The organism is Sphingomonas sp. LH128, assembly GCF_000293195.2.
Lineage (GTDB): Bacteria > Pseudomonadota > Alphaproteobacteria > Sphingomonadales > Sphingomonadaceae > Novosphingobium > Novosphingobium resinovorum_A.
Map to the genome: position 1 here is coordinate 1 of NZ_ALVC01000115.1, position 53,794 is coordinate 53,794.

General features: G+C 65.8%; 63 protein-coding genes (1 of these 63 cut by a window edge). 40 read left to right on the forward strand and 23 right to left on the reverse strand.

Features of this window, described 5'->3' with window-relative positions; genetic code table 11:
* Window positions 1–129: 129 nt before the first annotated feature.
* From LH128_RS09670 to LH128_RS32080, 4 genes are read right to left on the reverse strand one after another with little or no spacing between them, the layout of a single operon-like run.
* Window positions 130–1,557, reverse strand: coding sequence for an NAD(P)(+) transhydrogenase (Re/Si-specific) subunit beta (locus LH128_RS09670; RefSeq protein ID WP_008829439.1), 1,428 nt, complete (start codon window positions 1,555–1,557; stop codon window positions 130–132).
* Window positions 1,557–1,841: an NAD(P) transhydrogenase subunit alpha gene (locus LH128_RS09675; RefSeq protein ID WP_008829440.1), complete on the reverse strand. Its 285-nt coding sequence runs from the start codon at window positions 1,839–1,841 to the stop codon at window positions 1,557–1,559. Before LH128_RS09675 ends, LH128_RS09670 begins: the two co-directional genes overlap by 1 nt.
* 1 nt (window position 1,842) lies before the next feature.
* Window positions 1,843–2,985 (reverse strand): NAD(P) transhydrogenase subunit alpha, encoded by a 1,143-nt coding sequence (locus LH128_RS09680; protein ID WP_008829441.1) that lies wholly within the window; start codon window positions 2,983–2,985, stop codon window positions 1,843–1,845.
* Between the two features lie 13 nt (window positions 2,986–2,998).
* Complete coding sequence (locus tag LH128_RS32080; protein WP_081798950.1) at window positions 2,999–3,124, reverse strand: aa3-type cytochrome c oxidase subunit IV; 126 nt, start codon at window positions 3,122–3,124, stop codon at window positions 2,999–3,001.
* A 211-nt stretch (window positions 3,125–3,335) separates the two neighbouring features.
* Here LH128_RS32080 and LH128_RS09685 point away from each other — a divergent pair, with 211 nt between their 5' ends.
* Together LH128_RS09685 and LH128_RS09690 are read left to right on the forward strand one after the other, a co-directional pair.
* Window positions 3,336–4,754: a sigma-54-dependent transcriptional regulator gene (locus LH128_RS09685; RefSeq protein ID WP_008829442.1), complete on the forward strand. Its 1,419-nt coding sequence runs from the start codon at window positions 3,336–3,338 to the stop codon at window positions 4,752–4,754.
* Window positions 4,755–4,804: 50 nt separating this feature from the next.
* Window positions 4,805–5,260, forward strand: a complete 456-nt coding sequence (locus LH128_RS09690) for a nuclear transport factor 2 family protein (protein ID WP_231958214.1) — start codon at window positions 4,805–4,807, stop codon at window positions 5,258–5,260.
* A gap of 82 nt (window positions 5,261–5,342) precedes the next feature.
* Here LH128_RS09690 and LH128_RS09695 read toward each other — a convergent pair whose 3' ends face one another.
* The 4 genes from LH128_RS09695 to LH128_RS09705 form a co-directional block, all read right to left on the reverse strand.
* Entirely contained in the window at window positions 5,343–5,699 is a 357-nt protein-coding gene (locus tag LH128_RS09695) for a hypothetical protein (protein ID WP_008829444.1), read from the reverse strand.
* 224 nt (window positions 5,700–5,923) lie between these two features.
* Window positions 5,924–7,036 carry a dihydropteroate synthase gene (gene folP, locus LH128_RS09700; RefSeq protein ID WP_008829445.1) on the reverse strand — a complete coding sequence of 371 codons (1,113 nt, stop codon included), beginning with the start codon at window positions 7,034–7,036 and terminating at the stop codon, window positions 5,924–5,926.
* Window positions 7,037–7,076: 40 nt separating this feature from the next.
* The gene (locus tag LH128_RS33295; RefSeq protein ID WP_156799761.1) at window positions 7,077–7,229 is read right to left on the reverse strand and encodes a hypothetical protein; all 153 of its coding nucleotides are present in this window, start codon (window positions 7,227–7,229) and stop codon (window positions 7,077–7,079) included.
* A 126-nt stretch (window positions 7,230–7,355) separates the two neighbouring features.
* Complete coding sequence (locus LH128_RS09705; RefSeq protein WP_008829446.1) at window positions 7,356–8,489, reverse strand: site-specific DNA-methyltransferase; 1,134 nt, start codon at window positions 8,487–8,489, stop codon at window positions 7,356–7,358.
* 344 nt (window positions 8,490–8,833) lie between these two features.
* On the opposite strand from LH128_RS09705, the gene LH128_RS09710 reads away from it, so the two are divergent.
* Entirely contained in the window at window positions 8,834–8,992 is a 159-nt protein-coding gene (locus LH128_RS09710; RefSeq protein WP_155986203.1) for a hypothetical protein, read from the forward strand.
* On the opposite strand, the gene LH128_RS09715 is transcribed toward LH128_RS09710, so the two are convergent.
* Window positions 8,989–9,621, reverse strand: coding sequence for a ribonuclease HII (locus tag LH128_RS09715; protein ID WP_051211457.1), 633 nt, complete (start codon window positions 9,619–9,621; stop codon window positions 8,989–8,991). The genes LH128_RS09710 and LH128_RS09715 overlap by 4 nt on opposite strands.
* Before the next feature lie 10 nt (window positions 9,622–9,631).
* On the opposite strand from LH128_RS09715, the gene LH128_RS09720 reads away from it, so the two are divergent.
* The 7 genes from LH128_RS09720 (at window position 9,632) to LH128_RS09750 (ending at window position 15,207) form a co-directional block, all read left to right on the forward strand.
* Complete coding sequence (locus tag LH128_RS09720) at window positions 9,632–10,798, forward strand: PQQ-dependent sugar dehydrogenase (protein WP_008829448.1); 1,167 nt, start codon at window positions 9,632–9,634, stop codon at window positions 10,796–10,798.
* Between the two features lie 52 nt (window positions 10,799–10,850).
* Window positions 10,851–11,381 (forward strand): GNAT family N-acetyltransferase, encoded by a 531-nt coding sequence (locus LH128_RS09725; RefSeq protein WP_008829449.1) that lies wholly within the window; start codon window positions 10,851–10,853, stop codon window positions 11,379–11,381.
* A gap of 84 nt (window positions 11,382–11,465) precedes the next feature.
* Window positions 11,466–12,011, forward strand: coding sequence for a DUF1285 domain-containing protein (locus LH128_RS09730; RefSeq protein WP_008829450.1), 546 nt, complete (start codon window positions 11,466–11,468; stop codon window positions 12,009–12,011).
* Window positions 12,008–12,628: a CoA pyrophosphatase gene (locus tag LH128_RS09735; RefSeq protein ID WP_036524645.1), complete on the forward strand. Its 621-nt coding sequence runs from the start codon at window positions 12,008–12,010 to the stop codon at window positions 12,626–12,628. The genes LH128_RS09730 and LH128_RS09735 overlap by 4 nt, the downstream gene beginning before the upstream one ends.
* The gene (locus LH128_RS09740) at window positions 12,621–13,796 is read left to right on the forward strand and encodes a CCA tRNA nucleotidyltransferase (protein WP_008829452.1); all 1,176 of its coding nucleotides are present in this window, start codon (window positions 12,621–12,623) and stop codon (window positions 13,794–13,796) included. The genes LH128_RS09735 and LH128_RS09740 overlap by 8 nt, the downstream gene beginning before the upstream one ends.
* The gene (locus LH128_RS09745) at window positions 13,793–14,437 is read left to right on the forward strand and encodes a retropepsin-like aspartic protease family protein (RefSeq protein ID WP_008829453.1); all 645 of its coding nucleotides are present in this window, start codon (window positions 13,793–13,795) and stop codon (window positions 14,435–14,437) included. Before LH128_RS09740 ends, LH128_RS09745 begins: the two co-directional genes overlap by 4 nt.
* 104 nt (window positions 14,438–14,541) lie before the next feature.
* Complete coding sequence (locus LH128_RS09750; RefSeq protein WP_231958167.1) at window positions 14,542–15,207, forward strand: retropepsin-like aspartic protease family protein; 666 nt, start codon at window positions 14,542–14,544, stop codon at window positions 15,205–15,207.
* Between the two features lie 108 nt (window positions 15,208–15,315).
* On the opposite strand, the gene parC is transcribed toward LH128_RS09750, so the two are convergent.
* Window positions 15,316–17,610, reverse strand: coding sequence for a DNA topoisomerase IV subunit A (gene parC, locus LH128_RS09755; protein WP_008829455.1), 2,295 nt, complete (start codon window positions 17,608–17,610; stop codon window positions 15,316–15,318).
* A gap of 110 nt (window positions 17,611–17,720) precedes the next feature.
* On the opposite strand from parC, the gene LH128_RS09760 reads away from it, so the two are divergent.
* Entirely contained in the window at window positions 17,721–18,590 is an 870-nt protein-coding gene (locus LH128_RS09760) for a DUF4349 domain-containing protein (RefSeq protein WP_008829456.1), read from the forward strand.
* A gap of 6 nt (window positions 18,591–18,596) precedes the next feature.
* Here the strand turns inward: LH128_RS09760 and LH128_RS09765 are convergent, their stop codons facing one another.
* The 3 genes from LH128_RS09765 to LH128_RS09775 are packed head-to-tail and all read right to left on the reverse strand — an operon-like array spanning window position 18,597 to window position 21,071.
* Window positions 18,597–18,929, reverse strand: coding sequence for a 2Fe-2S iron-sulfur cluster-binding protein (locus tag LH128_RS09765; protein ID WP_008829457.1), 333 nt, complete (start codon window positions 18,927–18,929; stop codon window positions 18,597–18,599).
* Window position 18,930: 1 nt separating this feature from the next.
* Window positions 18,931–20,019 carry a cysteine desulfurase family protein gene (locus tag LH128_RS09770; protein ID WP_008829458.1) on the reverse strand — a complete coding sequence of 363 codons (1,089 nt, stop codon included), beginning with the start codon at window positions 20,017–20,019 and terminating at the stop codon, window positions 18,931–18,933.
* Window positions 20,016–21,071, reverse strand: coding sequence for a cysteine desulfurase family protein (locus LH128_RS09775; RefSeq protein WP_008829459.1), 1,056 nt, complete (start codon window positions 21,069–21,071; stop codon window positions 20,016–20,018). Before LH128_RS09775 ends, LH128_RS09770 begins: the two co-directional genes overlap by 4 nt.
* Window positions 21,072–21,206: 135 nt before the next feature.
* Here LH128_RS09775 and LH128_RS09780 point away from each other — a divergent pair, with 135 nt between their 5' ends.
* The gene (locus LH128_RS09780; protein ID WP_008829460.1) at window positions 21,207–21,863 is read left to right on the forward strand and encodes an alpha/beta hydrolase; all 657 of its coding nucleotides are present in this window, start codon (window positions 21,207–21,209) and stop codon (window positions 21,861–21,863) included.
* 39 nt (window positions 21,864–21,902) lie between these two features.
* On the opposite strand, the gene LH128_RS09785 is transcribed toward LH128_RS09780, so the two are convergent.
* A complete protein-coding gene (locus LH128_RS09785; protein ID WP_008829461.1) occupies window positions 21,903–22,115 on the reverse strand; it encodes a hypothetical protein in 213 nt (70 codons plus the stop codon).
* Window positions 22,116–22,327: 212 nt separating this feature from the next.
* Between LH128_RS09785 and LH128_RS09790 the strand changes: the two genes are divergently transcribed.
* Window positions 22,328–24,163, forward strand: coding sequence for a DUF885 domain-containing protein (locus LH128_RS09790; protein WP_008829462.1), 1,836 nt, complete (start codon window positions 22,328–22,330; stop codon window positions 24,161–24,163).
* A 45-nt stretch (window positions 24,164–24,208) separates the two neighbouring features.
* On the opposite strand, the gene LH128_RS09795 is transcribed toward LH128_RS09790, so the two are convergent.
* The gene (locus tag LH128_RS09795) at window positions 24,209–24,562 is read right to left on the reverse strand and encodes a hypothetical protein (RefSeq protein WP_008829463.1); all 354 of its coding nucleotides are present in this window, start codon (window positions 24,560–24,562) and stop codon (window positions 24,209–24,211) included.
* A gap of 248 nt (window positions 24,563–24,810) precedes the next feature.
* Here LH128_RS09795 and LH128_RS09800 point away from each other — a divergent pair, with 248 nt between their 5' ends.
* Window positions 24,811–25,965 (forward strand): MlaA family lipoprotein, encoded by a 1,155-nt coding sequence (locus LH128_RS09800; protein ID WP_008829464.1) that lies wholly within the window; start codon window positions 24,811–24,813, stop codon window positions 25,963–25,965.
* 94 nt (window positions 25,966–26,059) lie between these two features.
* On the opposite strand, the gene LH128_RS09805 is transcribed toward LH128_RS09800, so the two are convergent.
* Complete coding sequence (locus tag LH128_RS09805) at window positions 26,060–27,664, reverse strand: phosphoenolpyruvate carboxykinase (protein ID WP_036524618.1); 1,605 nt, start codon at window positions 27,662–27,664, stop codon at window positions 26,060–26,062.
* A gap of 235 nt (window positions 27,665–27,899) precedes the next feature.
* Here LH128_RS09805 and LH128_RS09810 point away from each other — a divergent pair, with 235 nt between their 5' ends.
* The 8 genes from LH128_RS09810 to LH128_RS09845 all read left to right on the forward strand — a co-directional run bounded on the left by LH128_RS09810 (window position 27,900) and on the right by LH128_RS09845 (window position 33,679).
* The gene (locus LH128_RS09810) at window positions 27,900–28,682 is read left to right on the forward strand and encodes a response regulator transcription factor (protein WP_008829466.1); all 783 of its coding nucleotides are present in this window, start codon (window positions 27,900–27,902) and stop codon (window positions 28,680–28,682) included.
* Window positions 28,675–30,246, forward strand: coding sequence for a sensor histidine kinase (locus LH128_RS09815; RefSeq protein ID WP_037518796.1), 1,572 nt, complete (start codon window positions 28,675–28,677; stop codon window positions 30,244–30,246). The genes LH128_RS09810 and LH128_RS09815 overlap by 8 nt, the downstream gene beginning before the upstream one ends.
* Complete coding sequence (locus LH128_RS09820; protein ID WP_008829468.1) at window positions 30,243–30,668, forward strand: HPr kinase/phosphorylase; 426 nt, start codon at window positions 30,243–30,245, stop codon at window positions 30,666–30,668. Before LH128_RS09815 ends, LH128_RS09820 begins: the two co-directional genes overlap by 4 nt.
* Window positions 30,669–30,738: 70 nt before the next feature.
* Window positions 30,739–31,656: an RNase adapter RapZ gene (gene rapZ / locus LH128_RS09825; RefSeq protein WP_036524610.1), complete on the forward strand. Its 918-nt coding sequence runs from the start codon at window positions 30,739–30,741 to the stop codon at window positions 31,654–31,656.
* A 48-nt stretch (window positions 31,657–31,704) separates the two neighbouring features.
* The gene (locus LH128_RS09830; RefSeq protein ID WP_008829470.1) at window positions 31,705–32,109 is read left to right on the forward strand and encodes a PTS sugar transporter subunit IIA; all 405 of its coding nucleotides are present in this window, start codon (window positions 31,705–31,707) and stop codon (window positions 32,107–32,109) included.
* Window positions 32,106–32,384 carry an HPr family phosphocarrier protein gene (locus LH128_RS09835; protein WP_008829471.1) on the forward strand — a complete coding sequence of 93 codons (279 nt, stop codon included), beginning with the start codon at window positions 32,106–32,108 and terminating at the stop codon, window positions 32,382–32,384. Before LH128_RS09830 ends, LH128_RS09835 begins: the two co-directional genes overlap by 4 nt.
* A complete protein-coding gene (locus LH128_RS09840) occupies window positions 32,381–33,214 on the forward strand; it encodes a TrmH family RNA methyltransferase (protein WP_008829472.1) in 834 nt (277 codons plus the stop codon). The genes LH128_RS09835 and LH128_RS09840 overlap by 4 nt, the downstream gene beginning before the upstream one ends.
* Window positions 33,215–33,361: 147 nt before the next feature.
* Window positions 33,362–33,679 carry an META domain-containing protein gene (locus LH128_RS09845; protein WP_008829473.1) on the forward strand — a complete coding sequence of 106 codons (318 nt, stop codon included), beginning with the start codon at window positions 33,362–33,364 and terminating at the stop codon, window positions 33,677–33,679.
* Window positions 33,680–33,936: 257 nt separating this feature from the next.
* Here the strand turns inward: LH128_RS09845 and rmuC are convergent, their stop codons facing one another.
* The 3 genes from rmuC to recR form a co-directional block, all read right to left on the reverse strand.
* Window positions 33,937–35,496 carry a DNA recombination protein RmuC gene (rmuC, locus tag LH128_RS09850; RefSeq protein ID WP_008829474.1) on the reverse strand — a complete coding sequence of 520 codons (1,560 nt, stop codon included), beginning with the start codon at window positions 35,494–35,496 and terminating at the stop codon, window positions 33,937–33,939.
* Window positions 35,497–35,579: 83 nt separating this feature from the next.
* The gene (def, locus tag LH128_RS09855) at window positions 35,580–36,149 is read right to left on the reverse strand and encodes a peptide deformylase (protein WP_008829475.1); all 570 of its coding nucleotides are present in this window, start codon (window positions 36,147–36,149) and stop codon (window positions 35,580–35,582) included.
* A gap of 62 nt (window positions 36,150–36,211) precedes the next feature.
* Complete coding sequence (gene recR / locus LH128_RS09860) at window positions 36,212–36,808, reverse strand: recombination mediator RecR (RefSeq protein WP_008829476.1); 597 nt, start codon at window positions 36,806–36,808, stop codon at window positions 36,212–36,214.
* A 60-nt stretch (window positions 36,809–36,868) separates the two neighbouring features.
* On the opposite strand from recR, the gene fmt reads away from it, so the two are divergent.
* Entirely contained in the window at window positions 36,869–37,777 is a 909-nt protein-coding gene (gene fmt, locus LH128_RS09865; RefSeq protein ID WP_008829477.1) for a methionyl-tRNA formyltransferase, read from the forward strand.
* Window positions 37,778–37,779: 2 nt separating this feature from the next.
* Here the strand turns inward: fmt and LH128_RS09870 are convergent, their stop codons facing one another.
* On the reverse strand, window positions 37,780–38,304 hold the full coding sequence (locus LH128_RS09870) for a cupin domain-containing protein (protein WP_008829478.1): 525 nt from the start codon (window positions 38,302–38,304) through the stop codon (window positions 37,780–37,782).
* Between the two features lie 96 nt (window positions 38,305–38,400).
* On the opposite strand from LH128_RS09870, the gene truA reads away from it, so the two are divergent.
* Window positions 38,401–39,147 (forward strand): tRNA pseudouridine(38-40) synthase TruA, encoded by a 747-nt coding sequence (gene truA, locus LH128_RS09875; RefSeq protein WP_008829479.1) that lies wholly within the window; start codon window positions 38,401–38,403, stop codon window positions 39,145–39,147.
* Window positions 39,148–39,200: 53 nt separating this feature from the next.
* On the opposite strand, the gene cobS is transcribed toward truA, so the two are convergent.
* A complete protein-coding gene (gene cobS, locus LH128_RS09880) occupies window positions 39,201–40,190 on the reverse strand; it encodes a cobaltochelatase subunit CobS (RefSeq protein ID WP_008829480.1) in 990 nt (329 codons plus the stop codon).
* Between the two features lie 63 nt (window positions 40,191–40,253).
* Window positions 40,254–40,949: a winged helix-turn-helix transcriptional regulator gene (locus LH128_RS09885; RefSeq protein ID WP_008829481.1), complete on the reverse strand. Its 696-nt coding sequence runs from the start codon at window positions 40,947–40,949 to the stop codon at window positions 40,254–40,256.
* A 91-nt stretch (window positions 40,950–41,040) separates the two neighbouring features.
* Here LH128_RS09885 and LH128_RS09890 point away from each other — a divergent pair, with 91 nt between their 5' ends.
* The 8 genes from LH128_RS09890 (at window position 41,041) to LH128_RS09925 (ending at window position 45,688) form a co-directional block, all read left to right on the forward strand.
* Window positions 41,041–41,469 (forward strand): VOC family protein, encoded by a 429-nt coding sequence (locus tag LH128_RS09890; protein WP_008829482.1) that lies wholly within the window; start codon window positions 41,041–41,043, stop codon window positions 41,467–41,469.
* Between the two features lie 28 nt (window positions 41,470–41,497).
* Entirely contained in the window at window positions 41,498–42,202 is a 705-nt protein-coding gene (locus LH128_RS09895; protein WP_008829483.1) for a glutathione S-transferase family protein, read from the forward strand.
* A 1-nt stretch (window position 42,203) separates the two neighbouring features.
* Window positions 42,204–42,575 (forward strand): DUF1428 domain-containing protein, encoded by a 372-nt coding sequence (locus LH128_RS09900; protein ID WP_008829484.1) that lies wholly within the window; start codon window positions 42,204–42,206, stop codon window positions 42,573–42,575.
* Window positions 42,576–42,578: 3 nt separating this feature from the next.
* A complete protein-coding gene (locus LH128_RS09905; protein ID WP_008829485.1) occupies window positions 42,579–43,403 on the forward strand; it encodes a VOC family protein in 825 nt (274 codons plus the stop codon).
* A 71-nt stretch (window positions 43,404–43,474) separates the two neighbouring features.
* Window positions 43,475–44,101 carry a glutathione S-transferase family protein gene (locus LH128_RS09910; RefSeq protein ID WP_008829486.1) on the forward strand — a complete coding sequence of 209 codons (627 nt, stop codon included), beginning with the start codon at window positions 43,475–43,477 and terminating at the stop codon, window positions 44,099–44,101.
* Window positions 44,098–44,577 carry a VOC family protein gene (locus tag LH128_RS09915; protein WP_008829487.1) on the forward strand — a complete coding sequence of 160 codons (480 nt, stop codon included), beginning with the start codon at window positions 44,098–44,100 and terminating at the stop codon, window positions 44,575–44,577. Before LH128_RS09910 ends, LH128_RS09915 begins: the two co-directional genes overlap by 4 nt.
* Window positions 44,577–45,227 carry a glutathione S-transferase family protein gene (locus tag LH128_RS09920; protein ID WP_008829488.1) on the forward strand — a complete coding sequence of 217 codons (651 nt, stop codon included), beginning with the start codon at window positions 44,577–44,579 and terminating at the stop codon, window positions 45,225–45,227. Before LH128_RS09915 ends, LH128_RS09920 begins: the two co-directional genes overlap by 1 nt.
* Before the next feature lie 11 nt (window positions 45,228–45,238).
* Complete coding sequence (locus LH128_RS09925) at window positions 45,239–45,688, forward strand: SRPBCC domain-containing protein (RefSeq protein WP_008829489.1); 450 nt, start codon at window positions 45,239–45,241, stop codon at window positions 45,686–45,688.
* 77 nt (window positions 45,689–45,765) lie between these two features.
* Here LH128_RS09925 and LH128_RS09930 read toward each other — a convergent pair whose 3' ends face one another.
* Window positions 45,766–46,356 carry a J domain-containing protein gene (locus tag LH128_RS09930; protein ID WP_037518826.1) on the reverse strand — a complete coding sequence of 197 codons (591 nt, stop codon included), beginning with the start codon at window positions 46,354–46,356 and terminating at the stop codon, window positions 45,766–45,768.
* Window positions 46,357–46,396: 40 nt separating this feature from the next.
* On the opposite strand from LH128_RS09930, the gene LH128_RS09935 reads away from it, so the two are divergent.
* From LH128_RS09935 to LH128_RS09970, 8 genes are all read left to right on the forward strand, one after another.
* On the forward strand, window positions 46,397–46,669 hold the full coding sequence (locus LH128_RS09935; protein WP_008829491.1) for a BolA family protein: 273 nt from the start codon (window positions 46,397–46,399) through the stop codon (window positions 46,667–46,669).
* A 218-nt stretch (window positions 46,670–46,887) separates the two neighbouring features.
* The gene (hisG, locus tag LH128_RS09940; protein ID WP_008829492.1) at window positions 46,888–47,541 is read left to right on the forward strand and encodes an ATP phosphoribosyltransferase; all 654 of its coding nucleotides are present in this window, start codon (window positions 46,888–46,890) and stop codon (window positions 47,539–47,541) included.
* Complete coding sequence (gene hisD, locus LH128_RS09945; RefSeq protein WP_008829493.1) at window positions 47,541–48,830, forward strand: histidinol dehydrogenase; 1,290 nt, start codon at window positions 47,541–47,543, stop codon at window positions 48,828–48,830. The genes hisG and hisD overlap by 1 nt, the downstream gene beginning before the upstream one ends.
* Window positions 48,827–49,270 (forward strand): transcription antitermination factor NusB, encoded by a 444-nt coding sequence (gene nusB, locus LH128_RS09950; RefSeq protein ID WP_008829494.1) that lies wholly within the window; start codon window positions 48,827–48,829, stop codon window positions 49,268–49,270. The genes hisD and nusB overlap by 4 nt, the downstream gene beginning before the upstream one ends.
* A gap of 15 nt (window positions 49,271–49,285) precedes the next feature.
* Window positions 49,286–50,245, forward strand: coding sequence for a thiamine-phosphate kinase (gene thiL / locus LH128_RS09955; protein WP_008829495.1), 960 nt, complete (start codon window positions 49,286–49,288; stop codon window positions 50,243–50,245).
* A 149-nt stretch (window positions 50,246–50,394) separates the two neighbouring features.
* A complete protein-coding gene (locus LH128_RS09960; protein WP_008829496.1) occupies window positions 50,395–52,488 on the forward strand; it encodes a sodium-translocating pyrophosphatase in 2,094 nt (697 codons plus the stop codon).
* 208 nt (window positions 52,489–52,696) lie between these two features.
* Complete coding sequence (locus LH128_RS09965) at window positions 52,697–53,779, forward strand: GNAT family N-acetyltransferase (RefSeq protein ID WP_083274733.1); 1,083 nt, start codon at window positions 52,697–52,699, stop codon at window positions 53,777–53,779.
* On the forward strand, window positions 53,776–53,794 hold the 5' end (the start) of the coding sequence (locus LH128_RS09970) for a transcriptional regulator (RefSeq protein ID WP_008829498.1). Its footprint extends 842 nt past the window's final position; 19 of the gene's 861 nt are visible here — the first part of the coding sequence; it begins with the start codon at window positions 53,776–53,778; the stop codon falls past the right edge of the window. The genes LH128_RS09965 and LH128_RS09970 overlap by 4 nt, the downstream gene beginning before the upstream one ends.

The following is a 53,794-nucleotide window of genomic DNA, read 5'->3' on the forward strand; positions in this document are numbered from 1 at the left end:
GCGTGTCCGGTCAGGCTGCATTTCTTCCCGAGCGGCGAGTACCGGACGGACGGCTATAGAGCGCAGCGCTCGCCGCCCGGAATGGCGAAAACGGGTGGCTAGGCGCCATCCAAGTAACGACACCCTACCTCAATCCGCCAGCGCCTTGTTGATGTCCTCGACCATCTTCTTGGCATCGGCCAGCAGCATCATCGTCTGGTCCATGTAGAATACGTCGTTGTCGACGCCGGCATAGCCCTGTCCGCCCATCGAGCGCTTGATGAAGAAGATCGTCTTGGCCTTATCAACGTCGAACACGGGCATGCCGTAGATCGGCGATGACTTGTCGGTCTTGGCCGCCGGGTTCACCACGTCATTGGCGCCGATGATGAAGGCGACGTCGGCCTGGGCGAACTCGCCGTTGATGTCCTCCAGTTCGAAGACCTCGTCGTAAGGGACGTTGGCTTCGGCCAGCAGCACGTTCATATGTCCGGGCATGCGCCCTGCGACAGGGTGAATGGCGTATTTCACGCCCACGCCATGCTTCTTGAGCTGGTCGCCCATCTCGCGCAGCACGTGCTGGGCCTGTGCCACGGCCATGCCGTAGCCGGGGATGATGATGACGTTCTCCGCCTCCTTCATCAGAAACGCCGCGTCCTCTGCCGAGCCGCGCTTCCACGGGCGTTGTTCCCGGGCCTCGCCGCCGCCCGCGCCCGCTTCCGCGCCGAAGCCTCCGGCGATGACGGAGAGGAAGCTGCGGTTCATCGCCTTGCACATGATGTACGACAGGATCGCGCCCGAGGAACCGACCAGCGCCCCCGTCACGATCATCGCGGTGTTGTGCAACGTGAAGCCCATCGCCGCCGCCGCCCAGCCCGAATAGCTGTTGAGCATCGAGACGACGACCGGCATGTCCGCTCCGCCGATCGGGATGATGAGCAGGAAACCGATCGCGAAGGCCAGCCCGACGATCACCCAGAACAGCGGGTTCTCTCCGGGCCCGGCGGCGCCGGAATGCGCGAACAGCGCCGTCAATACGAGGATCGCGCCCAGCGTGCCCAGGTTGATGACATGGCGCGCGGGGAGCAGGATCGGCGAACCGCTCATGTTGCCGTTGAGCTTGGCAAAGGCGATGACCGACCCGGAAAACGTGATCGCGCCGATCGCCACGCCCAGCGCCATTTCGACCCGGCTGACGGGCAGGATGTTGCCGTCGGCGCCGAGAATGCCGAAAGCCTCAGGGTTGAGGAACGCCGCGGCCGCCACCAGCACCGCAGCCAGCCCGACCAGCGAGTGGAATGCGGCCACCAGTTGCGGCATGTCTGTCATCTTGATGCGCCGGGCGATGACGAAGCCGACACCGCCGCCGATGGCGATGGCGCCCAGAATTTCCGGCAGGCTGGCGACCTCGTGCGTCACCAGCGTCGTCACCACGGCGATGCCCATGCCGACCATGCCGTAGCGGTTGCCCCTCCGGCTCGTCGCCGGCGATGAAAGGCCGCGCAGAGCGAGAATGAAGCAGACACCGGCGATCAGGTAGGCGACCGCGACCCAGGGACTGACGGAGTGCGCCTCCATCACTTGCGGTCCTTCTTCTTGTACATCGCCAGCATCCGCTCGGTGACGGCGAAGCCACCGAAGATGTTGACGCTGGCCAGCACCACCGCGCCCAGCCCCAGCCACTTGCCGATCGGCGAGCCCGAAGCCGCGCTCGCCACCAGCGCGCCGACGACGATCACCGAGGAGATCGCGTTGGTCACCGCCATAAGCGGCGTATGCAGCGCCGGGGTGACGGACCACACGACGTAATAGCCCACGAAGCAGGCCAGCACGAAGATCGACAGGATAGAAACGAAGTCCATGCTAGCTGTCCTGCCTCTGCAGCCTCGGGTGAACCACTTGGCCACCGCGCGTGAGGCGCACCGCGTCACCGATCTCCGCGTCGAGCACCGGGCCGCCCTGCTCCTTGTCCCAGAACGCGGAGACGAAGTTGAACAGGTTGCGCGCATAGAGCGCCGAAGTATCCGCGGGCAGGTGCGCGGGCGTATTCGAATAGCCGATGATCTTCACCCCATGGCGTTCGATCACCTGGTCCGGCACGCTCCCCTCGACGTTGCCGCCTTGCGGTGCGGCAAGGTCGAAGATCACGCTGCCCGGCTTCATCGAGGCGACCTGCGCGTCGGTGACGAGGCGCGGCGCCGCGCGGCCAGGGATCAGCGCGGTGGTGATGACGATGTCCTGCTTGGCGATGTGCGCCGAGACGAGTTCCGCCTGCGCGCGCTGGTACTCCTCGCTCATCTCGCCCGCATAGCCGCCCGAGCCCTCACCCTCGATCCCGGCGACGCTCTCGACGAAGATCGGCTTGGCGCCAAGCGACTGGATCTGCTCCTTCGTGGCCGAACGCACGTCGGTGGCGGAGACCTGCGCGCCCAGCCTGCGGGCGGTCGCGATGGCCTGAAGCCCTGCGACGCCGACGCCCATGACGAAGCACCTGGCGGCGCTGACCGTGCCCGCCGCCGTCATCATCATCGGGAAGGCCCGGCCATAGGCATCGGCCGCCGCCAGCACCGCCTTGTATCCGGCAAGGTTTGACTGGCTGGAGAGAACGTCCATCGACTGCGCCCGCGTGATACGCGGCATCAGTTCCATCGCCAGCACTTCGAGTCCGGCTGCCGCATAGGCATCCACGCGTGCGCGCTGGCCGAACGGATCGAGGATCGCAACCACCCATGCGCCGGATGCGACGCTGCCGAGCAACGCAGGATCAGGCCCCTGCACCGCGAAAACGATGTCCGCTCCCGCCAAGACCGAATCGACGGGACCTACTTCGGCCCCGGCTGCGCGATAGTCCGCGTCGGAAATACTGGCGGAAAGCCCCGCTCCGGCTTCCACCGCCACGAGGGCGCCGAGGGCAGAGAGCTTGCGCACGGTCTCGGGTGTGGCGGCAACCCGGGTTTCGCCGGTCGCGCGTTCGGCGAGGACCGCGATCCGCCGCTGAGGGGTCAAACTCGCGGCCCGCTCAGGAGGCGATCAGACCGACGACCAGCGCTGCAATGACGATGATGACCCCGGTGCTCCAGGTGGCGGCCTTGATGAAGCCGTTGTAGGTCTCGGTCGCGGCCTTGATGTCGTTACCCGAAGCCATTGTCTCTTTTCCCCAAAACTGTTTGCTTTCCAGTGGACACTAACCGGGCCGGGCTTGCCGCTCAAGGGCGAAGAAGGTCCATGACGGCGTCACTAACCGATCATGAACATCCGGTTCCGCGCGTTCCAACCGCAGCCTTAATCCGCTCTTTACCCGTTTGCCGTAAGTTCAAGTTCCAGAAAGCGAAGAGGCGACACGAAGCGACACCACCATGGCGGACCTTGACCAGCGCCTCCTCATGCTCATCGACGATGAGCCGGCCCAGAGCCGCCTGATCTCCGCACTCGCCTCGCGCGAGGGGTGGCGTACCCTGATCGTGCGCGATGCCGAGACGGCGATCGCCACGCTCGGCACCCGGCAGGGCATGCAGCTTTCGGCAATTATCCTCGACCAGTGGGTGCCCGGCGACGACGCCTGCGCGCTGATTTCCGAGCTTAAGGCCCGCCGTCCGGCCCTCCCGATCCTGATGCTGACCGCCAGCACCTCGCCGCTGCTTGCGGTGGAGGCGATGCGCGCGGGGGCGACCGATTACCTCGTCAAGCCGGTCGCGCCCGACCGGCTGATGCACGCCCTGCGCTCTGCGACGACGCGCGAGGCACCGCGCGACGAGCTTGCGCCGCTGACCGAGAAGATGCCGTCCAACCCCGATTTCGAATCGATGATCGGCGCGGCGCCCAACTTCCGCAAGGCGCTGGCCGTCGCCGCCAAGGCCGCGCGCGGCCATTCTCCGGTGCTGATCGAGGGCGAGAGCGGATCGGGCAAGGAAATGCTGATCCGCGCGATGCACGCCGCCTCGCCGCGCTCGCGCATGCCGCTGCGGATCATCAATATCGGCGGCGTACCAGCCAACTCCATCGAGTCGGTCCTGTTCGGCCATGAAAAGGGCGCCTTCCCCGGCGCATTCGATCGCCAGATCGGCGCGCTCCAGCACTGCGACGGCGCCACCCTCGCCCTCGACGAGATCGACCGGCTGCCCGAATCGGTACAGGAACGCCTGCTCGAAGCGGTGAAGAAAGGCGACTGTCGCCCGATCGGTGCCCGCCACTCGTTCCGGGTGGACGTGCGCCTGATCGCCGCGAGCAACCTCCCATTGGCGGACCTTTCCGACCAGGGCCACTTCATGCCCGAACTGCTAACGGCGCTGTCGCCCACCAAGGTCCTGCTGCCGCCGCTTCGCGAGCGGACGGGCGATATTCCCGCCCTCACCCGCTTCTTCCTCGCCCGCATCGGCGAGCAGCCGGGGCTTCGCGAACTGGGCATCGCCGACGGCGCGCTCTCGTTGCTGGCCGCCTACGATTGGCCGGGCAACGTGCGCCAGTTGCAGGCGGTGCTGTTCCGCGCAGCCGTGTTCTGCGACGGCGATGCGCTGACTTCGGAAGATTTTCCGCAACTTCTCAACATATTGGGCACAGGGTTGTCCACAGCCCCCCAGATGCCGGAAAGCTCCGGCGTCATGCTCTACACCGCCGACGGCAACTTGCGCCCGCTCGATGAGATAGAGGCCGACGTCATCCGCCTTGCCATAGGCCTTTACCGTGGCCGCATGACCGAAGTGGCAAGGCGTCTCGGCATCGGGCGCTCCACCCTTTACCGCAAGCTGTCCGAGCTGGGCATCGACAACGCCGCCTGATCTGTCCAGACTTCCCGCATAGGAACGTGGGAGAGGTGGACGTGGATACGATGGAACGCCTCGCCGCGATCGAGGCCATCAGGCAAGTGAAGGCCCGGTATTTTCGCGGCGTGGACGATCGCAATTCAGCGCTCGTCCGCTCGATCCTCGCGGAGGACTGTGTGCTCGACTATCGCGGGTGCTGCACCGACCCGGCCAGCGGCATCGACCACCTCCCCGCCATGAACAAGGTGATGGAAGGCCGCTTGAACTGGCCCGACGCTCGTGAAACGGGCGGCCCGCACATGGTCACCGTGCATCAGGGCCATGACCCCGACATCACCGTTGAAAGCGAGACCGCCGCCAGCGGGATATGGGCTTTCACCGACCGGCTGTTCCTGCCGCCGGGCGGCCCTTTTACCCGGTTGACCGGCTGGGGACGTTACCATGAAACCTACGTACGAAACGACGAGGGCTGGAAACTGCGCACCACCCGCATCGAACGGCTGCGCGTAGAAGTCGCATGATGGATTGGAACACCTATGAAAACCGGGGCCGCGCCAGAAGCGCGACCCCGGTTCGTTGTCCGGGGGGACTGTTCAAAAAGGCTCAGAGACCCTCGATCATGACCGAGGGGATACGGTAACCGCGCTTCGCCATGGCCTTGGCGTAAGTGCCGCGTTCGTGCCGCAGTTCGCTGCCATATTCCTCCCAGGCGTCGCGCTGATCCTCGATGTCGCTGGCCTTGCGCAGATCGGTGGCCAGCTCCTTCTGGCTCTCGTTCACGTTCGCGCGGTAGTTGAACCAGTGCTTGCCCTCGATGCCGCCGATCGGCGTCTGGATGATGCGGTTCTCCTCGACGCGGGCGACCCGCTCCTCGTACATTGCCGGCACGACGGCCATGGCGGTAGCGGGAACGATGGCGAGCGCCACGGCAGCGGCGCGGATGATGATGGTCTGCTTCATGGGTGAATCCCCTTTGTCGCTTTCCAGTGCGAGGCGGAATTGCCTCACTGTCGGAAGGACAAACGGTCACGAATGCAATTTTCGTCAGGCGAAAGGACGAAACGAGCATTCAGCGGGACGTTTTGCAGTGCAGCACCGGGTTGTGATGACAGGGTCACAGAACTCGGACCTGCCGTTCATCCGGCAGAAACCTGCGGTTCATGCCTCGTCCAGATTTGTAACGGCTATTGCGGCAATTGTGAGAAGTCGGTCAGCGCGGCATCGCGCAGCCCCCTCCACACACGCGCGGCCTGTACCGTTTCCGGCACGTCATGGACCCGCAGGATGTGTGCACCGGCATCCATGGCCTTCACCGCAAGCGCCACCGAGCCGCCGAGCCGCTGGTGCGCGGGCGCCTCGTTAGAGAGCGCCCCGATCATCCGTTTGCGGCTGACGCCCACCAGCAGCGGCTGGCCGAGCGCATGGAACAGCGGCAGCGCGTTGAACAGCGTCAGGTTTTGCCCCAGCGTCAGCCCGAAGCCGAACCCCGGGTCGATGATGATCCTGTCAGCCGGGATTCCCGCCGCCACGCAGGCATCGCGCCGCGCCTCCAGCCAGTCGAACACGTCGAGCACGACGTCGTCGAAATCGGCACCCGAATGCAGGTCCTCGGCCTTGCCCGGCGCATGCATCAGCACCACCGGAGCGCCGGACTCGGCCGCCAGTTGCAGGCTGCGCGGATCGTAGCGGAGCGCGGAGACGTCGTTGATGATGTGTGCGCCCGCCGTCAACGTCGCTTCCATCACGGCGGGGCGGCGGGTATCGACGCTGATCGCCGCGCCCATCGCGGCGAGCCGCTCGACCATCGGCACGACCCGCTTGAGTTCGTCGCCCTCCCATACGGCCGCCGCTCCGGGACGGGTGGATTCTCCGCCAAGATCGACGATCGCCGCGCCCGCCTCCAGCATGGCCGAGGCATGGGCGGCGGCGACTTCGAGATTGTCGAGAAACCTGCCGCCGTCGGAAAAGCTGTCGGGCGTCATGTTGAGGATGCCCATGACTTGCGGCTGCTCGAACCGGATCGTCCGCGCGCCGCACTGGATCGGCGCATGCACCTTGCGCAAGTTCGCCCACTGCGCCTCTGCCATGGCGCCGAGGTCGGCGGGGAGCGCGGCCAACGCAGCGGGCATCTGCGAGGCGGACACCCGCTCGCGCGCGATAACTTTGCCACCTTCCCGCAGGATCAGCGCGAAGCGGCTCGCCCAGACCATCGCCCCGCCGAGACGCACGGCCCCGCCCTCCTCGCTCTGCGGGCTGTCGGCGAGGGCGATCGGGCGGATATAGAGTTTGCGGGTCATGACCGCGCCTTAGCTCGGGTCACGACGATAAGGAACCAACTCAGTTCCCGAGTTCGAGGCCCCTTTCCAAACGCTCAACACGCTCTTTCAAGGCGTCGAGCCCGTGCCGGTCCTTGATCTGCTCCTCATAAGCATGAGCGTTATCACAGCCGATGCGCGCAATCATCGATTCCAGCAAACCGAGACGTGTCATGATCTCCCGGTCGCGCTCACGCGCGGCCGATTGTTCGGCCTGAATTTTCTTCAGCGGCTCGAGTAGCAGATTTTCGACGTTCTCGGTCTACCGGATAGACAGCATCAACCCAGGCGCTGCGCCACCTCACGGCTCCGTCGCGAGCAGGTACAGCTGGCGGATCGCGTCGATCGGCTTGATCTGGCCTTCGTGCTCCAGGTGCCAATAGGTCCAGCCGTTGCACGAAGGCGCGCCCTGCAGGTCCTTGCCGACACCATGGATCGAACCGTTGAGGTCGCCCGACACCAGCGAGCCGTCCGCACGCACGGATGCAACGTGGCGGCGCTTCTTGTCGAACAGTTGCGTGCCCGGCTGTATCCAGCCCGTCTCGATCAGCGTGCCGAACGCCACCTTGGGCGCGGTGCGCTTGGACTGCATGGTCTTGAGCGCGCTCTCGTCGAGCGGCAGCGCCATCTCGATGCGCTCCAGCGCGGCTTCGCGGTAGTTGCTCTCGCGCTCGCAGCCGATCCACTCGCGGCCGAGGCGCTTGGCAACGGCGCCGGTGGTGCCGGTGCCGAAGAACGGGTCGAGCACGACGTCGCCCTTGTTGGTCGTCGCCAGCATCACACGGTAGAGCAGCGCTTCCGGCTTCTGGGTCGGGTGGACCTTGCGGCCACCCTTCTTCAGACGCTCGGCTCCGTTGCAGATCGGCAGCACCCAGTCCGAGCGCATCTGCAATTCGTCATTGAGCGTCTTCATCGCGCGGTAGTTGAAGGTGTACTTCGACTTCTCGCCCATGCTCGCCCAGATCAGCGTCTCGTGCGCGTTGGTGAAGCGGGTGCCCTTGAAGTTGGGCATCGGGTTCGCCTTGCGCCACACGATGTCGTTGAGGATCCAGAACCCCATGTCCTGCATGATCGCACCGAGGCGGAAGATGTTGTGATACGACCCGATCACCCACAACGAACCCTCGGGCTTGAGCACGCGGCGCGCCTCGGTCAGCCAGTCGCGGGTGAACTGGTCGTAGGTCGCGAAGCTGGAAAACTTGTCCCAGTCGTTCGTCACCGCGTCGACGTGGCTGCCGTCCGGGCGTGCGAGGTCGCCGCCGAGCTGCAGGTTGTACGGCGGATCGGCGAAGACCATGTCCACCGAAGCGTCGGGAATGGTACGCATCGCCTCGATGCAGTCCCCGGTCAGGATGCGGCCGAGCGGAAGCAGCTCCTTCGGGGTGGGCGCAGGCGCCCGTGCCCGAATGCGTTCCTTGACCAAGATCTGACCCATGACTGCTCCGATGAGATAAACTGTGGATATGACCCCCTAAGTGATTCATCCGAGACTCGCCGTCAAGCCGCGACTCGTGGTGAATCCTTGTGATTCACGTGTTCAGCCAAGCGGAACAAAACGAATCCGGCACTACATCTTGAGTCGCCGCGAATCGCCATGACTCAAGATGTAGTGGGTGTGACTCACGCGACTCGTGGATAACTTTTTGTCACACCCCGGAATTGATAGTGCAGTTTTATGCAACACCCATCCGATACGTTGCATTTGCAGCAATCGGCCGTGAAGCCCAAATGACCCTCGATGCTGCAGCGCAGCAAGCACATATCCATAAAGGTCGTCAGATGTTTTCGCTTATCTCACTCTACTTCTCGTATCGCCGCGACGTGCTCCTTGCCGAGCGCTACGTCGCCGGTCTGGCCGAGAAGCCCGCGCAGGACGCCGCCGTTCCGGAGGCCAGGATCGAGGCACCGAAGTCCGAAGACCTCGCGCTCGCAGCCTAAAGCAGCGTGAGTTGAGCCACTGGAGCGAAGCTGCGCCGGTGATGCGGGGTGGGCCCATGCTCTCGCAGTGCAGCAAGATGCTGCGGCGTGCCGTAACCGGCATTGCGCTCCCACCCGTAATGCGGATGCACCAGCGCAAGATCGCGCATCAGGCGGTCCCGGTGCTCCTTGGCGATGATCGATGCCGCCGAGATACAAGGCTCGATCGCATCCCCGCCGACGATCGCGCGGGCATTCCAGCGCCATTCCTCGCGGCGACCATGCGGCGTCATGTTGCCGTCCACCAGCACCTCGTGCGGCTCCTCGCCCAGCGTAGCACATAGCGCCGCCACCGCGCGCGTCATCGCCAGCATCGTCGCGCCGAAGATGTTGAGGCGATCGATATCCTCCACATCGACCACGCCGACCGCCCAGCGGCACCGGCGCTTGATGGTTGCCTCCAGTTCGGAGCGGCGCATCGCGGAAAGCTTCTTGGAATCGTCCAGTCCGGAGGGGCGCGGCTTGCAGAGCATGACCGCGCCTGCAACAACCGGCCCTGCAAGCGGGCCGCGACCGGCCTCGTCGACACCGATCACGTAACGTTTCGTTGCCGAAGGCACGCTCGGGGAACTCGTGAAAGGTGCAAGCATTGGGCTCGGCATGTTCGCAAGACGTCTCCTTTTCGCCCTATCGCCGCTGGCGCTAACACTCGCAAGCTGCGGCAATGCCGCCACCGGGGAAAAGGCGCCTGCCTCCGAAGCCGGCACGCCCTTCAAGGTGGAAACGCTCGCGCAGTTCGACGAACCCTGGGCCATGGCCTTCGACGAAGGCACCGGAACGCTGGTCGTGACCGAAAAGAAGGGTACGATCCGTTTGCGCGCGCCGGACGGTCGCATCAGTGAAGTGAAGGGCGTTCCCAAGGTCGATTACGGCGGCCAGGGCGGCCTCGGCGACTTCGTGTTTGCGCCGGGCCAGACGGAAACCACGCTGGACCACCGCATCGTGTACCTCAGTTGGGCTGAAGCCGGACCGGGCGACACGCGCGGCGCGGCAGTGGGCAAGGCCGACCTCGTCTGCAATGGTGCAACCCAATGTGCGCTGCAGAACCTCAAGGTGATTTGGCGCCAGACGCCCAAGGTTGCCGGGCGCGGCCACTACTCGCACCGGCTGCGCTTCTCGCCCGACGGTAATTACCTGTTCGTGGCGTCCGGAGAGCGGCAGAAATTCACGCCCGCACAGGATCTCGGCACCAACCTCGGCAAGGTCTTGCGCCTGCTGCCGGACGGCACGCCGGCTCCAGGCAATCCCTGGGCCGACAAACCCGCGCCGACCAACCAGATCTGGTCCTACGGCCACCGCAACATTCTCGGCCTGGCTTTCGATGCGCAGAGTCGGTTGTGGGACCTAGAGCATGGCCCCGCCGGCGGCGACGAGTTGAACCTCGTCAAACCGGGCGCCAATTACGGCTGGCCCCTAGTGTCCGACGGAGATCATTACGACGGCCGCCCGATCCCGCGCAATTCGACGCGCCCCGATCTCGCGCAGCCTGCAATCAGCTGGAATCCCGTGATCGCGCCGGGCGACTTCATCTTCTATAGCGGAGACCTCTTCCCCGGATGGAAGGGGCAGGCGATCATCACGGGTCTGGTCGCCACCGGCCTCGTGCGGGTTTCGATCGACGGGACCAAGGCAACCGAGGAGACCCGCTATCCAATGGACAACCGTATCCGCGAAATCCGGCAAGCCCCGGACGGCGCGATCTGGCTGCTGGAGGATGGCGAAGGCCCCGAAAGCGGCCACCTGCTGAGGCTCACCCCGGCGGGCTGAAAACCCGAATTGAATCGACAAACCGCGGCGCGCCACCTATCGCGCGCGCGCCATGACCCAGATCCATTCCGAAGCCGCCACGATCATTCCGCTCGACAATGTCGATCCCGCGCTCGTCGAAGCGCTGCTCGACGCCGCGTTCGAGCCGGAGCGCCACAAGCGTACGGCCTACAAAGTACGTGAAGGCACGGACTGGCTGCCGGCGCTCAGCTTTGCCGCGCTCGACGCCTCCGAGATGCTGGTCGGCACGATCCAGTGCTGGCCGGTCGCGCTCAACACGCCCGAAGGGCGTCCCTTCCCGATGATCATGGTCGGCCCGGTCGCGGTGATGCCCGGCCATCAGGGCATGGGCTATGGTCAGGCTTTGATGTCGACCAGCATGGCCAGCATCGACGACCGCGCGCCGCTGCCGCAGGTCATGATCGGCGATCCCGAGTATTACGGCCGCTTCTGGGGCTTTTCCAACGAGGGCACCGAGGGCTGGGAACTGCCCGGACCGTTCGAACGGCGCCGTCTGCTGGTGCGCTGCGCCAACATCGCCGTTCTGCCCGAGCGCGGCATGCTGGGTCCTTGGCTCCGCTGAACGCGCAGGGTCGCAGTTGAGCTTGCGGCACCACGAGCCACACTGGACCTTGGCGCGCGAGGCCCTATCTGGCATCGCGAGACGATGCCTTATGAACCTCCCCCCGAACTTGCCGCGCTGAGCCTGGACGAGGTGGCCAGGCTGGTCGCCGCGCGCAAACTCCCGCCGGTCGATCAGTGGTCGCCCGCCGAGACCGGCGACAGCGAGATGCGCATCGCCGCCGACGGCCGCTGGTTTCATCAGGGCGGCGAGATCCGCCGGCCGGCGATGGTCCGCGCCTTCGCCTCGCTGCTGACTTGTGACGCAGACGGGCAGCACTGGCTGGTCACGCCGGTCCAGAAGCTCTCCATCGAAGTCGAGGATGCGGCGTTTATCGCGATCGACGTCAAGCGCGAGGGGGGCACCCTCGCCTTCCGCCTGAACACCGACGACCTCGTCATTGCAGGGCCGGACCACCCGATCACGGCGGAGGGCGATACCGAGACACCCGCGCTGTACGTCGCGGTCCGCCATGGCACGCGTGCGAGGCTCAATCGCAGCACTTACGCGCAACTGGCGGAGATCGCGCTGGAAAGCGACGATCTGTCGGTGACGAGCAACGGCGCCCGCTTCGCGCTGGTCCCCGCATGAGCGCATTGTACGATAAGGTTTCTCGCCGCCTCGAGGCGGGCCACGCCGACGCGCCGCCGCGCCTGTGGAGCGATCCGCGCATCCACGACATTGCGCGGTTCACCCCCGCCGCCGTGCTTATCGCCATAACCGAGCGCGAGCGTCCCGGTATACTGCTGCTCCATCGGCCTTCGAACATGCGCGCGCACCCGGGCCAGATCGCCTTTCCCGGCGGCCGCATCGACCCCGGCGAAGATGCCGTCGAGGCAGCCCTTCGTGAAGCGAACGAGGAACTCGGCATCCGCACCGGCGACGTCCGCGTCATCGGCACCAGCGACGTCTACCGCACCGGCAGCGGCTACGAGATCACGCCGGTCGTCGGGATCGTCCCCCCCGATCTCGAAATCCGGCCCAACCCCGCCGAAGTCGCGCAGTGGTTCGAGGTTCCGGTCGATTTCGTGCTCGATCCCGCCAACCAGGCGACCCGCAATGTAGAGTTCGAGGGGCGTCGCCACAGTTTCATCGAGATCGTCTGGAACGACACCCGCCAGGACCACGTCATCTGGGGTGTCACCGGGGCTATCCTCCACAACCTTGCCGGTCGCCTGAACTGGCTCGAAAGATCCTCGAATGCCTGAAACCCTGAATGCGCCGTGGATGCACCGCGAAGACCTCCTCGGTCTCGTCGCCGCGCTGGGCGAGGGCAATGCCCGCTACGTCGGGGGCGCGGTGCGCGACACGCTGCTGGACCTGCCGGTCAAGGACATCGACATGGCCACGGTGCTTCTGCCAGAGGCGGTGATCGAGCGCCTCGATGCCGCCGGCATCCGCAATGTCCCCACCGGCATCGAACACGGCACGGTGACCGCCGTGCTTCCCCACGGCCCGGTGGAGATCACCACGCTGCGCCACGATGTCTCGACCGATGGCCGCCGCGCCACCGTGGCCTTCGCCGAAGACTGGCGCGAAGATGCGGCGCGGCGCGACTTCACGATCAATGCACTTTACGCCGATCCGCAAGGCGGCGAAATCCACGACTGGTTCGACGGCCTCGCCGACCTCTCTGCCCGCCACGTGCGCTTCATCGGCGATGCCCGCCAGCGCATCCGCGAGGATCACTTGCGCATCCTGCGCTACTTCCGCTTCCAGGCCCGCTTCGGCTCCTCGCCTGCGGATACCGAAGCGGAAGCCGCCTGCTCGGAACTGGCTGCGACGCTCAAGGGCCTCTCGCGCGAGCGGGTGGGCATGGAGACGATGAACCTGCTCGGCCTTCCCGATCCGGCGCCGACGGTACAGCGGATGCGCGAACTCGGTGTACTTGAGGTCATCTTGCCGGAAGCCGATCCGGACGCCCTCGCCGTGCTCGTCGCGGCCGAGCGCATGCAAGGCATCGCGCCCGAGGCGATCCGCCGACTGGCAGCGCTGCTGCCGCCGCAACCCACACTGGCCGAGCAGGTCGCCGCGCGATTCCGCCTTTCCGCAGCACAGAAGAAGCGCCTCGCCCTCGCCGCCGCTCGTGAGGGATCGCCCGGAGAGCCGCGTGCGCTCGCCTATCGTCTCGGACGGGATCGCGCGCTGGATCGACTGCTGATCGCAGGCGCGGACGTCTCGACACTCGCAGGCTGGGAAATACCGACGATGCCGCTCAAGGGCGGACAGATCGTCGCACGCGGGGTAGGCGCAGGGCCTGATGTGGCGCGTATTCTACGCCGGGTCGAAGACCGCTGGATCGCCGAAGGCTTCCCACAAGGCGAGCGCGTCGATGTCCTGCTCGACGAGGTTCTGGCGGAGGAACCGCTGGCGTGAATCTCGACGAGCTGACCGGCTTCCTGATCGGGCAGCCGCTGCTGTCGCTGACGATCGCGGCGATCCTGCTCGCGGTCGCTGCCGGTATGATTGCCGCGGGGAACCCCCGGCTGGGGCGGATTATGCGCAACTGCGCCTACCTCGGCCTGATCGCCGCGCTGCTGCTCACGGTAGCGGAACTGGCTGGCCACAACGGCCGGTCAGAGGCGGCGCTCTGGCTCGACGCCACCCGCCCGGCAGAGATCGTCGGCAAGGAAACCGTCGTCGCCATGCGCGCAGACGGGCATTTCTGGGTCGAGGCGCAACTGAACGGCGAGCCGGTCGAATTCCTGATCGACACCGGGGCTACGTATACGGGCGTCTCGCAGCGTGTAGCGCAAAGGGTCGGCATCCAGCCCGATCCGGAGGATCGCGGCATGATCCTGGAGACCGCCAACGGCTCGATCGTCGCTCGGCGCGGCACGGCGGATTCGCTGGGCTTCGGCGGGATCGAGGCGAATGCCCTGACTGTCGCCATCGGCCCCGACACCGAGGTCGATACCAACGTCATCGGCATGAACTTACTTTCGCAGCTGGCAGCCTGGCGGGTTGAGGGCAACCGCCTCATTCTGACGCCGAAAACCCCATCGCCCCGGACCTGATCCGGGCCCAACTTACGTCGCCTCGCGCGCCTTGCTTGCCGCCCGCCCTCGCCTAAAGAGGCACTAGGCCCGGACGACGCAGTCAGCGCCGCGAAAGCTGCAGTATGATAGACCCATCGACCATGGACCTTGCCGACATCCTGAACTTCCTTGCCGGGCAGCCGTTGCTGGCGCTTGCCTTCGCGGGCATCGTCGCGAGCGTGATCGGCGGAATGCTGCGTCGGCCGCTACCACTCCTCGGCAGTTTGCTGCGGGGGGTGGGTAACCTTGGTCTGCTCGCCGCGATGCTGTTGACGATCGCGCAAGTCACGCGCCTGACCACCGGCACCGATTTCGCCCTGCCTCAGTTCGGCATCGAGCGTCAGAGCGTCGCGGGCGGCGAGACGCGGGTGCCGATGCAGCCGGACGGGCACTTCTGGATCAGCGCCACGGTCAACGGCGTGAAGCGCGATTTCCTCGTCGATACCGGCGCGACGCTGACGGCGATCTCGCCCGCTACGGCGCAGGAGGCGAGACTCAAGGCCAATCCGCTCAACCGCTCGGTGCTGATGCGCACGGCTAACGGAACAGTGGAGGCCCAGCTGGCGGTGATCGACGAACTGCGCATGGGCAGCGTCGTCGCGCGCGAGATCGACGCGGTGGTGGCGCCGGGGCTCGGCGACGCCAATGTCATCGGCATGAACCTGCTGTCGCGGCTCGCCAGCTGGCGCGTCGAGGGCAAGACGCTGATCCTGGTGCCGCATCATCCACAGGATGTGCAGCAGAACTGATTTGCGCACGCCTCCCGGGGCTTCGACAAGCTCAGCCTGAGCGGTTTTGATAGATTGGGCTATGAATCCCGCTCAGGCTGAGCTTGTCGACGCCCCGGCAGCATTACACTACCCTTGGAACTTGTTGTCCCGCGGGAACCCGTTCGGCGGCAAGCGCCCGGCCGCACCGCGCGCAACCTTCCACAGCGCCATGTCCTTCTCGGTTCGCGTGCGGCCGCTCTCGCCGCCCATGGTCCACGAGAGGCCGTCCTCCAGCCTGAGCGTCGTCACATCGGCCATGCCGCCATCGCGGTAGCGCTGGAGCGTGACCCCCTGCCCCTTGGCCATGACCGGCAGTTCCTCGAGGCTGAAGATCACCAGCTTGCGGTTGTCGCCGACCACCGCGACGTGATCGTGCTCGGCCGGGATCTCGCGCACCGTCGTCAGCGTGACGCCGGGCTTGGTGGACATGACCGCCCGGCCCTTGCGGGTTTCGGCGAGCAGTTCGTCCATCTCCGCCGCGAAGCCGCGCCCGATGTTGGAAGCCAGCAGCAGTTGCGCCTTCGGCTTGTAGACGATCGCCTCGATGATATGCGCCTCGGCATCGATATCGACCATCGTGCGGATCGGCTCGCCGAAACCGCGCGCTCCGGGCAGCTTGTCAGCGCCAAGCGTGTAGAACCGCCCGTTGTCCAGCGCGATTAGGATCTTGTCGGTGGTCTGCGCATGGAACGCGAAGGCCGGGCCGTCACCTTCCTTGAACTTGAAGTCGCCATCCAGAGCCACATGCCCCCTGGCCGCCCTGATCCAGCCACGCGCGGAGAGGATCACCGTCACCGGCTCCTTCTCGATCATCGCATCCATGGAGAACTCGACGGTCTTGGTCGCCTGCGCGATCGTGGTGCGGCGGCGGCCGAGCGCGGTGTCCTCGGCATAGTCCTTGCGCAGGTTCGTCAGATCGCGCTTGATGCGGGTGCGCTGGCGAGCCGGGCTTTCGAGCAGCTTGTTGAGGTCGTCCTGCTCCTTCAGCAGTTCCTCGTGCTCCTTGCGCAGTTCCATCTCTTCCAGCTTGCGCAAGGAGCGCAGGCGCATGTTGAGGATGGCTTCGGCCTGGCGGTCCGTCAGTTCGAACTCTGCGATCATCACCGGCTTGGGCTCGTCCTCGGTGCGGATGATCTCGATGATCCGGTCGAGGTTGAGGTAGGCGATGATGTAGCCCGCGACCAGTTCGAGGCGCGAGGCGATCTTCTCCAGTCGGTGCCGGGTGCGGCGCAGCAGGATGTCGATCTGGCTATAGACCCACTCCGACAGCAGCAGCTTGAGACCCAGAACCCCCGGCGTACGGTGAGAATCGAGCACGTTGAGGTTGAGACTGAACCGGCTTTCGAGGTCGGTCAGCTTGTAAAGGCTTTCCTTCAGCAGTTCCGGATCGACGTTGCGGCTCTTCGGCACCAGGACGAGACGGATTTCCTCGTCACTCTCGTCGCGGATGTCCTCCAGGATAGGCAGCTTGCGGTCGCCGATCAGTGCGGCGATCTGCTCGATCAGCTTGCCCTTCGGCAGCATGTAGGGAATTTCGGTGACCACCAGTTGCCACTGGCCCGAGCCCAGCTTTTCGATGCCGGTCTCTTCCCACGCTCCGTCCGCACCGCGTCCGGTCGAGAAACGCGCCCGCACGCGAAAACCGCCCTTGCCGGTCTCGTAAGCATGGCTGATCGCCTCGGGGCTGTCGACAACGAGGCCGCCGGTCGCAAAGTCGGGGCCTTTGAAGACCTCCATCAACTGCGCATGCTCGGCATGGGGATTGTCGATCAGCAGCAGCGTGGCGTCGATGATCTCGGCGACGTTGTGGCTGGGGATCGACGTCGCCATGCCCACCGCGATGCCGGTCGCGCCATTCGCCAGCAGGTTCGGGAAAATGCCGGGGAAGATGTCCGGCTCGCTTTCCTCGCCATTGTAGGTCGGGATGAAATCGACGGTGCCCTCGTCCAGCCCGGCCATGAGCTGGATCGCCGTCTTGGTCAGGCGCGCTTCGGTGTAGCGGTAGGCCGCCGCATTATCGCCGTCGATGTTGCCGAAGTTGCCCTGGCCCTGCACCAGCGGATAGCGCAGGGAGAAATCCTGCGCGAGACGCACCATCGCGTCGTAGACCGAGGCGTCGCCATGCGGGTGGTACTTACCGATGACGTCGCCGACGACGCGGGCGGACTTCTTGTAGGCGCTGGCCGGGTCCAGCTTGAGCTGCCGCATCGCCCAGAGCAGGCGGCGGTGGACCGGCTTCAAGCCATCCCGAAGGTCCGGCAGAGAGCGCGCGGTGATGGTGGACAGCGCATATACGAGATAGCGCTCGGACAGCGCCGCATCGAAGGGCGCATCGACGATGGCGTCGAAGGGATCGGATTCGTCGTCTGTCGTGGTCACCATGGTGGCGGGACACTAGCAGCGCCCTGCCCGGGGCCAAAGCCGATTTCGGCCGTTTTCCAGAACTTGCGACTGAGATAGCTTCGAACGCGAATCGCGGGAGTTTCAAGAGGATGAAGATGCGCCGTTCGCTGCTGCTGCCGATCCTTCTCGCCACCGCGATTTCCGGCTGCGGCAGCGAGCCTGCTTCCGAACAGCAGGCGACCACCGTGGACATCCGCGAGGAGCCGCCGACGGCCGGACAGAGCGCGGAGGGCAAGAAGTCCGAAGCGATCTCCGTCAGCGCACCCAACGCCCCTCGCATCGCCTATATCTACGAATACGGATATCGCCTGCCGGCCGACCGCATCGCCGAAGTCCAGCGCAAGCAGGCCGACATGTGCGAGCGAATGGGACCGACGCAGTGCCAGATCCTCGACATGAAACAGGGTAGCGCAGAGGGGAACTACGCTTCAGGCTCGCTGTCGCTGGCAGTCGCCGCACCGCGTGCACGCGCTTTCGGGGCGGAACTCGGCCGGGTCGCGGGGAGCGCCGGTGGCTCCCAGGTGTCCGGCGGCATCTCGGGCGAGGACTTGTCGAAGCAGATGGTCGATACCGAAGCGCGGCTTCGCGCCCGCACGGTGCTGCGCGACCGGCTGATGGAAGTGCTCGCCATGCGCAAGGGCACCGTCGCCGAACTGGTCGAGGCCGAGCGCGGCGTCGCGCAAGTGAACGAGGAAATCGATCAGGCGCGCAGCTGGCTGGCGGAAATGCAGAACCGCGTGAACTTCAGCCGCGTGAACCTGACTTACGAAGCGGGATCGCCCGCTAGTGGCGGCTTCCTCGCGCCGATCCGGGGAGCGCTGGGCAGCGTCGGTTCGGTACTGGGCACGATCGTCGCCATGCTGATCATGCTGGGCGCAGTTGCGATTCCGCTGGGCCTCGTCGGCCTCGCCATTCGCTGGGCGGTGCTGCGCTGGCGGGGGCGCTCTTCGGCCGATTGATGAGGGTCAGCCGATCTGCATGTCCCTGACGACGCCGGGGATGCGCACCGCGATCCCGTCCAGCGCATCCGTCAGCTGGATCTGGCAGGAGAGCCGGCTGGTGCGCGTCACCCCGGCGGCGAGGTCGAGCATGTCCTCCTCGTCGTCCGAAGCCGGGACCAGCTTATCGAACCAGTCGGGCGAAATGATCACGTGGCAGGTCGAGCAGGCCATCTGGCCCTCGCACGTTCCTTCGAGCGGCATCCCGGCGTTCTGAGCCACTTCCAGCAGGCGCGATCCCGGCTCGGCCTGCGCCGAAACCCGCGATCCGTCGATATTCACAAACAGGACATCAACCAAGTTATACTCCCTGCGCCGCCGCAGCGGCTTCTATTCTGGCGCAGGCATCCTCAATTTCCCTTAGTTCACTATATCGCCCGAATCCCAGACGGATAGAGCTTTTGGCATCCCTATCCGAAAGACCCAGTGCCTGCAGCACGTGGCTCGGTCTACCCGATCCGCTGGCGCAGGCCGATCCTGCCGAAAAGGCGAGGTCGCGCAGGTCCGACATCAGCCGCGCGACGTCCAGTCCGTCGAGGCGCACGTTGAGATTGCCGTGCCAGCGCTGCGTCGCCGATCCGTTAAGTGTCCAGCGTGAAAGAATTTCCCTCGCCCGCTCCCACAGACCGGCAACGTGAACGGCATCCTCCTCCATGCGTTCTTTCGCCAGCTTCGCGGCCGCGCCGAAGCCTGCGCAGAGCATCGGGCTCAGCGTTCCCGAGCGCAGTCCCTGCTCCTGCGCGCCGCCGCGGATCAGTGGTTTGAGGTCGAGCCCATCACGCAGCCACAGCGCGCCGATGCCCTTCGGACCGTGGAATTTATGGGCACTCAACGCTACCATAGCGGCACCCAGCGGCACCCTGACCTTGCCAACGCCCTGCACCGCGTCGCACAGGAACAGCGCACCGGCAGCCTGCGCCCGCTCGGCGAGACGGTCGACCGGCTGGACGGTTCCGATCTCGTTGTTGACCTGCATAACCGCGACGAGATCGGCATTTCCCATAGGCACCTCGCCGTCGACGAGACCCTCGCTATCGACCGGCAGCACGGTCAGGTCGGCATCGACGCTGCGCGCGGTATCGAGCACCGCCGCATGCTCGATCGCCGAGACCGCGAGGCGGCTTGCACCGCTGCCGAGGATTGCAAGGTTGATCGCCTCGGTCGCCCCCGAGGTGAAGATCACCCTGCCGCCCGGCGGCATCAGCGCGGCGACTTGCGCGCGGGCCACCTCGACGGCGGCGGCAGCAGCCCGGCCCGGGCGATGAGGGCTATGCGGGTTGGCGAAACCTCCCGCGCCGCGCTCCCACTCCGGCCCGGCCAGCCAGGGCAGCATCGCCTCGCGCGCTTCGGGGGCGAGCGGCGTGGTCGCCTGATAATCGAGGTAGATCATGCGTTCACCTCGGCCCAGGCCTGTGCGAAGGCGTCCAGTTCGTCGGGCGTCGTGCTCCAGCCCAGCGAGATGCGGACCGTGCGCTTTGCCGTATCGGGATCGATACCGAAGCCCTGCAGCACCCGACTCTGCTTGAGCGTGCCCGACGAACAGGCGCTTCCGGCCGAGATCGCGAAACCCTTGGCATCCATGCGGATCAGCATTGCCGTCGCAGAAATCTTAGGCGCGGCAACGGCGAAGATGTGCCAGCATTGCACGCCGGGCTGGATTACTTCCCCATGTTCGGACAGTCGGTTCCTGAAATCAAAGCGCTGCTCCGCGCTGGTGGCCCAGCTTTCGACGCCGCCCGCCTCCAGCGCCGCCGCGAAACCCAGCGCGCCCGGCAGGTTCTCAGTCCCCGCGCGGTAGCCGCGCTCCTGACCGCCGCTGGGCTCGATCATCGCGAAGTCGCGCACCAGCAGCGCCCCAATGCCGATCGGGCCGCCCAGCTTGTGCGCCGAAAGCACCACCATGTCGGCATCGGGCAAAGCGGACTTCCCCGCCGACTGCGAGCAATCGGCAAGGAACAGGCCGCCACTCTCACGCACCTGCTCCGCCAATAGATTGTCCGCATAGGACAGCAGCGCCGTCCCCGTCTCGGAATTGACCGATTGAACCGCGACCACCGCCCGTCCAGCCCCGGCAAGCGCAGCGGCAAGCGCCTCGCGATCCACCTCGCCCTCGCGGACGGGAATGACCTGCGCATCCGGCGCCGCGCGGAATACCGCATCATGCTCCACCGCCGAGACCAGACGCCGCTCCGCCTTGGCCCGGCCGAGACCCAGCGCCAGCGCCTCGCTGGCACCCGAAGTGAAGATCACCTCGCCCTGCCAGTCCAGCGCCGCCTTAACCCGCGCGCGGGCATCCTCCAGCGCCGCGCGGGCACCGCGACCGGCCGCGTGGGGGCTCGACGGATTGGCCCAGATCGCCGCTCCCTCCAGCCAGGCGTCGCGTGCACAGGGCATCATCGGCGTGGTCGCCGCGTGGTCGAGATAGATGTTCGGGAGGGCCATTGCCTGAGACATTGCTTGCGAAGTTGTTTTTGGGACGAATATTTCTATATAGCCAACCTTCCTCTTTTCCACTCCCGCGACGGATCGCTGCACAGCGACTCGCGGGAGTTTCAACAAGTCAGGCCGCAAACACCTATGCCCGCAGTCATCTTCCCCGGTCCCGAAGGTCGTCTCGAAGGTCGTTTCCAGCCCGCAACGCGCCCGCGCGCGCCGGTGGCGATGATCCTCCACCCGCACCCGCAGGCGGGCGGCACGATGAACGACCGCATCACCCAGCACATGTACAAGACCTTCGTGGCGCGCGGTTTCGCGACGCTGCGCTTCAACTTCCGCGGCGTCGGCCGCAGCCAGGGCAGCTTCGACAACGGCATCGGCGAACTGTCCGATGCGGCGGCGGCGCTCGACTGGGTGCAGTCGATCCATCCCGAGGCTTCGACCACCTGGATCGCGGGCTATTCGTTCGGCGCGCTGATCGGCATGCAGTTGCTGATGCGCCGTCCGGAGATTCGCGGCTTCATCTCGGTGGCGCCGCCGGCCAACATGTACGACTTCTCGTTCCTCGCGCCCTGCCCGGCTTCGGGCATCATCATCCAGGGCACCGGCGATACGGTCGTCACGCCGAACGCGGTGCAGAAGCTGGTCGACAAGCTGCGCACGCAGAAGCACATCACCATCCATCACGACGAAATCCCGCGCGCGAACCACTTCTTCGAGCACGAGACGCCCGAACTGATGCGCTCGGTCGACAACTACCTCGACATGCGCCTCGCGCCGGATTGCCCGATCAAGTAATCCGTCAGGTCAGGAAAATTCATCGCAGGCGTCGGAGCATCACTCCGGCGCCTGTTCCTTTTTCGCCTCGCTCGACAGCGACCGGCCATCGCGGCCCGGTAGCGTCCAGATCGCGATGTTGACGATCATCACCCCTGCCAGCACCAGCATCAGCACCGCCTGCTTGCGGTAGCCGCCGCGCCGCAGCAGCGCGATCGCTCCCAGCACGAGCGCGATGACGGTGAGCACGAGAAGCGAGAGAGCGATGTCCATGGCGCTGTCCTAGAGCAAGATCGCGGGAAGGCGAACCGTCTCGTACTTCAGCTTCTCCATCCCCGCTCAGCCTGAGCTTGTCGAAGGCCCATAGGCTGGGCGCATGGCCCGGTGCTTCGACAAGCTCAGCATGAGCGGTGTGCTCTGAAAGCAGGACACCCCACCCCATCCAGCGGTTTGACACCCGCGAACCGCCTCGCCATCGTCCGGGCATGAGCCACACCTCCCATTCGATTTCCCGCCGTAGCGCGATCCACCTGCTCGCGGCCGGAACCGCCGCCGCCGCCCTGCCGGCCCGCGCTTTCGCGACTTCTCCCGCGCGGCCCGATGCCGCCGCGCTGCTTGACGAGATCGCCTGGAGCCTCCTCGACCACGTGCCCGAAAGCGCCACCGGGCTCGGAGTCGATACCGGCGCTCACCACGCCTTGCGTTCGCGCATGGAGGACCGCTCGCAGGCCGGGCGCGATGCCTATGCCGCCACCTTGCGCAAGGGCCTCGCCCGGATCGAGGCGTTCAACGCCAAGGGGCTCGACCACTCCACGCGCACCAGCATCGCCGTAGTGAAAAGCGCCTTCGCCACCGCGCTGGAGGGTTTCGCGCTGCCTTATGGCGACGTCGCGGTGGGCGGCTGGCGCAATACGCCTTACGTCGTCATCCAGAACGTCGGCGCCTATCTCGATGCCCCGCGCTTCCTCGATGCCGACCATCCCGTCAACACGCCTGCCGACGCCGATGCGTGGATCGCGCGCCTGTCGCAACTGGACGACCAGCTCGACGGCGAGCGCGGCCGGATCATCGATGCCGCCGCCAAAGGCCTGGTGCCGCCAGACTTCCTGCTCGACCGCGCCATCGCGCAGATGACCAGCACGATCGCCGACGCGCGCAAGGACGGCGGCAGCCTCGCCGCCTCGATCGCCGGGCGTACGGGCAAGATGAGCGGCACTTGGGCCACCGACGCCCGCCGCATCATCGCCGCCGACGTCATGCCTGCGCTGGAGCGCCAGCTTGCCGAACTCCAGCGCCAGCGCGGGCTCGCGAAGAGCGATCCCGGCATGCGCGAAAGGCCGCAAGGCTCCGAATATTACGCCTGGGCACTGCGCGCCAGCACCACGACCCGCGTGCCGCCCGAGGACGTCCACCAGCGCGGCCTGCAGGAACTCGCCGAGTTGCATGCCCGGATGGACCCTATCCTGAAGTCGCTCGGCTATACCACCGGCACCGTCGGCGCCCGGATGACCGCGCTGGGCGAGGACAAGCGCTTCCTGTTCGCCGAGGGCGACCCGGGGCGCGCCGAGATCCTCGCGTTCATCCAGAAGCGCGTCGACTGGATACGCGCGCAGATGCCGCGCGCCTTCCGCGAACTCGTGCCCGGCAATGTCGAGGTCCGCCGCCTGCCGCTCTCCGAAGAGCCCGGCGCGCCAACGGCTTATGGCGGCGCGGGCTCCAAGGACGGCACCGTACCCGGCAAGATGTGGATCAACTTGCGCAGCACCGACCTGCACCGCAAGTACGACCTGCCCACCCTCGTCCACCACGAGGCGATCCCCGGCCACGTCTGGCAGGGCGAATATGCCAACCGCCTGCCGCTGATCCGCTCGATCCTGGCGTTCAACGCCTATTCCGAAGGCTGGGCGCTCTACGGCGAGCAGTTGGCCGACGAACTCGGCGCCTATGACGACGATCCGGTCGGACGGCTGGGCTACCTGCAGTCACTGGCGTTCCGCGCCTGTCGCATGGTGGTGGACACCGGCCTTCACGCCAAGGGCTGGACGCGCGAGGAGGCGGTGCGCTTCTTCATGGAGAAGAACGGCAACAAGCGCGAGGAAGTGGTGAACGAGGTGGACCGCTACTGCTCATGGCCGGGTCAGGCCTGCGGCTACAAGATGGGCCACTCGCAGATCGTGGCGCAGCGCAAGCGCGCGCAGGATGCGCTGGGCTCGGCCTATGATCTGCGCGACTACGACCAGACGATCGTGGACGGTGGCAACGTGCCGCTCGACGTGCTGGCGCAGAACGTCAGCGAATATATCGCTACGAAGAAGAAGTAGTAGGTACGCTGCCCTCCCGGACGGAATCCGGGAGGGCAGATAGGTTCACGACTTGCCGAACAGGCCCTTCGCCATGCCGGCGAGGTCGTCCATGACGCTGCCGTCGCCGTCCTTGTCGAAGAAGCTGGCCGCCTTGCCGGGGTCGGAGGCGATGGCGCTGGCGAACTGGGTCAGCGAACCCTCGCCGCCGATCTGGCTGATCAGCTGCTGGATCGTGCCCACGTCGAGGCCGCTGCGCTCCGCCGCCAGCTGCGCGGTGTCACCGTCCTGCTGGTGCGCGATGCCGAGTGCGGCAATCGCCTTTTCCGCCACGGCCGGATCGAGCCCCAGCTTCGTCGCGAGATTGGTCACGTCCGCGTGTTCGCTGACCTGACCGAGAATGCCGTCGAAAAGTCCCATGTGTCTCACTCCAATGATGGACGATAGAAATATGAGGCGAAGAGGTGCGGAAAGAAAGCCTTGAAAGCGTCTTCACCCTGACGCCCGGTTGCCTGATCCGTTGGACGAGGCGCCGGGTGTGCGATTGACGTATAGCCCGATGCACCCTAGCGCTCGAATACACCTTGAGTATGGTTGGGGCTGCCTGAGGCGTGGTGTAGATTGATGACGCAGGCACCCTCGTAGTGTCTGCTGGCAAGGACTAGTTCATGAGCCTCACTGCCGCCGCTGTCGCGGTGATGATAAGTGCCGTCGCCCCCGAAGCCGGTGTTCCGACGGGCGGGGGGCCGGTTCCCGTATCGCAGCCCGCCACAACGTCCGACAGCGCTATGCCGGCCGCCGACACCGTCCCGCCAACGGTTGTGCCGGTACAAGGTGTCCCGACCGATGTGCCGATATCGCCGCCTGCGACTAGCGGCACCATCGCGATACCCGGCGATGCGCCGATCATCGTGCCTCCCGCCGTGGCACCGACCGTCCCGGACGCCGTTGGCACCGATACCGGACCGGACATCGTCGTCACCCGCCGCAGACGGGCGCCTCCCGGCGATCCCCTGGAAAAGATCAACATCCAGTCGTTCGCGGTGACTCAGGCCGTCGATGCGGCCGTGATCGAACCCGTCGCCAAGGCCTACAACAAGGGGCTCCCCAAGCCCGTGCGGCAGGGCCTGCGCAATTTCTTCTCGAATCTCGGCGAACCGGTGGTGTTCATCGCGTATCTGCTGGAGCTCAAACCCGGGAAAGCCGCGGAAACGGCGGGCCGCTTCGCGATCAACAGCACGATCGGCGTGGCAGGCCTCGTCGACATGGCCAAGCGCAAGCCGTTCAATCTGCCTTACCGCCCCAACGGATTCGCCGATCTCCTCGGGTATTACGGGATCGGCCCGGGGCCGTTCTTCTATCTGCCGATCATCGGCCCGACCACGCTGCGCGACGTGATAGGCGATACCGTGGACAAGGCATTCCTGCCCGTGGTGGTGGGTAGTCCTTTCAACAAGGCGGTGGTGGCGACCCCTTCGGTCATCCTCGACCAACTAGGCGAACGCGCTGCCTTCGATGAGGAAATCAACAGCATCCGTAAGGAAGACGACCCTTACACGACATACCGTGAACTTTACCTGCGCCAACGCAAGGCCGAGATCGACGCGCTGCACGGGCGGGTCACGCCGGACGTCGTGCCGGTCTACGGCCCGGGCATGAAGACGGCAGGGGGCAAGGCGAAGCCTTCGAAGGCAGTGGCCCCGCAAGCGCCGGCGGCCGAGAGCACCGTTCCGGAGGCAACGACGCCGGAAGCCGTCGCCCCGAAGACGAGCACGCCGGAAACTGCAGCGCCGCTCATCGTCCCGGAAACCGTGCAGCCCTAGGGGCCCTAACCCCAAAGCCTGCACTCGTCATCGTTATTTTCAAAACCCCCGGGATCGCAATCCCGGGGGTTTTCTTCATACTGTCGAGCCAGCCTCAGGCTGCGACGGGAGCCGCCTTGCGCACGCCCTCGTCGACGTGCTCTTCGAACTGCTCGAAGTTGTCGATGAACTGCTTCACCAGCGTCTGCGCGGTCTTGTCGTACTCCGCGCCGTCAGCCCACGCACCGCGCGGGTCGAGCAGCTTGGTATCGACGCCCGGCACCGCCACCGGAACCTCGAAGCCGAAGTTCGGATCTTCCCGGAACTCGGCATCGTTCAGGCTGCCGTCGAGCGCGGCATTGAGCAGCGCGCGGGTCGCCTTGATCGGCATGCGCTTGATGCCTTCCATGGTCGCCTTGCCGCCCGACCAGCCGGTATTCACCAGCCAGCACTTCACGCCGCCCTTGGCGATGCGCTCCTTGAGGAGATTGCCGTAGACCGAGGGATGACGCGGCATGAACGGCGCGCCGAAGCACGTCGAGAACGTCGCTTCCGGCTCGGTCACGCCGATTTCGGTGCCCGCGACGCGCGCGGTGTAGCCCGAGAGGAAGTGATACATCGCCTGATCGGGCGTCAGCCGCGCGATCGGAGGCAGCACGCCGTAAGCGTCGGCCGTGAGGAAGATCAGGTTCTGCGGCACCGGCCCGAGGTTCTTCTCCGAGCAGTTCGGAATGAAGTCGATCGGATAGGAACCGCGGCTGTTCTCCGCCAACGAGTTGTCGTCGAGGTCGATCTTGCGGGTCACCGGGTCGATCACGACGTTCTCCAGCACCGTGCCGAAGCGGCGGGTGGTGGCGTAGATTTCCGGCTCGGCCTCTTCGGACAGGCGGATCATCTTGGCGTAGCAGCCACCCTCGAAGTTGAACACGGCGGTGTCCGACCAGCCATGCTCGTCATCGCCGATCAGCGTGCGCGAGGCGTCGGCCGAAAGCGTGGTCTTGCCGGTGCCCGAAAGCCCGAAGAACACCGCCGTATCGCCGTCCGGGCCGATGTTGGCCGAGCAGTGCATCGGCATCACGCCCTTCACCGGCAGCAGGTAGTTGAGGATGCCGAAGACCGACTTCTTCATCTCGCCCGCATAGGCGGTGCCGCCGATCAGGATCAGCTTCTCGGTGAAGTTCACCGCGATCACCGTTTCCGAACGCGAGCCGTGGCGCGCGGGATCGGCGCGGAAGCTCGGCAGGTCGATGATGGTGTATTCCGGCGCGAAGCCCTCCAGCTCGGTCGCGGTCGGACGCACCAGCAGGGTGCGGATGAACAGGTTGTGCCACGCGAACTCGTTGATCACGCGCACGTTGACGCGGTGTTCCGGCTGCGAACCGCCGAACAGGTCGGCGACGTAGAGCGTGTCCTTCTCACCCAGCGCCGCGAGGAAATCCTCCTTGAGCGCCGCGAAGTGCTCCGGCGTCATCGGCACGTTGGTCTTGCCCCACCATACGGTGCCTTCCGTCTCGGCGTCCTTGACGATGAACTTGTCCTTCGCCGAGCGGCCGGTGTGCTTGCCCGTGGCGACGACGAAGGGACCATCGGCCGAAAGCACGCCCTCCCCGTTCTTCACCGCATGCTCGACCAGAGGGGCCGTACCGAGGTTCGCGAAGATCTGGGCCTTCGTCTCTATGCCCTGTTTCGAGAGCGGATGGTTAAGGGTGGTCAATGTCATCTCCTCCAAAAGATGGCGTCGCTACGGGTATTCCCGCTGACGCTAAGTCGATTCCTGCGCAAGAATCGTGCCGCCGACTAAGCGGCAGTCTCTTTTCCGTCAAATTGACTTCAATTGAAACCATCAAGGGTTGTTGGACCTGACATTTAGTCCCCGCACCGCGAGAATTTGCCATGCGCAGACAGAGCCGCTAGTCAGGCTCGCCCATGCAGCAGAAAGCACCGTCGCCGCGCCCATGGCAGATCCTTTGAATGCTCCTGCCGACGATACGCCGCTCCTGCCGCCCGTGGCTCCTGCCGTCACGCCGCGCCAGCAGACGATCGCGCTCGTCGATGACGACCGCAACATCCTCACCACCTTGTCGATCAGCCTTCATGCCGAAGGTTTCGCCACGCGCGTCTACGCGGACGGCGAAACGGCGCTGAAGGCTCTCCTCGAGAACCCGCCCGACCTGGCGATCTTCGACGTGAAGATGCCGCGCATGGACGGCCTCGAATTGCTCAAGGTGCTACGCGCGCAGTCGTCGCTTCCGGTGATCTTCCTGACGTCCAAGGACGAAGAGCCGGACGAGGCGCTGGGCCTTGCGATGGGCGCCGACGACTACATCGCCAAGCCCTTCAGCCAGCGCCTGCTCGTCGCGCGCATCCGGGCCATCCTGCGCCGCAGCGAACTGGCCAAGGCGCCGCCCGAGGAAGCCTCCGGGGCAGACATGCCCGACCCCGTCTTGCGCGGCAGGCTTGCGCTCGATCCGGCGCGGCATCAGGTCACCTGGGACGGCAAGCCCGTCTCGCTCACCGTCACCGAATTCCTGATCCTCGAAGCCCTGGCGCTGCGCCCGGGCGTCGTGAAAAGCCGCAACCAGCTGATGGACGCCGCCTACAGCGACGACGTCTACGTGGACGACCGGACCATCGACAGCCACATCAAGCGCCTGCGCCGCAAGTTCCGCGCCGTGGATCCCGAATTCGGCGCGATCGACACGCTCTACGGCGCCGGCTACTCCTTCGCCGATGGCTGAGCGATCCCGCTCCCGCCGGCGACGTCCGGTGCGATTGCTCCTGTCTTGGCGCGTATCGCTGACCGCGCGCATCCTCGCGGTCAACTTCATCGCCCTGGCCCTGATGGCCGGCAGCCTGTTCTATATCGACAGCTATCGCAACGAACTGCTCGCCGAGCGCTACCGGCTCGCCAAGTCCGAGGCGGAGATCACCGCCGACGCGCTTGCCGACGAAAGTTCCGCCGGTCGGCTCGCGCTGATCACCCGCATCGGCACGGAGCAGGATCTGCGCCTGCGCCTGTTCGACAGCCGTGGCGAACTCGTAGGCGACAGCTTCACGCTGGCCCCGCCCTCCTATCGCCTGATCGATCCGGCCTCCGAACCCTGGCTGCAGGACGCCGCGCGGATGCTCGACCGGGGGATGGACTTCATCCTCGGCGCCCCGGAAATCGCCGATTACCGCGACCCGAGCGACACCAGCGCGCGCGGCTGGCCCGAAGTCCGCGCAGCTTTGGTCGGCCGGGAAACCTGGATCAACCACAAGGCCGCGCCCGACCGCACCCCCGTCATCATCGCCGCCACCCCCGTCGGCACCGACGGTTCCGCGCTGCTGGTGACCCGCAACGCCCGCGACATCACCGAGAACGTGCGCATGGCGCGCCAGACCCTCGCCATCATCGTCGGCGGCGCGCTGGGCGTCTCGATCCTGCTCTCGCTGTTCCTCGCCCGCACCATCGTCGAGCCGCTGCGCAAGCTGGTGCGGGCCGCCGTGCGCGTGCGCCTCGGCCGCGACCGCAGCGTCATCGTCCCGCGCCTCCCCGACCGTCGCGACGAAATCGGCCTCCTCGCCCGCGCCATCTCCGACATGAGCGGCGCCCTGCGCCAGCGAATCGACGCGGTCGAGAGCTTCGCCGCCGATGTCGCCCACGAGCTCAAGAACCCCCTGACCTCCCTGCGCAGCGCGCTGGAAACGCTCGACCGGGTCGACCAGCCCGACTTGCGCCGCCAGCTCCTCGGCATCGCGGAGGACGACGTGCGCCGGATCGACTTTCTCGTCACCGAGATCGCAGACGCAAGCCGCATCGACGCCCAGCTCAGCCGCACCACGTTCGAGCCGCTGGACATGGGCCGCCTCGTCCAGAACCTCGTCGCCGAGCGCGACCAGCGCGGCGTCAACGGCTCCAGCCCGGTCACCGTGACGATCGAGGATGCCGAACTGACCGTCCCCGGCGACCCGCCGCGCCTCGAACGCGTCCTGCAGAACCTCATCGACAATGCCGTGTCGTTCTCACCCCCGGACGGCCCGATCGAGATCACCCTGTCGCACATCGACAACCGCGTGAAGATCGCCGTCGCCGACCACGGCCCCGGCATCCCCGAGGCATCGCGCGAGCGCGTGTTCGAACGCTTCCACTCGCTGCGCCCCTCCCGCGAGGAATTCGGCACGCACAGCGGCCTCGGCCTCGCCATCGCGCGCACCATCGTGGAAGCGCACTTCGGCCGCCTGATCGCCACCGACCGCACCGACGGCCAGCCCGGCGCACGGCTGGTCATCTCCCTGCCGCGCTGGGAGAACGAGGCATGAGCGCCGAAGCCCGCCAATCGACCTGCGTTGCCATCGGCAACCGCGCCATCCTGATCGAAGGCGCTCCGGGCTCGGGAAAATCCAGCCTTGCGCTGGCCCTGATCGACCGGGGCGCAATGCTGGTCGGTGACGACTCCGTGATGCTCGAAGCTTGCGACGGATGGCTCTTCGCCAGCCCCCACCCCCACACACGCGGCCTGCTGGAAGTCCGCAACCTCGGGCTGGTCCCGCACGACTGCACCGAGAAAGTCGCGGTCGCGCTCGTCCTGCATCTCGACGGCTCCGCACCGCGCTACATCGAAAAGGCTGAGAGCATCGCAATCAGCGGCGTCGAGGCGCCCCTCATCCGCCTTGCACCGCACGACGCGGTGCTCGCGATCAAGGCGGAACTTGCCCTGCAACGCTACGGGCTGCCTGTATAAAGCCCCTCGCACGGCGGGGACGGCCTTTTGGCCCCTTCCCTTTCCCGGCGGCAAGGCGCAGATAGCGACGATGGGGACTAAAGTGGGAAATCCGCAGCGCTTGCTGCTGGTTACGGGCATGCTGGGTGCGGGCAAGACGACGGCCTTGCGCGTGCTGGAAGACCTTGGCTGGGAAATCGTCGACAATTTCCCGGTCCGCATGCTCGAAGCGCTCATCGACGGCGCCCCCGAAGGCGATCCCACGCCGCTCGCCATCGGTTTCGATTCGCGTACCCGGGGCTTCGATCCCGAGCGCGTGATCGCGCAGGTCAAAAGCCTCAGCGAACGCCGCGACCTCGAAATCACCACGATGTTCCTCGACTGCTCCAGCAAGGAACTCGAACGCCGCTACAACGAAACGCGCCGCCGCCATGCCCTCGCCGCCGATGCGCCGGTCTCCACCGGCATCCGGGCGGAACGCGAACTGCTGGCGCCGCTGCGCCGCTGGGCGGACCTGCTGATCGAGACCACCGAATTCACCTCCAACGACCTGCAGCGGTCGATTCGCGAGCGTTTCGCCGAGAGCACCGCCGACGAACTCACCGTCACCGTCTCCAGCTTCGGTTTCTCTCGCGGGATGCCGCCAGTCGCCGACCTCGTCTTCGACATGCGCTTTCTCGACAACCCGCACTGGGACACCGAACTGCGCCCTCAGACGGGGCAGGACGCGCCTGTAGGCGACTATATCCGCAAGGACCCGGCCTGGGACGAGGCCTTCGCCCGCATCCGCGATCTCATCCTCCTGCTGCTTCCCCGCTACCGGGCACAGGGCAAAGCCTATGTCCACATCGCCTTCGGCTGTACCGGAGGGAAACATCGTTCGGTATTCACCGCAGAACAGATCGCAGCGGTCTTGCGTCAATCGGGATTTTCGCCCACATTGCTGCACCGCAACCTGGGCTCACGGGCGGCGGATCTTCTCGAAGGGGGTCTGCGGCGTGGAAAATAGAGACATGAACCGGGTGCGATTGCAGGAATTTCGGAGCGCACTCCCGGCATGATCGGCATGATTCTGGTTACTCACGGCAATCTCGCCGAGGAGTTCGTACACGCGATGGAACACGTCGTCGGCGATCAGGCCGATGTCGAGACCGTCTGTATCGGCCCGAACGACGACATGGAACGCCGCCGCTCCGAAATCGCCGACGCCATTGAAAAGGTGGACAGCGGCGAAGGCGTGATCGTCCTCACCGACCTGTTCGGCGGCACGCCCTCCAACCTCGCGATCTCGCTGATGCAGGCTGGCAAGGTCGAAGTGATCGCCGGGATCAACCTGCCGATGCTGATCCGCCTCGCCAAGGCGCGCGGCTGCATGCCGGTGCGCGAAGCGGTCGCCGCCGCGCGGGATGCGGGCCGCAACTACATCACGATCGCCAGCGAATATCTGGGTCAGGACGCATGATCGACTGTCGCGATTCGGTGCTGATCGTCAACAAGCGCGGCCTCCATGCCCGCGCCAGCGCCAAGTTCGTCGGCCACGTCGCCGATCTGCCGGGCGGGGTTTCGGTGACGGTCAGCAAGGACGGAATGTCCGCTGAAGGCGGCTCGATCCTCGGCCTGATGATGCTCGGTGCGGCCAAGGGCGACACCATCGAAATCGCCTGTTCAGGCAACGGCGCCGACGCCGCGCTGGCGGTTCTGGCGGGTCTGGTACGCGACGGCTTCGGCGAAGAGTGAGCACCCCCTATTCGCCGGGCGGCATCGAACGCCGCACGATCACCGGCTTTTCCAATCCCCTCGTCAAGTTCCTGCGCTCGCTTCGCGACAAGAAGCACCGCAAGCGCGAGAAGCGCTTTCTGGCGGAAGGCCTGCGCCTGCTCACCGACGCGCGCGAATGCGGCGTGCTGCCGGAGATGCTGGTCATGGCCATCGGCCGCGATCCGCATCCGCTGCTCGATGCGCTCGAAACCGCCGTCGCGGCGGCGGGCGGAGAGATCGTCGAGATGGACGTGGAAATCCTCGCCAAAGTCACCGGCAAGGATAATCCGCAGGCCGTCGCGGGCGTCTTCGCCGAATTCGACACGCGCCTCGCGAACCTCGACCGAGCCAGTTCGCCGATCTGGCTGGTGGCGCAGGCGCTGCGCGATCCGGGCAATCTCGGCACCATGCTGCGCACCGGCGACGCCGTGGGTGCGGGCGGCCTCATCCTCATCGACGATTGCGCCGATCCGTTCTCGGTCGAGGCGGTACGCGCCAGCATGGGCGCGATCTTTACCCAGAAGATCGCCATCGCGCCCTGGGAGGAATTCCAGGACTGGCTGCGCGGCGGTGACGGCCAACTGGTTGCGGCCTCGCTGCGCGACCCGACCGACTATCGGCAGGCGCCTTATGCTGCGCCGTGCTTCCTCATGGTCGGCAACGAATCGCAGGGGCTTCCGGCCGATTACGAGCAAGCCTGCGACCTGCGCGTTACCATGCCGATGCTGGGCCGCGCCGACAGCCTAAACGCCGCCGTCGCGGGCGCGGTTCTTGCCTACGAGGCACTCGCGCATCTGCGGAGTTCCTGAAACTCCGCGTTCATCCCATCCTCACCTCTCGGGCGTAAGACTCGATGGGTGATGCGACGACTCGCCCTCCTTCTCTGTCCGCTCCTGCTGGCTGGATGCTCCGACGCGGGGCACCTCACCCAGCGCGGTCCTGCGGGAGAAAACTGGGTGGGCAGCCAATGGCACTTCGCCGCGATCGACGGTCGCGCCCCTGAGGACGCTAGCGCTCAAGTCGCGTTCGAAGGCGAGCACCTTCTGGTGCAGGTCGGCTGCAACCGGCTCAAGGGACCCTGGCGGATGGAGGCGGAACGCCTGATCGCCGGGCCTTTCGACCAGACCGAAGCCGTCTGTCCTAGTTCCTCATGGGAACAGGGCAATGCCGTCAGCGCCCTGCTCGCCGCGACGCCGCGGGTAACCGTAGAGGGCAAGCGCATGATCCTGCAGTCAAGCGGCCACACCGCCGAACTTACACGCGCGGTAGACTGAGCCGAGTGTCTCAAGAGCATTACACTTTACGTAGAATAGTCATTGCGAGCGCAGCGAAGCAATCCAAAGTAGTCTTGAGCCGCCTTGGATTGCTTCGCTGCGCTCGCAATGACGAAGGGTAGATCACGTCAGACCATCAAATCGAGGCACCCGCCCTCATCGTGAAACCATCTGACGCAGGTTCGATCGGCGCCGTCAGAAGATGGGTTCCCGCCTTCGCGGGAATGACGACGACGATATACGCTTGATCTGGTGACTTACTCCGCAGCCTCCGCAGCCTCGACGGCTTCCTCGCTATTATCCTCGATCTGAACGCCGGTATCGGCATAACGCGGCGCAGCCTCGATCGAGGGGACATCGTCGGAGATTTCTCGCTTGCCGATCTTGATGTGCTTTTCACTGAGACGGCGGGCGCGGCTCATCACGTTGCCCTCGTAAGTGCGGGCGAAGTCGTTGAAGCTGTTGACCGCGCGGCCCATGTGCACGCCGACCTTGGACAAGTCGTCCTGAGTCTTCGCAAGGCTGTCGTAAAGGTCGGCGCCGAGCTTGCCGATCTCGCGCGCTTCGCGCGCTAGCCCTTCCTGCTGCCAGACTTGTGCGATGGTCCGCGCGATGGCGACGAGGTTCGTGGGGCTCGCCAGCAACACCTTGCGATCGAACGCGAAGTCCCAAAGACCCGAATCGTGGTCGAGGGCGGCTGCGATGAAGTGTTCGCCGGGCACGAACATGATCACGTAATCCGGCGCATTCTCGAACTGGCTCTGGTAGCTCTTGGCGCCGAGCGTCTGGATGTGGTTGCGCATCGATGCCGCGTGCTGGCCCATGAAGGCGAGGCGCCCAGCCTCGTCCTCGGCCTCGAAGGCATCCTGATAGGCATTGAGCGAGACCTTCGCGTCGATCACCAGTTGCTTGTTGCCGGGAATTCGGACGATCGCATCGGGGCGCAGACGGCCTTCCTCGGTGTTGATCGACTGCTCGGTCTCGAAGTCGGTGTGCTCGGTCAGCCCGCACTGTTCCAGCACGTTCTTGAGCTGCTGTTCGCCCCAGCGTCCGCGCGCCTTGGGCGCATTGCGCAGCGAGTTGCCGAGCCGGACGGCCTCCGCGCGCACCAGTTCCTGCCCGACGCGCAGCGCCTCGATCTGGCCGGTCAGCTGGCCGAAGGCATCGACGCGCTTGGCCTCCAATGCCGCGACCTGTTCCTCGTAGCTCTTGAGGCGCTGACCTACCGGTGTGAGGATCGAGTTGAGGCGTTCGGCGCTGGCTTTCTCGCTCTGTTCGAAACGCTCGCCCGCCCGGCGCAGGAATGCTTCCTGCGCGCCCGCCAGCACTTTTGCGCCGGCGTTCTCGAACTCCTTGCGCAAGGCTTCCTGCGCTTCGAGCAGCAGGCGCTTCTGCTCATCGAAGTTCGCCGACTTTTCCCGCAGGGTCGAAAGTTCGTCCGACAAGCCGCGCTGTTCACGCAGCAACCCGTCCACGCGTGCGGCATGTTCGGTGCGGGTCTTATCGAGAACCTGCGTCAGCTCTGCACGGGTACGTTCGACCGCTGCGGCGCCGTCATGGCGCAGGCGTTCGGTCAGGGCTTCATGGTCGGTGCGTGCGCGGTCGAGCGCCTGCTCGAGCGCATCGGCCCGCCCGGCCCGCTCGCGCGCGGCTTCAAGATCGGCGAAAGTACGTAAATATTTGGCGTCGCCTTCGCGTGCCTCACGCTCACGCGCTTCGGCTTGTGCCCGCCATTGCGCGGTCGGGCGCGAACCGAAAAACCAGCCTGCAGCGAGGCCGATGACGAGAGCGAGAATCGTGGCGACTACAAGTTCCATGGCTCCAGCCTAGCCGGAACATTTCAGGAACTCCAGTCCTCGACGGCGATTTTCCACCGGGGCGCGAAACGCCCCGGAAGAAATCAGGCGGCCTTGCGCAGCTTTTCGAGCTTCTTGAGCGCCATCTGGCGCTTCAGGCGCGAGAGGTGGTCGATGAAGAGGATACCTTCGAGGTGGTCCATCTCGTGCTGGAGACAGATCGCGAGAAGACCGTCCATGTCCTCCTCGTGCACCTTGCCGTCGAGGTCCTGCCAGCGTGCGCGGATGCGCGAAGGGCGCTCCACATCGGCGAAGATCTCGGGGACCGAGAGGCAACCTTCCTGATAGACGATGTGCTCGTCCGAGGGATCGAGGATTTCCGGATTGATGAAGATCCGGGGTTCCTTCTTGGTCGGCTGATGCGTGTGGTGGTGATCGCCATGCGACGTGCAGACTTCCGGCTCGGCGTCCTCGTCGTCAGGCTGGAGGTCGATCACCAGTACACGGAGCGGAACGCCGACTTGGATCGCGGCGAGACCGATGCCGGGAGCGTGGTACATCGTTTCGAACATGTCATCGACGAGCGTTTTAAGCTCGTCGTCGAACTTTTCGACGGGGGCCGAGACCTGCTTGAGGCGCTGGTCGGGAACTTCGAGGATTTCGCGGATAGCCATCTGCGCCAGATAATCGCGAAAGCCCGATTTCGCAAGATCAGGCACCGCAGGCCGAAATCGCGTCAGGCGACAGGACGACGAGCGCGGATCGCCTGGGCCAGTGTGCCCTCGTCGAGATAGTCGAGTTCGCCGCCGACCGGCAGGCCGTGCGCCAGTTGCGTTACCCGCACCGGGAAGCCTTCAAGCCGCTCGGCGATGTAGTGCGCAGTGGTCTGGCCTTCGAGCGTGGCGTTCATCGCGAGGAGGACTTCATCGATGCCGCCCTCCCCGATCCGGCGCAGCAGGCTGTCGATCGCCAGGTCTTCGGGGCGGACGCCGTCCAGCGCCGAGAGGCGTCCACCAAGGACATGGTAACGCCCCGTGAACAGGCGCGCGCGGTCAAGCGCCCAGAGGTCGGCGACTTCCTCGACCACGCAGATCGAGCGTGCGTCGCGGCGGGGGTCGGCGCAGATGCCGCAGGGGTCGGTGGTATCGACATTGCCGCAGGTCCGGCACTCGACGAGCGCCTCGCGCACGGCGTCCAGCGCCTCCAGCAGCTGCACCAGCGCGGTTTCCCGCCGCTTGATCAGCCACAGGACGGCACGGCGCGCCGAACGTGGGCCAAGGCCGGGCAGGCGCGACAGGGCGGCGGTCAGCGTCTCGATCTCTTGCGATGCCATGGATCGGGAGATAGGGCCTGCGCCTGATCTTAGAAAGCCCGCTCAGGAGTTCCCCACATCATGCGTATCATCTTCATGGGAACGCCCGATTTTGCGGTCCCCGCTCTGGTTGCTCTTGTCGAGGCGGGGCACGAGGTCGTGGCTGCCTACACCCAGCCGCCGCGTCCCGGCGGGCGGCGGGGCAAGGAACTGACGCCCTCGCCGGTGCAACGGGAAGCCGAAGCGCGCGGGATCGAAGTGCGCCATCCGGTTTCGCTGAAGGGGGCGGAAGAGCAAGCCGCCTTCGCCGCGCTGGAGGCAGACATTGCCGTCGTCGCGGCTTATGGGCTGATACTGCCGCAGGCGGTGCTGGATGCGCCGCGCCTCGGGTGCCTCAACATCCATGCCTCGATCCTGCCGCGCTGGCGCGGTGCGGCGCCGATCCAGCGGGCGATTCTGGCGGGCGATCCGACGACGGGGATCACCATTATGCAGATGGAAGCCGGGCTCGATACCGGACCGATGCTGGCGACGCTGCGCACAACGATCGACGCGAAGACGGCCGGGGAACTGACCTCCGAACTTGCGGACCGGGGCGCGCAATTGCTGGTCGGCACCTTGCGCGACCTCGCCGTTCACCGCGCGGTGAAGCAGCCGGAGGACGGGATTACTTATGCCCGCAAGATCGACAAGGCCGAAGCGCGACTCGATTTCACCGCAAGCGCGGTCGACGCGGAGCGTCAGGTGCGCGCGTTCATGCCCGCGCCGGGGGCATTCTTCGAACTGGACGGCGAGCGCTACAAGGTGCTGTCGGCGCGGATCGTCGAGGGCTCCGGCGAGGCGGGCAGCACGCTCGACGATGCCCTGACGGTCGCGTGCGGGGAACAGGCGCTGCAGGTCACGCGCATCCAGCGCGCGGGCAAGCCGGCCATGGACGTAGCCGACCTGCTGCGCGGACGCCCCATTCCGGCAGGCACGAAGCTGGCCTGAGTTTAGGCCCTCTCGGGCATCTGGCGCTGCGGCGGCGCTTCGTCGGCCCAGCGGGCGTGGCCTTCGCGCAAGGTCGCGGCGGTCTTTTCCCATGCGCTGAGGGGCTTGTCCCTGACGCGGATGTTGAAGCGGTCGGTATTTCGGAATTCGAGGACTTCGGCGCCTTCCGGGCCTGCGGTGTAGGCATAGGGCACTTCGGCGCCGACGAAGAAGCCGTCGCCAGCAGCCAGCGTCTCGGTGCCCATGCGGATCGATCCGGCGACGATGTAATAGAGGCAATCGCAGTCGTGGCTGTGGAGCGGCAGCGGGAAACCGCTCTTCACCCATAGCCGCGCGAGGCTCATATCCTCGCGGCGGTAGGGGACGTCGGCATATTCGCCCCTCACCTGCATCGCCTCCATCAGCAATGGCTGGGCGGCGGCGAGGTTGGGCGTATCACCCTCGTAAGTCATGCAGTCGCACTCTTCCAGCGCGGGAGCGTCAGCGCCGCGGAAGATCTGGAAGCGGGGCTCTTTGTTCTCGGCCATGGCAGGCTCCTTTCCCGGTGAGCGGATGGTGACACCGGATACGCAGGACGCCAAGCCCATTGCGCGGCGGCACCAGTCCTGTATCGGCGGGGCGAAATGACCCGTTTTGCGCTCACTCTCGAATTCGACGGCAGCCCGTTCATGGGGCTGCAGCGGCAGGTCCATGGTCCCTCGGTGCAGCAGTCGGTCGAGGATGCGGCCTTCGCGGTCACCGGCGAGCGCGCCATCATGCACGCGGCCGGGCGTACCGATGCCGGAGTCCACGCGCTCGGGATGCGTGCCCATATCGACATCGCGAAGCCGTTCGAGGCGTATAAACTGCTGGGGGCACTCAACGACAGGTTGCGGCCTCATCCGATCGCGGTCCTGTCCTGCGAGGTCGTGCCCGACGACTGGCACGCGCGGTTTTCCTGCGTCGGCCGCGCCTACATCTACCGCATCGCCAATCGCCGTGCCCCGCTGACGCTGGAGAAGGGCAAGGCATGGATGGTGCCCAAGCCGCTCGATGCCGAGGCGATGCACCGTGCCGCGCAGATACTTGTGGGACTGCACGATTTCACCACGTTCCGTTCGGTGCATTGCCAGTCGAGTTCGCCGCTCAAGACGCTCGACCGGCTGGAAGTGCGGCGCGAGGGCGAGATGGTGCTGATCGAAGCGGAAGCGCGCAGCTTCCTGCATCATCAGGTGCGCTCGATGGTCGGCTGCCTCGCACTCGTCGGCATGGGACGGTGGAGCGAAGAGGATCTGCGCGAGGCGCTTGCCGCGCGCAATCGCCGGAAGCTCGGCCTAAATGCACCGCCGGACGGGCTCTACTTCGTCCGCGCAGTCTATCCCGGCGAATAACGAAAAGGGCGCCTCCTTGCGGAAGCGCCCTTTTTCTTGGTCGGCCGGGCCGATCAGGCCTTGGCGACGACGCTTTCCGGCAGATCCTGCCCGAATACGCGCTGGTAGTATTCGGCCACCAGCATGCGCTCGGTCTCGTCGCACTTGTTCAGGAACGAGAGGCGGAAGGCGAAGCCGACGTCGTTGAAGATCGCCGCGTTCTGTGCCCAGGTGATGACCGTGCGCGGGCTCATCACCGTCGAGATATCGCCGTTCATGAAGCCCTGGCGCGAGAAGTCCGCGACCTTGACCATGTTGGCGATCACCGACTTGTCGATCTGCGGCACCTTGGCCGCGACGATGCCCGTCTCGGTGGCGTGGGGCAGGTAGTTGAGCGCCACCACCAGGTTCCAGCGGTCCATCTGGCCCTGGTTGATCTGCTGCGTGCCATGGTACAGACCCGAAGTGTCGCCCAGGCCCACCGTGTTGGCGGTGGCGAACAGGCGGAAGTGCTTGTCCGGACGGATCACGCGGTTCTGGTCGAGCAGGGTGAGCTTGCCCTCGGTTTCCAGAATGCGCTGGATCACGAACATCACGTCCGGGCGGCCCGCGTCGTATTCGTCGAACACCAGCGCCACCGGGTGTTGCAGCGCCCAGGGGAGCAGGCCCTCGCGGAATTCGGTCACCTGCATGCCGCCGCGCAGGACGATGGCATCGCGGCCGATCAGGTCGATGCGGCTGATGTGCGCGTCGAGGTTGATGCGGATGCACGGCCATTTGAGGCGCGCCGCGACCTGTTCGATGTGCGTCGACTTGCCGGTGCCGTGGTAGCCCTGCACCATCACGCGGCGGTTGAAGGCAAAGCCCGCCAGGATCGCGAGGGTGGTGTCCGGGTCGAACACATACGTCTCGTCGAGGTCGGGGACGCGCTCGTCGGCCACGGAGAAGGCCGGGACCTTCATGTCGATGTCGATCCCGAAAGTCTCGCGCACGTCGAGTTCGATGTCGGGAGCGGCCAGTACGGTGGCGTCGCGATTCTCGGTCTGGGTCTTGGAGTCAGTCATCGTAGGGCATCGCGTATAGGACCGGCCGCTGCATCGCAATAAGGTTTGGGCGACTTGCCTTGCTCAACTCGCGCATTTGGGAGGGAGGCTGAACAGATCGACGAAGCGCTGGACCAGCGATGGGTCGCCCTCGATCCGCAGTGCCTGAACCTCTTCCCGCGGCCACTTGCCGTAGAATACCCCGAGGAACGGGAACCCGCCCTCGGCCGCGAAGACCAGATCGGGGTCCGGATCGCCATTGCTGGAGGGTTGGATCGCCAGTTCGCCCTGCCCCAGCCGCCCGGTGAATTTGCTGACACCCACCTCGAAGCGCACCGTCAGTGCCAGCTCGCCGATCCGCTCGGGATGGATCATCGTGCGCAGCGAGAGCATCAGCGAGACCGGCGTGATCGGCAGCGTGGGATCGTGGAGGGTCGAGCGCACCGCCCATCGCCCCAGTTCCTGCATGACGGGCTCCAGCGCCAGGCCCCATTCGGTGAGTCGATAGACCTGCACCGAAGCGGGCGGCGGCAGCACTTCGCGCGCGACGATGCCGGTTCCTTCGAGGCTCTCCAGCCGCTCGGTCAACGTCTTGGCGCTCAGGCCCGGCAATTCGGCGCGGATCTCGGAGAAACGGCGCGGGCCGAGCATCATCTCGCGTATGATTGGCAGCGACCAGCGTTCGCCGATCAGTTCCATCGCGAAAGCCGCCCCGCAGGCATCCCCATACCAGCGGCCATGTGCGCGTTTCACACTGTCCGTCGCGCTTTCCGAACGCATGGTTTCTTTTTGTGACTTCATGGTTGCTTTTAGTTACCACTGAGGTCAGGTTCGGGCAAGAGGCGATTCGCCCTTCTGAAGGAGAGAGCAGATGGCACGCATGATCTTCGTGAACCTCCCCGTCACCGATCTGGAGCGCTCCAAGGCGTTCTACACCGCGCTCGGCTTCACCAACGAGCCGCGCTTCACCGACGACACGGCGGCCTGCATGGTGTGGTCGGAATCCATCTTCGTGATGATCCTGACGCACGACAAATGGCGCACCTTCACCGACCGCCCGATCCCCGACACCGGCTCCAGCGAAGTGGCGCTGTGCCTTGGATGTGAAAGCAAGGAAGAGGCCGCGGAGATGAAGGCCAAGGCTGCGGCGGCAGGCGGCACGCCCGACATCAATCCGCCACAAGACTATGGCTTCATGGTCAGCCACGCCTTCACCGACCTCGACGGGCATGTCTGGGAGACGATGTGGATGGACCCTGCCGCCGCCTCGGGGGAAATGGAAATCCCGACCACGGCGTGACATAAAGAAACGGGAGAGGGAGAAGACGATGCCTATCGATCCGACCTCACAGATAGAGATCACCGCTTACGAATGGGTGCCATCCTTCGCGCAGGGGCAGGTCCGCGATTTGCGCCCGCGCTGGACCTGCGAAGAGTACACCCTGCCCTACAAGGTGCGCCTGATCAGCGCGATCGAGCGCCCCGAATGGTACTATGACGACCAGCCCTGGGGGCAGGTGCCCTTCGTCCGTGACGGCGAGGTCGGGATATTCGAAAGCGGCGCCACGCTCATCCACCTCGCCGAGAAGGCGGGCGCCTTGCCCCCGACCGGCTCGCAGGAACGGGCGAAAGTCCTGAGTTGGCTGCTGGCTGCGTTCAACTCGATCGAGCCGTTCGTGATGGAGTTCGTCAACTGCACGTTTTTCTCGCGCAAGGAGGACTGGGCACCGCTGCGCCGCCCTTCCCTGACTACCGCGCTGGAAGGCCGCCTCAAGCGCCTCGAAACGGCGCTGGGCGACGACGAGTGGCTGGCCGGGGACTTCTCGATCGCCGATATCGCGATGACCACGATCCTGCGCGCCATCCCCGACCCGTCCGTGCTGGCGCCGACGCCCGCACTCGCGGCGTACGTCGAGCGCGGCATAGCTCGCCCTGCGTTCCAGCGTGCGCTGGAGGCGCAACTCGCGCCTTTCGCCGAGCATGATCCGAAGACCAAAGCCAAGGCCGAAAACCCTGCCAAGGAAGGAGTCTGACATGACCTACGTAGAAGGTTTCGTGATCGCCGTCCCCAAGGCGAACAAGGACAAGTTCATCGCTCACGCCGAAATGGGCGACGCCGTCTTCATGGAGCACGGCGCCACCCGCGTCCTCGAATGCTGGCAGGACGACGTGCCCGAAGGCAAGCAGACCGACTTCTTCCGCGCGGTGGAGTGCAAGGAGGACGAGGCGGTGGTCTTCTCGTGGATCGAATGGCCCGACAAGGCGACTCGCGAAAAGGGCATGGCTGCCGTCATGGACGCGATGAACACCGACCCGCGCATGGATCCGGAGAAGAACCCCATGCCTTTCGACGGCATGCGCATGATCTACGGCGGCTTCCAGCCCGTCGTCACGCTGGGAGGCTGAGCCATGGGCAACCCTGTAGGCAGCTTCATCTGGTACGAGCTGATGACCAGCGATTCCGACGCCGCGGCCGCCTTCTACGGCAGTGTCGTCGGCTGGAAGATCGGCGCCAACGTCATGTCGGAAATGACCGGCGATTCCGGCATGGACTACCGCATGATCGAGCGCATCGATGGCGGCGGCGCGGGCTGCGGCTATACCGGCGGCGTCTTCGCACTCGACGATGCCATGATCAAACAAGGCGCGAAGCCCGGCTGGATGGGCTACATTTACGTCCCCGACGTCGATGCAAAAGTGGCCGAGATCACGGCCGAGGGCGGATCCGTCCACGTGCCCGCCACCACCATGGAAGGCGTCGGCCGCTTCGCCATGGTGACCGACCCGCAGGGCGCCGCGTTCTACGTGATGACGCCGGAACCGCCCGCCGACGATCCCGACGCCACCAGCGACGTGTTCAGCGTGGACAAGCCGCAGACGGTACGCTGGAACGAACTCGTCACGCCCGACGACGACGCGGCGGTGGCGTTCTACACGAAGCATTTCGGCTGGACCCAGCACGGCGCGATGCCGATGGGGCCGCTCGGCGACTACCGCTTCCTCCAGCTGGAGGACGTGCAGATCGGCGCGGTTATGAAGCAGGCTGATTTCATGCCGGTGCCAGGCTGGACCTACTACATCGGCGTGGACGATATTGACCGCGCACTGACCGCAGTAAAGGACGGCGGCGGCAAGCCTATGGGCGATCCGCAGCAGATCCCCACCGGCGAATACACCGTCCACGCCTTCGATCCGCAAGGCGCCTACTTCGGCCTCGTCGGGCCGCGCAGATAACCGGGCGGACGGTGATTGACGCCGTCCATTCGTTCCATCAATGTTCCACCCTCATCTAAGGGAGAATCCCGATGGCCGACTACACCTTCTTCACCAACCCGATGTCGCGCGGACAGATCGCCCGCTGGGCGCTGCACGAAGCCGGGGCGGACTACGAGCAGGTCCTCGTCGACTGGAAGGACAAGCCCGCCGCGTTCCTCGACGCCAACCCGATGGCCAAGGTGCCAACGCTGATCCACCATGCCGACGACGGCGACCGGGTGATCACCGAATCCGCCGCGATCTGTCTCTATCTCGCCGAGATGAACCCGGAAGCGCACCTGCTCCCCAACGACGGCGAGATGGCGGACTATTACCGCTGGACCTTCTTCGCCTCCGGCCCGATCGAGCAGGCGATCACCTCGCGCGCGCTCAAGTTCGAGCCGACGCCGCAGCAGGAGATGATGGCCGGCTGGGGCAGCTTCGAGCGCACCCTCGCCGCGATCGAGGAAAAGCTGGCCGAGGACGACTGGGTCTGCGGCACCCGCTTCACCATGGCCGACGTCTATGTCGGCAGCGCGATCGACTGGGGCATGACCTTCGGCATCATCCCGCCGCTGCCCCCGCTCGTGGCCTATGCCGAACGTTGTCAGGAACGCCCCGCCTACCGGACCGCCAAGGGCATCGACGGCAAGCTGATAGAGGAGATGAAGAAATGACGGCCAAAAACCGGATCTGCCTCTGGTACGACGGCACCGCCGAGGACGCTGCGAACTTCTACGCCACCGTCTTCCCCGACACCCGCGTCGATTCCGTACAACGTGCACCGACGGATTATCCGGACGGGAAGGAAGGCAACGTCCTCGTGGTCGAGTTCACGGTGATGGGGATCGAATGCATCGGCCTCAACGGCGGCCCGCAGTTCCCGCAATCGGAATCGTTCTCGTTCCAGGTCGCCACCGACACGCAGGAAGAGACCGACCGCTACTGGGACGCCATCGTCGGCAATGGCGGAGCGGAAAGCATGTGCGGCTGGTGCAAGGACAAGTGGGGCCTCAACTGGCAGATCACTCCTCGCGCCCTCACGAACGCGATGGCGAACCCCGATCGCGCTGCAGCCAAGCGGGCGATGGAAGCGATGATGACGATGCGCAAGATCGACATCGCCGCGATCGAGGCGGCGGTGAAAGGCTGATGCTGGCACTCTACGGCCACCCCTTCTCGTCCTACACCTGGAAGGCGCAGATCGCGCTCCTGGGATCTGGGCTGGAACATGAGTTCCGCATCGTCGACGGCGATCACCCCGATCATGGCAAGATCGTCGCCATGGCCGGACCAGCGGGCAAGTTCCCGGTCCTGCAGGACGGCCAGAACCTGATCTTCGAGGCGACTTCGATCATCGAGCACCTGCAACTGCACCATGTGGAACCGGATGTCCTGCTGCCCTCCGATGCCGAAGCGGCGATCGGCGTACGCATGCTCGACCGGGTTTTCGACAACTACGTCATGGGCAACATGCAGGAGGTCGTGAACGAACACATTCGCGATGCCGAAAACCCGGACATGACCCGCATCGGCGAAGCGCGGGAACGGCTGGAACGCAGTTACGCCTGGTTGGAGGGCTGGCTTCAGTACTACCCGGCGCAAGGCCAGGTTACCCTGATCGAGTGCGCCGCCGCGCCCTCGCTGTTCTACGCCGACTGGGTCCTCCCCATCGCCGACAGCTTTTCGCGCCTGAAGGCATGGCGCGCCCATCTGCTCGCCTTGCCGCCGGTCAGCACCTGCGTCGAGGCCGCCCGCCCTTACCGCGCGTTCTTTCCGCTGGGCGCGCCTGATCGAGATTGAGGAGAACAACGATGAGCAACGAACTGTCCACCACCCGCTACATCGCCGCACCGCCTGCGAAAGTGTGGGACGTCATGGCCAACCGCCAGAACGAATGGTGGTGCCCTACCCCATGGCGCGCCGAGGTCGATGAACAGGACAAGCGCCCCGGCGGCGTCTGCAAGATGACGATGTACGGCCCCGACGGCGAAGTCATGCCCCAGAACGGCATCTACCTTGCCTATGAGGAAGGCCGCCGCTTCGCCTCGACCGATGCGGTGGTGGACGATCTCCAACCGAGCGGGCCGTTCATGATCGGCATCTGGGAAGTCGCTCCGGAAGGCGAAGGCACGCGCTATACCGCCACCGCCCGCCACTGGAGCGCGGATACCTGCAAGCAGCATGAGGAAATGGGCTTTACGCAAGGCTGGGCAGCCTGTGCGGACCAGTTGGCAGCGATCTGCGAGGGCGAAGACGAATAACGCGCCCTGCTCCTCTTTCCACTTCGTCACCCTGAAACAAGTTTAGGGTGACGGGGAATGTAGGGCCAAGATAGGTCCTACCCGAAAGCCGCCGCGTTCTTGAGGACCTGATACGCCTCGACCACCCCCTGCAGCCGCGCGGCATGGCTGTGATCGCCGCCGTTGTGGTCGGGATGATACTGCCGCAGAAGCCGCGTATAGCGAAACCGCAGGGTCTTGCGGTCGATGTCCCCGTCCAGCCCCAGCGTCTCCAAAGCTCTGCGCTCGTTCGGAGTGAAGCGCGCGTTTTCGGGCTTCAGGTCAGCCCTGCGCCGCTTCACATGCGCCCTCGCCCGTGCCTGAATCGCCTCAAGCGGGTCGGAGAAGTTCGCCCAGTTCGGCGCCTGATCCACGCCCGCATCAGGCCGGAACGCGCGGGTCTGCGTCTCCCAACCGTGGAGCGGGGACTGCGCGCGCATGATCTCCTCCGCTTCCATGCCTTCGAAGTAGTCGTAGCCCGAATTGAACTGACGCACGTGCTCGAGGCAGAACCATCGATAGTCGCCCGGCCCGTCGAACCCGGACGGCCGACCACCCGGAGCACGAAACTCGCCCGCCTCATCACACCCCGGCCAGGCGCACTCGTGACCGGTGGATTCGAACCTTCCATGAAATCTATGCTGTCTCACCGGCTTCCAGATGGGACATCGATCGCCTAAATGGAACCCCATGTCTGGACCACTCGAACAGGAAATGCGGCAGCTTCTGACCGCTGCCTTCGCTCCCACGTCGCTTGACGTGGTCAACGATTCCGCCACGCACCGCGGCCATACCGGCGATGACGGCAGCGGCGAATCGCACTTCACCATCCTGATCGAGAGCCCGCAGTTCGCCGGTGTCTCACGTCTGCAGCGCCAGCGACTGGTAAATGCGGCGCTGGGCGACATTCCCGGCAATCGCGTCCATGCGGTGGCGATCAAGGCCAGCGCGCCGGGGGAATAAGCGCGAAGCCCGCAGACATACACCCGTCATCCCAGCGAAGGCTGGGACCGCTGGCAATGCTTTAGGCGATAGCTGGCCGAACAACACTCTGCCGCTATGTGGGTTGTTCACGGCCAGCGATCCCAGCTTTCGCTGGGATGACGGCGTGTTGCCCTGTAGCTTGCTCAGGGCAAACACCCCGGTTGCCCTTTGCGCCTTGCCCGACTAAGGCGCGCACCATGCCGACACCTCTGACTTTCGCCGTGCCCAAGGGCCGAATCCTCGACGAAGCGCTGCCCCTGATGGCGCGCGCCGGTGTGACCCCCGAGGCGGAATTCCATGACAAGAAGTCACGCGCGCTCTCCTTCGCTTGCGAAAACAGCGACATGCGCCTGATCCGCGTGCGCGCCTTCGACGTCGCCACGTTCGTCGCGCATGGCGCCGCGCAAGTCGGCATCGTCGGCTCGGACGTGGTGGAGGAGTTCGCCTATTCCGACCTCTACGCCCCCGTGGACCTGAACATCGGCCACTGCCGTCTTTCGGTCGCCGAAAAGGTGGGCGAGACCGGCGGCGCGCTGCCTTCGCACTTGCGCATCGCCAGCAAGTACCCGAACCTCACCCGCCGCCATTTCGAGAAGTTGGGCGTGCAAGCCGAAGTCGTGAAGCTGAACGGCGCGATGGAGCTGGCGCCCTGCCTCGGTCTGTCGAGCCGGATCGTCGATCTGGTCTCCACCGGCCGCACGCTCAAGGAGAACGGTCTGGTCGAAACCAGCCGCATTCTCGACATTTCCGCGCGCCTGATCGTCAACCGCGCTGCCCTCAAGACCGACGAGCGCGTCGCCGCACTGGTCGAGGCCTTCCGCGCGCTGGTGGCGGAAAAGGAAGCCGCCTGATGCTGCGCCTTTCAGCCAAGGACCCCGGTTTCGCCGAGGCCTTCGCGCGCGTCGTCTCCGACCGCCGCGAAAGCGCGGTTGACGTGGCCGCCGACGTCGCCGCGATCCTCCGGGACGTGCGCGAGCGTGGTGATGCAGCGCTTGCCGATCTCACGGCGAAGTTCGACGGCCATGACCTCGACCAGACCGGCTGGAACGTCGATGCCGCTACCTGCAAGGCCGCCTTCGACGCGCTAGAACCGACCTTGCGCGCAGCGCTGGAACTCGCGGCAGAGCGTATCCGCGCCTACCACGCCGCGCAACTCCCCGAGAACCGCGACTACACCGACGCCGCCGGCGTGCGCCTCGGAGCGACGTGGAATGCGGTGGACGCGGCGGGCCTCTACGTTCCCGGCGGGCGGGCGGCCTATCCGTCCTCGCTGCTGATGAACGCCATTCCCGCAAAGGTCGCAGGCGTGGAGCGTCTCGTCGTCGTCACCCCGACGCCGAAGGGCGAAGTCAATCCGCTCGTCCTCGCCGCCGCGCACCTTGCGGGCGTGGACGAAGTGTGGCGCGTGGGCGGTGCCCATGCCGTCGGCGCGCTGGCCTATGGCACCGACCGCATCGCCCCCGTCGATGTGGTAACCGGCCCCGGCAATGCCTGGGTGGCCGAGGCCAAGCGCCAGCTCTACGGCGTCGTCGGCATCGACATGGTCGCGGGGCCGAGCGAAATCCTCGTCATCGCCGACGCCAAGAACGAGCCGCGCCGGATCGCCGCCGACCTTCTCAGCCAGGCCGAGCACGACCCGACCTCGCAGTCGATCCTCATCACCGACGACGCGGCCTATGCCGACGCGGTGGCCGAAGCCGTCGAACTCGAACTCGCCGCGCTAGCGACCGAGAAGACCGCCCGCGAAAGCTGGAACGTCAACGGCGTCATCATCGACGTCGCCAGCTTCGACGAAGCCCCCGCGCTCGCCAATGCACTGGCGGCCGAACACGTCGAGATCGCCACCGACGATCCCGAAAGCCTGATGCGCCGCATCCGGCACGCAGGGTCCGTGTTCCTCGGCCGCATGACCCCCGAGGCGGTCGGCGATTACGTCGCCGGCCCCAACCACGTCCTGCCCACCGGGCGCCGGGCGCGGTTCTCCTCGGGGCTTTCGGTTCTCGATTTCATGAAGCGCACCAGCTTCATCCAGCTTGACGCTGCGGCGCTGGAGGCCATCGGCCCCGCCGCCGTCGCCCTTGCCGAGGCCGAAGGGCTTCCCGCGCACGCGCGCTCCATTTCCGTAAGGCTGAACTCATGAGCAATCCCAAGCAGAAGCGCGCCGCCGCGCGCCTCGCCGCCGTCCAGGCGCTGTACCAGTTCGACATGGAGGGCACCCCGATGGCCTCCCTGCTCGACGAATTCCACCGCCACCGCCTTGGCATGGAGATCGACGACGCGCAGTTCGCGCAGGCCGAAGTCGCGTTCTTCGACGACGTCGTGAAGGGCACCATCGCCCGCCGCGACGAAATCGACGAACTGCTGGCGTCCAAGCTGACCGAGGGCTGGTCGCTGGGCCGTCTCGACAAGACGATGCTGCAGATCATGCGCGCGGGCGCTTACGAACTCATGGCCCGCGCCGACATTCCGACCGGCGCCGCGATCAGCGAATACCTCGACGTGTGCCACGCCTTCTTCGACCCGCGCGAGGCGAAGTTCCTCAACGGCGTGCTCGATTCGGTGGCAAAGTCGGTCCGCTGACGGCATGATCTTCGGATGACCGGCGAAGCCGCCTTCATCCACGCCCTGCGCGCCATCGCCACCGCCCCCGCCGCCCGGCGGCTGGCGGACGATGCCGCCGTGCTCCGGATCGGCGGCGAGGCGCTGGTGCTGACGATGGATACCGTCGTCGAGGGCGTCCACTACCTCCCGAACGATCCGCCGCAGGACGTGGCGTGGAAGCTGGTGGCGGTGAACGTCTCCGACCTTTCCGCCAAAGGGGCGACGCCGGCGGGGTGCCTCTATTCGCACGCGCTGGGCGCTTCCGCGTGGGACACCGCGTTCCTCGCCGGGCTGGACGAGGCCTGCCGCCGTTTCGCCATCCCGCTGCTGGGCGGCGATACGGTCCGCATGCCGGACGGCGCGCCGCGCAGTTTCTCGCTGACGGCGCTCGGCACCGGGGCCAAGGGTTGCCCGGTGCCTTCGCGCACGGCGGCGCGGCCGGGTGACCGGGTCTGGGTCAGCGGGACCATCGGCGATGCGGGGCTGGGGCTGAAAGCCGCGCTGGGCGACCTCGATGGAGACGCAAGCGCCCTCACCGCGCTGCTCGCCCGTTACCGCCGCCCTGCGCCCGAGCCTCGCTTGGGCGTCGCACTGGCGCCGCTGGTCCACGCTATGATGGATGTTTCCGACGGACTCATGGTCGATGCCTCGCGCATGGCCGAGGCCAGCGCGGTAGGCGTGACGCTGGACGTCGGCGCAGTGCCGCTTTCCGCGGCCTTCCGCGCCGTCGCAGGCGAAGTTCTGGAGGTCCGGCTGGCAGCGATGGCCGCCGGGGACGACTACGAACTGCTGTTCACCGCGCCGCTCGAAAATACAGCGCGCATTCTTGAAGCCGCGAGCACCCTGAACCGGCAGGTTACGGCAATCGGCACCATCGAAGCAGGAGCGGGGCTGTCGCTGCATCACGAAGGCGCTGCACTGCCCTTGCCCGAACGCCTGGGTTACCAGCACTGACGTCGGTGCGTGGCCCGGTCGCCATGCCGCCGATGACGGCACCGTTCCGGCGCATATCCCTGCTTGCCACTCCCCCACCTTCCCTATAGCCCTAGTCGCCGCGAGCGGGAAAACCCGTCGCTACAACATAATGGGAAGGGGACGTCTTCGTGAATCTCATCACGATCGCAATAGTCCTGGGACTTCTGGCCATCGTCTATGGCTTCGTCACAAGTCGTCAGGTGCTCAGTGCTCCCGCAGGCTCCGAAAAGATGCAGGAGATCGCCGCCGCTATTCAGGAAGGCGCGCAAGCCTACCTGAAGAGGCAGTATTCCACCATTGCCGTCGTCGGCGTGATCGTCGCGATCATCCTGGCGTTCACACTCGGAGCCATATCGGCCACCGGGTTCGTCATCGGCGCGATCCTGTCGGGTTTCGCCGGGTTCATCGGGATGAACATCTCGGTCCGGGCGAACGTACGCACCGCCGCTGCGGCACAGAAGGGCCTGCAGGAAGGGCTGACGCTGGCGTTCCGGGCGGGCGCAATCACCGGCATGCTGGTGGCAGGCCTCGCTCTGCTCGCGATCGCGGTGTTCTACTGGTATCTCACCGGACCGGCCGGGCACACGGTTGGCGGCGATGACCGTACCGTGGTCGAAGCACTGACCGCCCTCGCCTTCGGAGCCTCGCTCATCTCGATCTTTGCGCGTCTGGGTGGAGGCATCTTCACCAAGGCCGCCGACGTCGGCGCCGACCTCGTCGGCAAGGTCGAGGCCGGCATTCCCGAGGACGATCCCCGCAACCCCGCCGTCATCGCCGACAACGTGGGCGATAACGTCGGCGACTGTGCCGGCATGGCGGCCGACCTGTTCGAAACCTACGTCGTCACCGTTGGCGCGACGATGGTGCTGACCGCGCTGTTGCTCAAGGGCGCGGGCAACCTGAGCGCGATGATGGCGCTGCCGCTGCTGATCGGCGGCGTTTGCATCGTCACCTCCATCATCGGCACCTACTTCGTGCGGCTGGGCAGCTCGCAGAACATCATGGGCGCCATGTACAAGGGCTTCCTGGTGACTGCGGTGCTCTCGATCCCGGCGATCTGGTGGGCGATAAGCCATGCGCTGGGGGATATGGAGGCCGTCATCGGCAATGGCGACCTCAACGGCCGCACGTTGTTCTATTGCGCTCTGGTCGGCCTGGCGATCACCGGCCTGATCATCTGGATCACCGAGTATTATACCGGGACCGATTATCGCCCGGTCCGGTCGATCGCCAAGGCTTCGGTCACCGGTCATGGCACCAATGTGATCCAGGGCCTTGCCATCAGCCTGGAAGCGACGGCGCTGCCGACGATCGTGATCGTCGCCGGGATCATCATCGCCTACCAGCTCGCCGGGCTGCTGGGCATTGCCTATGCGGCGACCGCGATGCTGGCGCTGGCGGGCATGGTGGTGGCGCTGGATGCTTACGGTCCGGTCACCGACAACGCGGGCGGCATCGCCGAGATGGCCGGTCTAGACGACGCCGTGCGCGAGAAGACCGACGCGCTCGATGCCGTGGGCAACACCACCAAGGCCGTGACCAAAGGTTATGCGATCGGTTCGGCGGGGCTTGCCGCGCTGGTCCTCTTTGCCGCCTACACAACCGACCTCAAGGAGTTCTTCCCAGCGCTGAACGTCGATTTCAGTCTGGAGAATCCTTACGTCATCGTCGGCCTCCTGCTCGGCGCGCTACTGCCGTACCTGTTCGGCGCGATGGGCATGACGGCGGTGGGCCGGGCCGCGGGCGACGTGGTCGTCGATGTGCGCGAGCAGTTCCGCGAGAAGCCAGGCATCATGACTTATGCGGAAAAGCCCGACTACGCACGCACGGTCGATCTTGTCACGAAGGCAGCGATCAAGGAGATGATCGTGCCCTCGCTGCTGCCGGTGCTGGCGCCGATCGTGGTCTACTTCGTGATCACCGCCGTCGCCGGTCGTGAAAACGGCTTCGCGGCGCTCGGAGCACTGCTGCTTGGCGTGATCGTCAGCGGGCTATTCGTGGCCCTGTCGATGACTTCGGGTGGCGGCGCATGGGACAACGCCAAGAAGTTCATCGAGGACGGCAATTACGGCGGCAAGGGTTCGGAGGCGCACAAGGCTGCCGTCACCGGCGATACCGTGGGCGATCCCTACAAGGATACCGCAGGCCCGGCGGTGAACCCGATGATCAAGATCACCAATATCGTCGCGCTGCTGCTGCTTGCCGCAATGGCGGCCGGTTGAACGCAGCGGCACCGCGTCGGGGCCTTTCCGGCGCGGTGCCGTTAGCGTTTCCTTGATTTCTCGCCATTAATTCAGGCCACGAACACGCAACGTTCCGGCAACAGGATTCGGTCTGCAAGTGGCTGGCGAGGCACATCGCAAAGAGGCCCCATCGGTGCTGGACGCCGAGATCGCGCCCGCTCGCCTGCTTTCGGGCAGCCTCTGCGCCATGCCCTGGCGCGCGCTGGAAAGCGAGGTCGATGCCTGGGACCGCCTAACCGGCAACGCCAGCGAGCCAAACCCGTTCTTCGAGAGCTGGTATCTGCTCCCCTCGCTACGCCACCTGCCTGACACGGACGCCGTGACGATCCTGCGCTTCGAGCAGGACGGGCAACTGGTGGGCCTGCTGCCCGTCGCTCCATCCCGCCGCTACTACCGCTGGCCGATGCCGCATTTGTCCAGCTGGCTTCACGCCAACTGCTTCTGCGGCGTGCCGCTGGTCGCCCGGGGCGCAGAAGTGCCTTTCTGGCAGGCCGTTCTGAGCTGGGCCGACACCCGGCCTGACGCGGCGCTGTTCATGCACTTGCGCGGCATGATGCTGGGCGGCCCGCTGCACGCCGCACTGGACGCCGTAGCGGCACAGGACGCGCGGCAGATCGAGATCGTACACCGCGAGGCCCGCGCCATGCTCGCCTCCGACCTTTCGCCCGAAACCTATCTGGAAGCCGCGCTGTCGAGTAAGAAGCGCAAGGAACTGCGCCGCCAGGCCAATCGCCTCGCCGAGGAAGGTGCCATCGCCTTCGAGCACAGCACCGATGCTCGCGACGTCGCCCGGTGGTGCACCGATTTCCTCGCGCTGGAGGCTGCGGGCTGGAAGGGTAAAGCCGGCTCCGCGCTGGCAAGCTCCGAGCGGACCGAGCGGATGTTCCGCGAAAGCCTCGAAGGAGCAGCTCTGCGCGGCAGGCTGGAGAGACTGTCGCTGACGCTCGACGGTCGCCCCGTCGCGATGCTAGCGACGTTCCTGACCGCACCGGGCGCCTATTCCTACAAGACCGCCTTCGACGAGACATATGCGCGCTTTTCACCCGGCGTGCTGCTCCAGCGCGAGAATCTCGCCATGCTGGACCGCGCAGACATCGCCTGGACCGACAGTTGCGCCAGCGCAGACCATCCGATGATCGACCACCTCTGGCGCGAGCGCCGGGACATCGGGCGGCTCTCCATCGCCATCGGCGGCAGGCTGCGCCGCGCCGCCTTCCGCCAGTTCGTGCGCGCCGAAACCGCGCGCCATCCCGCCGGACACAGACCATGAACGTCCCGACTCTAC

Excerpts from the sequence above, each read along its gene's own strand:
- LH128_RS09670 (WP_008829439.1), bottom strand. The coding sequence starts at position 1,557 with ATGGAGGCGCACTCCGTCAGTCCCTGGGTCGCGGTCGCCTACCTGATC.
- LH128_RS09675 (WP_008829440.1), bottom strand. The coding sequence starts at position 1,841 with ATGGACTTCGTTTCTATCCTGTCGATCTTCGTGCTGGCCTGCTTCGTG.
- LH128_RS32080 (WP_081798950.1), bottom strand. The coding sequence starts at position 3,124 with ATGGCTTCGGGTAACGACATCAAGGCCGCGACCGAGACCTACAACGGC.
- LH128_RS09685 (WP_008829442.1), top strand. The coding sequence starts at position 3,336 with ATGGCGGACCTTGACCAGCGCCTCCTCATGCTCATCGACGATGAGCCG.
- LH128_RS09690 (WP_231958214.1), top strand. The coding sequence starts at position 4,805 with ATGGAACGCCTCGCCGCGATCGAGGCCATCAGGCAAGTGAAGGCCCGG.
- LH128_RS09695 (WP_008829444.1), bottom strand. The coding sequence starts at position 5,699 with ATGAAGCAGACCATCATCATCCGCGCCGCTGCCGTGGCGCTCGCCATC.
- folP (WP_008829445.1), bottom strand. The coding sequence starts at position 7,036 with ATGACCCGCAAACTCTATATCCGCCCGATCGCCCTCGCCGACAGCCCG.
- LH128_RS33295 (WP_156799761.1), bottom strand. The coding sequence starts at position 7,229 with ATGACACGTCTCGGTTTGCTGGAATCGATGATTGCGCGCATCGGCTGT.
- LH128_RS09705 (WP_008829446.1), bottom strand. The coding sequence starts at position 8,489 with ATGGGTCAGATCTTGGTCAAGGAACGCATTCGGGCACGGGCGCCTGCG.
- LH128_RS09710 (WP_155986203.1), top strand. The coding sequence starts at position 8,834 with ATGTTTTCGCTTATCTCACTCTACTTCTCGTATCGCCGCGACGTGCTC.
- LH128_RS09715 (WP_051211457.1), bottom strand. The coding sequence starts at position 9,621 with ATGCTTGCACCTTTCACGAGTTCCCCGAGCGTGCCTTCGGCAACGAAA.
- LH128_RS09720 (WP_008829448.1), top strand. The coding sequence starts at position 9,632 with ATGTTCGCAAGACGTCTCCTTTTCGCCCTATCGCCGCTGGCGCTAACA.
- LH128_RS09725 (WP_008829449.1), top strand. The coding sequence starts at position 10,851 with ATGACCCAGATCCATTCCGAAGCCGCCACGATCATTCCGCTCGACAAT.
- LH128_RS09730 (WP_008829450.1), top strand. The coding sequence starts at position 11,466 with ATGCCTTATGAACCTCCCCCCGAACTTGCCGCGCTGAGCCTGGACGAG.
- LH128_RS09735 (WP_036524645.1), top strand. The coding sequence starts at position 12,008 with ATGAGCGCATTGTACGATAAGGTTTCTCGCCGCCTCGAGGCGGGCCAC.
- LH128_RS09740 (WP_008829452.1), top strand. The coding sequence starts at position 12,621 with ATGCCTGAAACCCTGAATGCGCCGTGGATGCACCGCGAAGACCTCCTC.
- LH128_RS09750 (WP_231958167.1), top strand. The coding sequence starts at position 14,542 with ATGATAGACCCATCGACCATGGACCTTGCCGACATCCTGAACTTCCTT.
- parC (WP_008829455.1), bottom strand. The coding sequence starts at position 17,610 with ATGGTGACCACGACAGACGACGAATCCGATCCCTTCGACGCCATCGTC.
- LH128_RS09760 (WP_008829456.1), top strand. The coding sequence starts at position 17,721 with ATGAAGATGCGCCGTTCGCTGCTGCTGCCGATCCTTCTCGCCACCGCG.
- LH128_RS09770 (WP_008829458.1), bottom strand. The coding sequence starts at position 20,019 with ATGATCTACCTCGATTATCAGGCGACCACGCCGCTCGCCCCCGAAGCG.
- LH128_RS09775 (WP_008829459.1), bottom strand. The coding sequence starts at position 21,071 with ATGGCCCTCCCGAACATCTATCTCGACCACGCGGCGACCACGCCGATG.
- LH128_RS09780 (WP_008829460.1), top strand. The coding sequence starts at position 21,207 with ATGCCCGCAGTCATCTTCCCCGGTCCCGAAGGTCGTCTCGAAGGTCGT.
- LH128_RS09785 (WP_008829461.1), bottom strand. The coding sequence starts at position 22,115 with ATGGACATCGCTCTCTCGCTTCTCGTGCTCACCGTCATCGCGCTCGTG.
- LH128_RS09790 (WP_008829462.1), top strand. The coding sequence starts at position 22,328 with ATGAGCCACACCTCCCATTCGATTTCCCGCCGTAGCGCGATCCACCTG.
- LH128_RS09795 (WP_008829463.1), bottom strand. The coding sequence starts at position 24,562 with ATGGGACTTTTCGACGGCATTCTCGGTCAGGTCAGCGAACACGCGGAC.
- LH128_RS09800 (WP_008829464.1), top strand. The coding sequence starts at position 24,811 with ATGAGCCTCACTGCCGCCGCTGTCGCGGTGATGATAAGTGCCGTCGCC.
- LH128_RS09805 (WP_036524618.1), bottom strand. The coding sequence starts at position 27,664 with ATGACATTGACCACCCTTAACCATCCGCTCTCGAAACAGGGCATAGAG.
- LH128_RS09810 (WP_008829466.1), top strand. The coding sequence starts at position 27,900 with ATGGCAGATCCTTTGAATGCTCCTGCCGACGATACGCCGCTCCTGCCG.
- LH128_RS09815 (WP_037518796.1), top strand. The coding sequence starts at position 28,675 with ATGGCTGAGCGATCCCGCTCCCGCCGGCGACGTCCGGTGCGATTGCTC.
- LH128_RS09820 (WP_008829468.1), top strand. The coding sequence starts at position 30,243 with ATGAGCGCCGAAGCCCGCCAATCGACCTGCGTTGCCATCGGCAACCGC.
- rapZ (WP_036524610.1), top strand. The coding sequence starts at position 30,739 with ATGGGGACTAAAGTGGGAAATCCGCAGCGCTTGCTGCTGGTTACGGGC.
- LH128_RS09830 (WP_008829470.1), top strand. The coding sequence starts at position 31,705 with ATGATCGGCATGATTCTGGTTACTCACGGCAATCTCGCCGAGGAGTTC.
- LH128_RS09835 (WP_008829471.1), top strand. The coding sequence starts at position 32,106 with ATGATCGACTGTCGCGATTCGGTGCTGATCGTCAACAAGCGCGGCCTC.
- rmuC (WP_008829474.1), bottom strand. The coding sequence starts at position 35,496 with ATGGAACTTGTAGTCGCCACGATTCTCGCTCTCGTCATCGGCCTCGCT.
- def (WP_008829475.1), bottom strand. The coding sequence starts at position 36,149 with ATGGCTATCCGCGAAATCCTCGAAGTTCCCGACCAGCGCCTCAAGCAG.
- recR (WP_008829476.1), bottom strand. The coding sequence starts at position 36,808 with ATGGCATCGCAAGAGATCGAGACGCTGACCGCCGCCCTGTCGCGCCTG.
- fmt (WP_008829477.1), top strand. The coding sequence starts at position 36,869 with ATGCGTATCATCTTCATGGGAACGCCCGATTTTGCGGTCCCCGCTCTG.
- LH128_RS09870 (WP_008829478.1), bottom strand. The coding sequence starts at position 38,304 with ATGGCCGAGAACAAAGAGCCCCGCTTCCAGATCTTCCGCGGCGCTGAC.
- truA (WP_008829479.1), top strand. The coding sequence starts at position 38,401 with ATGACCCGTTTTGCGCTCACTCTCGAATTCGACGGCAGCCCGTTCATG.
- cobS (WP_008829480.1), bottom strand. The coding sequence starts at position 40,190 with ATGACTGACTCCAAGACCCAGACCGAGAATCGCGACGCCACCGTACTG.
- LH128_RS09885 (WP_008829481.1), bottom strand. The coding sequence starts at position 40,949 with ATGCGTTCGGAAAGCGCGACGGACAGTGTGAAACGCGCACATGGCCGC.
- LH128_RS09890 (WP_008829482.1), top strand. The coding sequence starts at position 41,041 with ATGGCACGCATGATCTTCGTGAACCTCCCCGTCACCGATCTGGAGCGC.
- LH128_RS09895 (WP_008829483.1), top strand. The coding sequence starts at position 41,498 with ATGCCTATCGATCCGACCTCACAGATAGAGATCACCGCTTACGAATGG.
- LH128_RS09900 (WP_008829484.1), top strand. The coding sequence starts at position 42,204 with ATGACCTACGTAGAAGGTTTCGTGATCGCCGTCCCCAAGGCGAACAAG.
- LH128_RS09905 (WP_008829485.1), top strand. The coding sequence starts at position 42,579 with ATGGGCAACCCTGTAGGCAGCTTCATCTGGTACGAGCTGATGACCAGC.
- LH128_RS09910 (WP_008829486.1), top strand. The coding sequence starts at position 43,475 with ATGGCCGACTACACCTTCTTCACCAACCCGATGTCGCGCGGACAGATC.
- LH128_RS09915 (WP_008829487.1), top strand. The coding sequence starts at position 44,098 with ATGACGGCCAAAAACCGGATCTGCCTCTGGTACGACGGCACCGCCGAG.
- LH128_RS09920 (WP_008829488.1), top strand. The coding sequence starts at position 44,577 with ATGCTGGCACTCTACGGCCACCCCTTCTCGTCCTACACCTGGAAGGCG.
- LH128_RS09925 (WP_008829489.1), top strand. The coding sequence starts at position 45,239 with ATGAGCAACGAACTGTCCACCACCCGCTACATCGCCGCACCGCCTGCG.
- LH128_RS09935 (WP_008829491.1), top strand. The coding sequence starts at position 46,397 with ATGTCTGGACCACTCGAACAGGAAATGCGGCAGCTTCTGACCGCTGCC.
- hisG (WP_008829492.1), top strand. The coding sequence starts at position 46,888 with ATGCCGACACCTCTGACTTTCGCCGTGCCCAAGGGCCGAATCCTCGAC.
- hisD (WP_008829493.1), top strand. The coding sequence starts at position 47,541 with ATGCTGCGCCTTTCAGCCAAGGACCCCGGTTTCGCCGAGGCCTTCGCG.
- nusB (WP_008829494.1), top strand. The coding sequence starts at position 48,827 with ATGAGCAATCCCAAGCAGAAGCGCGCCGCCGCGCGCCTCGCCGCCGTC.
- thiL (WP_008829495.1), top strand. The coding sequence starts at position 49,286 with ATGACCGGCGAAGCCGCCTTCATCCACGCCCTGCGCGCCATCGCCACC.
- LH128_RS09965 (WP_083274733.1), top strand. The coding sequence starts at position 52,697 with ATGCCCTGGCGCGCGCTGGAAAGCGAGGTCGATGCCTGGGACCGCCTA.